Annotated in this window: 44 protein-coding genes, 1 pseudogene and 1 riboswitch; of the genes and pseudogenes, 15 read left to right on the forward strand and 30 right to left on the reverse strand. The window is 64.7% G+C overall.

Translation table 11 applies throughout. The features are described 5' to 3' along the window. Window positions 1-309: 309 nt before the first annotated feature. The 7 genes from I6F38_RS36250 to I6F38_RS36280 all read right to left on the reverse strand — a co-directional run bounded on the left by I6F38_RS36250 (window position 310) and on the right by I6F38_RS36280 (window position 9,540). Window positions 310-1,644 carry a pitrilysin family protein gene (locus tag I6F38_RS36250; protein ID WP_225163806.1) on the reverse strand — a complete coding sequence of 445 codons (1,335 nt, stop codon included), beginning with the start codon at window positions 1,642-1,644 and terminating at the stop codon, window positions 310-312. Between the two features lie 26 nt (window positions 1,645-1,670). After that, complete coding sequence (locus tag I6F38_RS36255; RefSeq protein WP_176731370.1) at window positions 1,671-3,062, reverse strand: pitrilysin family protein; 1,392 nt, start codon at window positions 3,060-3,062, stop codon at window positions 1,671-1,673. A 152-nt stretch (window positions 3,063-3,214) separates the two neighbouring features. Beyond that, window positions 3,215-3,946, reverse strand: coding sequence for a hypothetical protein (locus tag I6F38_RS36260; RefSeq protein ID WP_225163783.1), 732 nt, complete (start codon window positions 3,944-3,946; stop codon window positions 3,215-3,217). A gap of 101 nt (window positions 3,947-4,047) precedes the next feature. Beyond that, complete coding sequence (gene lspA / locus I6F38_RS36265) at window positions 4,048-4,569, reverse strand: signal peptidase II (RefSeq protein ID WP_225163784.1); 522 nt, start codon at window positions 4,567-4,569, stop codon at window positions 4,048-4,050. Further along, a complete protein-coding gene (ileS, locus tag I6F38_RS36270; protein ID WP_225163785.1) occupies window positions 4,542-7,814 on the reverse strand; it encodes an isoleucine--tRNA ligase in 3,273 nt (1,090 codons plus the stop codon). The genes lspA and ileS overlap by 28 nt, the downstream gene beginning before the upstream one ends. A 209-nt stretch (window positions 7,815-8,023) precedes the next feature. Continuing rightward, a complete protein-coding gene (locus tag I6F38_RS36275; protein WP_225163807.1) occupies window positions 8,024-8,551 on the reverse strand; it encodes a sugar O-acetyltransferase in 528 nt (175 codons plus the stop codon). Between the two features lie 17 nt (window positions 8,552-8,568). Further along, on the reverse strand, window positions 8,569-9,540 hold the full coding sequence (locus tag I6F38_RS36280) for a bifunctional riboflavin kinase/FAD synthetase (RefSeq protein WP_225163786.1): 972 nt from the start codon (window positions 9,538-9,540) through the stop codon (window positions 8,569-8,571). A gap of 213 nt (window positions 9,541-9,753) precedes the next feature. On the opposite strand from I6F38_RS36280, the gene I6F38_RS36285 reads away from it, so the two are divergent. Then, window positions 9,754-10,149 carry a response regulator gene (locus I6F38_RS36285; protein WP_016844467.1) on the forward strand — a complete coding sequence of 132 codons (396 nt, stop codon included), beginning with the start codon at window positions 9,754-9,756 and terminating at the stop codon, window positions 10,147-10,149. Between the two features lie 296 nt (window positions 10,150-10,445). Here the strand turns inward: I6F38_RS36285 and I6F38_RS36290 are convergent, their stop codons facing one another. The 7 genes from I6F38_RS36290 to uvrC all read right to left on the reverse strand — a co-directional run bounded on the left by I6F38_RS36290 (window position 10,446) and on the right by uvrC (window position 17,542). Further along, window positions 10,446-11,300, reverse strand: coding sequence for a TIGR01459 family HAD-type hydrolase (locus I6F38_RS36290; protein ID WP_057016628.1), 855 nt, complete (start codon window positions 11,298-11,300; stop codon window positions 10,446-10,448). A gap of 15 nt (window positions 11,301-11,315) precedes the next feature. Further along, window positions 11,316-12,728: an EAL domain-containing protein gene (locus I6F38_RS36295; RefSeq protein ID WP_225163787.1), complete on the reverse strand. Its 1,413-nt coding sequence runs from the start codon at window positions 12,726-12,728 to the stop codon at window positions 11,316-11,318. Between the two features lie 164 nt (window positions 12,729-12,892). Beyond that, complete coding sequence (gene prmB / locus I6F38_RS36300; RefSeq protein WP_225163788.1) at window positions 12,893-13,852, reverse strand: 50S ribosomal protein L3 N(5)-glutamine methyltransferase; 960 nt, start codon at window positions 13,850-13,852, stop codon at window positions 12,893-12,895. Then, window positions 13,852-14,319 carry a molybdenum cofactor biosynthesis protein MoaE gene (locus tag I6F38_RS36305; protein WP_225163789.1) on the reverse strand — a complete coding sequence of 156 codons (468 nt, stop codon included), beginning with the start codon at window positions 14,317-14,319 and terminating at the stop codon, window positions 13,852-13,854. Before I6F38_RS36305 ends, prmB begins: the two co-directional genes overlap by 1 nt. A 67-nt stretch (window positions 14,320-14,386) precedes the next feature. Further along, window positions 14,387-14,638, reverse strand: coding sequence for a molybdopterin converting factor subunit 1 (gene moaD, locus I6F38_RS36310; protein ID WP_028333074.1), 252 nt, complete (start codon window positions 14,636-14,638; stop codon window positions 14,387-14,389). Then, window positions 14,635-15,249: a CDP-diacylglycerol--glycerol-3-phosphate 3-phosphatidyltransferase gene (gene pgsA / locus I6F38_RS36315; protein ID WP_225163790.1), complete on the reverse strand. Its 615-nt coding sequence runs from the start codon at window positions 15,247-15,249 to the stop codon at window positions 14,635-14,637. Before pgsA ends, moaD begins: the two co-directional genes overlap by 4 nt. Window positions 15,250-15,442: 193 nt before the next feature. Then, window positions 15,443-17,542 (reverse strand): excinuclease ABC subunit UvrC, encoded by a 2,100-nt coding sequence (uvrC, locus tag I6F38_RS36320; protein ID WP_225163791.1) that lies wholly within the window; start codon window positions 17,540-17,542, stop codon window positions 15,443-15,445. Between the two features lie 267 nt (window positions 17,543-17,809). Between uvrC and I6F38_RS36325 the strand changes: the two genes are divergently transcribed. After that, window positions 17,810-18,433: an outer membrane protein gene (locus tag I6F38_RS36325; protein ID WP_016844476.1), complete on the forward strand. Its 624-nt coding sequence runs from the start codon at window positions 17,810-17,812 to the stop codon at window positions 18,431-18,433. Window positions 18,434-18,704: 271 nt separating this feature from the next. Here the strand turns inward: I6F38_RS36325 and I6F38_RS36330 are convergent, their stop codons facing one another. The 4 genes from I6F38_RS36330 to I6F38_RS36345 all read right to left on the reverse strand — a co-directional run bounded on the left by I6F38_RS36330 (window position 18,705) and on the right by I6F38_RS36345 (window position 21,548). Next, a complete protein-coding gene (locus I6F38_RS36330; protein WP_016844477.1) occupies window positions 18,705-18,917 on the reverse strand; it encodes a cold-shock protein in 213 nt (70 codons plus the stop codon). Window positions 18,918-19,178: 261 nt separating this feature from the next. Next, window positions 19,179-20,039: a 23S rRNA (adenine(2030)-N(6))-methyltransferase RlmJ gene (rlmJ, locus tag I6F38_RS36335; protein ID WP_057016622.1), complete on the reverse strand. Its 861-nt coding sequence runs from the start codon at window positions 20,037-20,039 to the stop codon at window positions 19,179-19,181. A 231-nt stretch (window positions 20,040-20,270) separates the two neighbouring features. Beyond that, on the reverse strand, window positions 20,271-20,957 hold the full coding sequence (locus I6F38_RS36340; RefSeq protein WP_225163792.1) for a ribonuclease T2: 687 nt from the start codon (window positions 20,955-20,957) through the stop codon (window positions 20,271-20,273). Between the two features lie 114 nt (window positions 20,958-21,071). Next, window positions 21,072-21,548: a hypothetical protein gene (locus tag I6F38_RS36345; RefSeq protein ID WP_028333079.1), complete on the reverse strand. Its 477-nt coding sequence runs from the start codon at window positions 21,546-21,548 to the stop codon at window positions 21,072-21,074. Window positions 21,549-21,714: 166 nt separating this feature from the next. Between I6F38_RS36345 and I6F38_RS36350 the strand changes: the two genes are divergently transcribed. From I6F38_RS36350 to I6F38_RS36360, 3 genes are all read left to right on the forward strand, one after another. Continuing rightward, window positions 21,715-22,014 (forward strand): hypothetical protein, encoded by a 300-nt coding sequence (locus I6F38_RS36350; protein WP_028341043.1) that lies wholly within the window; start codon window positions 21,715-21,717, stop codon window positions 22,012-22,014. A gap of 43 nt (window positions 22,015-22,057) precedes the next feature. Further along, window positions 22,058-22,588, forward strand: coding sequence for a DUF3617 family protein (locus I6F38_RS36355; RefSeq protein ID WP_018269802.1), 531 nt, complete (start codon window positions 22,058-22,060; stop codon window positions 22,586-22,588). 859 nt (window positions 22,589-23,447) lie between these two features. Continuing rightward, window positions 23,448-25,427 carry a TonB-dependent siderophore receptor gene (locus tag I6F38_RS36360; protein ID WP_225163793.1) on the forward strand — a complete coding sequence of 660 codons (1,980 nt, stop codon included), beginning with the start codon at window positions 23,448-23,450 and terminating at the stop codon, window positions 25,425-25,427. Between the two features lie 66 nt (window positions 25,428-25,493). Here I6F38_RS36360 and I6F38_RS36365 read toward each other — a convergent pair whose 3' ends face one another. The 3 genes from I6F38_RS36365 to I6F38_RS36375 are packed head-to-tail and all read right to left on the reverse strand — an operon-like array spanning window position 25,494 to window position 28,149. Further along, window positions 25,494-26,879 (reverse strand): ATP-binding protein, encoded by a 1,386-nt coding sequence (locus tag I6F38_RS36365; protein WP_028333083.1) that lies wholly within the window; start codon window positions 26,877-26,879, stop codon window positions 25,494-25,496. A 21-nt stretch (window positions 26,880-26,900) separates the two neighbouring features. After that, window positions 26,901-27,623 (reverse strand): response regulator transcription factor, encoded by a 723-nt coding sequence (locus tag I6F38_RS36370; RefSeq protein WP_162136690.1) that lies wholly within the window; start codon window positions 27,621-27,623, stop codon window positions 26,901-26,903. A gap of 1 nt (window position 27,624) precedes the next feature. Next, window positions 27,625-28,149, reverse strand: a complete 525-nt coding sequence (locus tag I6F38_RS36375; protein ID WP_176937171.1) for a MarR family winged helix-turn-helix transcriptional regulator — start codon at window positions 28,147-28,149, stop codon at window positions 27,625-27,627. 354 nt (window positions 28,150-28,503) lie between these two features. Here I6F38_RS36375 and I6F38_RS36380 point away from each other — a divergent pair, with 354 nt between their 5' ends. The 4 genes from I6F38_RS36380 to I6F38_RS36395 all read left to right on the forward strand — a co-directional run bounded on the left by I6F38_RS36380 (window position 28,504) and on the right by I6F38_RS36395 (window position 32,283). After that, on the forward strand, window positions 28,504-29,583 hold the full coding sequence (locus I6F38_RS36380) for a branched-chain amino acid aminotransferase (protein ID WP_225163794.1): 1,080 nt from the start codon (window positions 28,504-28,506) through the stop codon (window positions 29,581-29,583). 269 nt (window positions 29,584-29,852) lie between these two features. Then, on the forward strand, window positions 29,853-31,367 hold the full coding sequence (hisS, locus tag I6F38_RS36385; protein ID WP_225163795.1) for a histidine--tRNA ligase: 1,515 nt from the start codon (window positions 29,853-29,855) through the stop codon (window positions 31,365-31,367). A gap of 119 nt (window positions 31,368-31,486) precedes the next feature. Further along, the gene (locus I6F38_RS36390; RefSeq protein ID WP_018269806.1) at window positions 31,487-31,690 is read left to right on the forward strand and encodes a tautomerase family protein; all 204 of its coding nucleotides are present in this window, start codon (window positions 31,487-31,489) and stop codon (window positions 31,688-31,690) included. A 182-nt stretch (window positions 31,691-31,872) separates the two neighbouring features. Continuing rightward, on the forward strand, window positions 31,873-32,283 hold the full coding sequence (locus I6F38_RS36395) for a thioesterase family protein (RefSeq protein WP_225163796.1): 411 nt from the start codon (window positions 31,873-31,875) through the stop codon (window positions 32,281-32,283). A 123-nt stretch (window positions 32,284-32,406) separates the two neighbouring features. On the opposite strand, the gene proC is transcribed toward I6F38_RS36395, so the two are convergent. Both proC and I6F38_RS36405 read right to left on the reverse strand, forming a co-directional pair. Further along, window positions 32,407-33,282, reverse strand: a complete 876-nt coding sequence (gene proC, locus I6F38_RS36400; protein ID WP_225163808.1) for a pyrroline-5-carboxylate reductase — start codon at window positions 33,280-33,282, stop codon at window positions 32,407-32,409. A gap of 150 nt (window positions 33,283-33,432) precedes the next feature. After that, a complete protein-coding gene (locus tag I6F38_RS36405; protein ID WP_225163797.1) occupies window positions 33,433-33,933 on the reverse strand; it encodes a YbjN domain-containing protein in 501 nt (166 codons plus the stop codon). 441 nt (window positions 33,934-34,374) lie between these two features. Further along, window positions 34,375-34,528, forward strand: a riboswitch (FMN riboswitch). A 78-nt stretch (window positions 34,529-34,606) separates the two neighbouring features. Between I6F38_RS36405 and I6F38_RS36410 the strand changes: the two genes are divergently transcribed. Both I6F38_RS36410 and I6F38_RS36415 read left to right on the forward strand, forming a co-directional pair. Beyond that, window positions 34,607-35,188, forward strand: coding sequence for a 6,7-dimethyl-8-ribityllumazine synthase (locus I6F38_RS36410; protein ID WP_038388176.1), 582 nt, complete (start codon window positions 34,607-34,609; stop codon window positions 35,186-35,188). A gap of 104 nt (window positions 35,189-35,292) precedes the next feature. Then, on the forward strand, window positions 35,293-36,099 hold the full coding sequence (locus I6F38_RS36415) for an SDR family oxidoreductase (protein WP_225163798.1): 807 nt from the start codon (window positions 35,293-35,295) through the stop codon (window positions 36,097-36,099). A 154-nt stretch (window positions 36,100-36,253) separates the two neighbouring features. On the opposite strand, the gene I6F38_RS36420 is transcribed toward I6F38_RS36415, so the two are convergent. From I6F38_RS36420 to I6F38_RS36450, 7 genes and pseudogenes are all read right to left on the reverse strand, one after another. Next, entirely contained in the window at window positions 36,254-37,207 is a 954-nt protein-coding gene (locus I6F38_RS36420; RefSeq protein WP_028344316.1) for a ribose-phosphate pyrophosphokinase, read from the reverse strand. 179 nt (window positions 37,208-37,386) lie between these two features. Continuing rightward, window positions 37,387-38,007: a hypothetical protein gene (locus I6F38_RS36425; RefSeq protein WP_225163799.1), complete on the reverse strand. Its 621-nt coding sequence runs from the start codon at window positions 38,005-38,007 to the stop codon at window positions 37,387-37,389. A gap of 102 nt (window positions 38,008-38,109) precedes the next feature. Further along, complete coding sequence (locus tag I6F38_RS36430) at window positions 38,110-39,042, reverse strand: MerR family transcriptional regulator (RefSeq protein WP_225163800.1); 933 nt, start codon at window positions 39,040-39,042, stop codon at window positions 38,110-38,112. 137 nt (window positions 39,043-39,179) lie between these two features. After that, window positions 39,180-39,947, reverse strand: a complete 768-nt coding sequence (gene pgeF, locus I6F38_RS36435; protein ID WP_225163801.1) for a peptidoglycan editing factor PgeF — start codon at window positions 39,945-39,947, stop codon at window positions 39,180-39,182. Beyond that, window positions 39,944-41,002: an SAM-dependent methyltransferase gene (locus tag I6F38_RS36440; RefSeq protein WP_076825587.1), complete on the reverse strand. Its 1,059-nt coding sequence runs from the start codon at window positions 41,000-41,002 to the stop codon at window positions 39,944-39,946. The genes pgeF and I6F38_RS36440 overlap by 4 nt, the downstream gene beginning before the upstream one ends. Before the next feature lie 99 nt (window positions 41,003-41,101). Beyond that, a complete protein-coding gene (lgt, locus tag I6F38_RS36445) occupies window positions 41,102-41,944 on the reverse strand; it encodes a prolipoprotein diacylglyceryl transferase (RefSeq protein ID WP_225163802.1) in 843 nt (280 codons plus the stop codon). Between the two features lie 15 nt (window positions 41,945-41,959). Next, window positions 41,960-42,695, reverse strand: a pseudogene (locus I6F38_RS36450) (dienelactone hydrolase family protein). 177 nt (window positions 42,696-42,872) lie between these two features. Here I6F38_RS36450 and I6F38_RS36455 point away from each other — a divergent pair. The 4 genes from I6F38_RS36455 (at window position 42,873) to ychF (ending at window position 45,961) form a co-directional block, all read left to right on the forward strand. After that, window positions 42,873-43,133, forward strand: a complete 261-nt coding sequence (locus I6F38_RS36455; protein ID WP_050384261.1) for an accessory factor UbiK family protein — start codon at window positions 42,873-42,875, stop codon at window positions 43,131-43,133. 276 nt (window positions 43,134-43,409) lie between these two features. Next, entirely contained in the window at window positions 43,410-44,132 is a 723-nt protein-coding gene (locus tag I6F38_RS36460) for a 50S ribosomal protein L25/general stress protein Ctc (protein ID WP_225163803.1), read from the forward strand. Window positions 44,133-44,187: 55 nt separating this feature from the next. Next, complete coding sequence (gene pth / locus I6F38_RS36465; RefSeq protein WP_225163804.1) at window positions 44,188-44,802, forward strand: aminoacyl-tRNA hydrolase; 615 nt, start codon at window positions 44,188-44,190, stop codon at window positions 44,800-44,802. A gap of 61 nt (window positions 44,803-44,863) precedes the next feature. After that, window positions 44,864-45,961 carry a redox-regulated ATPase YchF gene (gene ychF / locus I6F38_RS36470; RefSeq protein WP_225163805.1) on the forward strand — a complete coding sequence of 366 codons (1,098 nt, stop codon included), beginning with the start codon at window positions 44,864-44,866 and terminating at the stop codon, window positions 45,959-45,961. The last annotated feature ends 280 nt before the right edge of the window (window positions 45,962-46,241 follow it).

A 46,241-nucleotide genomic window follows, 5' to 3' on the forward strand; every position in this document is an offset into this window, starting at 1 on the left:
CCGGCCATCCACGTCTTTTCTTCGCGTGGAAACGAAGACGTGGATGCCCGGGACAAGCCCGGGCATGACGAGTTTGTGGGAACTCCGATCGCCTCAAACGGCCATATGCGATTGCCCTACCCGCAAGGAGGGAGGGAGCCCTACCGCCTATACGTCCCTGACGGCCCGAGAACGGACTGTAGTGTTTGCGATGACTCGCTGTGAGGTGGGCACGCTGTTCCGGCACCCTCCCCCCTTGCGGGGGAGGGTGGGGAGAGGGGTGGCCACAACGGTGGTGCGTGTGAAGGGAAGGTGGCCCGCCGAAGCGCGTCAGTTCGCCTTCGGCGGCGCCGACACCGGCTGCGCCGCGGCCTGCGGGGCGCGGCCGACGATTGCGGTGAGCAGGCCGTTGCCCCAGAGCTTTTTGGCGACCCGCTTGGCATCGTCGAGCGTCACCGCGTCGACGATGGCGTTGCGCTTCTCGATGTAATCGATCGGCAGCTTGTCGAGCTGGTATTGCAGCATCGCCTGCGCGAGCTTGGAGGAGGTGTCGAGCGCCAACATCTGCGAGCCCTTCAGGTAGGACTTCGCCTCGTCGAGTTCCTTCTGCGTCGGACCTTCCTCGGCAATGCGGCGGACTTCCGCTTCGATCGCATCGACGGTCTCGCCGGCGCGATCGGCACGGGTGCCGGTGTTGCCGATGAACAGCGCGGAGTGATCCATCCAGACCAGCGCTTCGTAGATCGAGTAGGCCAGCCCGCGCTTCTCGCGCACTTCCTTGTAGAGCCGCGACGACAGCCCGCCGCCGCCGAGAATGTGGTTCACCACATAGGCCGCCATGAAGTCCGGGTCATGCCGGTTAATGCCGGGGCCGCCGAAGGTGACGACGGTCTGCGGCACATCGAGCGGGACGAAGGCGCGCTGCGGCGGCCGGGTCGCCACGACGTCGGGGACGGGCGTCAATTCGGCTTTCGCCGGCAGGCCGCCAAAGGTCTTGTCCAGCAGCTTGCCGAGCGTATCGGGATCTACGTCACCGACCACGGCAACGCGCAGCGTATCCTTGGCGATGATGCGGCGGGTATAGTCCTTGAGATCCGGGATCTGGATGGTCGGCACGCTGTCGAGCGTGCCGGTGGCCGTCCTGGCATAGGGATGATCGCCGAAGGCGAGCTCGAGGAACTTGCGGCCGGCCAGCGAGGACGGATTGGTCGATTCGCGGCGCAGATTGGCGATCACCTGGGCGCGGATCCGTTCGACGTCCTTCGGCTCGAAGTGCGGCGAGGTCAGCGCCATCCGCAACAGGTCGTAGGCTTCGTCCTTGTTGTCCTTGAGCATGCGCAGCGAGCCGCGGAATTGATCGCGGTTCGACTGGAAGCTGAGCTCGATGGCGCGGCGCTCGAGCCGCTCATGATAGGTTTTGGAATCGAGATCGCCAGAGCCCTCGTCGAGCAGGTCGGCGACCAGATTGCCGACGCCGGGCTTGCCGGGCGGATCCTGGCTGGCGCCGCCGCTGAAGGCATATTCCATTGCGATCAGCGGCACGGTCGCATCCTGCACGAACCACGCCTCGATGCCGCCCGGCGACACCAGCCGCTGGATCTTGGCCGCGGCCTGCGAGGGCGCCGACGTCAGCGTCAGCAGCGCGGCGCAGGCGCCGCCGATCAGCGCCGCACGGCGGGTGAGGGAATAGATCACGAGCGCTTCTCCTCGCGTTTCGGCGCAGTATCCTTGATCAGATAGCCGGTCACCGACCGCTTCTTGTCGAGCCAGCTGGCGGCCGCAGTGCGCACCTGCTCGGCGGTGACGGCGCGAATGCGATCCGGCCAGCTGCGGATATCCTCGATGCTGAGCCCGGTGGTCAGTGCGCCGCCATACCAGCGTGCCAGCGTCGCCTGGTTGTCCTGGGCATAGATCGCCTCCGCGATGAGCTGGGTCTTGACCCGTTCGAGATCCTCGGCGCGCGCCGGGTTCTGCGCGAGGTCGGCGATCACCTTGTCGATCGCGTCCTCGATCTGCGCGAACTCGACGCCGGGTTTCGGCGTCACCGAGATCGAGAATTGCGACGGATCGAGCGAGGTGCCCTGGTAGCCGGCGCCGGCCGAGATCGCGAGGCCCTTGTCGATCACCAGCGAGCGATAGAGATAGGAGTTGGCGCCGCCGCCCATCAACTGCGCGAGCACATCGAGCGCCTGGCTCTCGCCCGCTGCCGCCGTCGTCGCCGACGGCACCAGGTAATAGCGGCGCAGGCTCGGCTGTTCGACGCGCGGATCCGACAGCGTCACGGTGCGCGGCGCGGCAGGTGTCGGCTCCTGCGGCCTGACCCGCTTCTCGGGGATCGCGTGCTGCGCCGGGATCGGGCCGAAATTCTTCTCGACCAGCGGGCGGATATCCTTGACGTCGACGTCGCCGGCGATGACCAGGATCGCGTTGTTCGGCGCGTAGAAGCGCCGGTAGAAGGCCAGCGCATCCTCGCGGTCGAGCTTCTCGATCTCCTGGTGCCAGCCGATCACCGGCCGGCCATAGGGATGGTTGAGGTAAAGCGCGGCCATGATCTGCTCGGCCAGCCGTGCATCCGGGTTGTTGGCAACCCGCATGTTGAACTCCTCCAGCACGACGTCGCGCTCGGGCAGCACGTTCTCGTCCTTGAGGATCAGGCCGGTCATGCGGTCGGCCTCAAACTCCATCATGGTGGGCAGCTGCTCGCGCGGCACGCGCTGGAAGTAGCCGGTGTAGTCGACCGAGGTGAAGGCGTTCTCATTGCCGCCGACGCGCAGCACGGTCTGCGAGAACTCGCCCGCCGGATGCTTGGCGGTGCCCTTGAACATCAGATGCTCGAGGAAATGCGCGAGGCCCGATTTGCCGGGCGTCTCGTCGGCCGAGCCGACCTTGTACCAGATCATCTGCGTGACCACGGGCGTGCGGTGGTCGGGGATCACCACGACCTGCAGGCCGTTGTCGAGCGTGAAACTGGCGGGGCGTTCCGAGGTGACGGTGGTCTGGGCGCGGAGGCTGGCACCCGGCAGCGGGATGGTGGAAACGAATGCGGCAGCGAACAGGGCGATCGATCGGCGAGAGCGCATCATGATCCTTATGAAAGCCCGGACCCACGGCCGGGGCGCGAAAGCAAGCCATCGTACACGGTCGTTCCCGTGCCGATGGTCACGAAGCGGAGAGACACCCGCCGCCCCGCATTAAGCTTTGCTCATGTCAGCCTTCGCCCGCGCAGGCCAAGCGATCACTGCACCGGTTTTCCGGTCATGACGTCGTACTGGCCTTCTTTCGCCATCGGCGCCTGCGGGCCGGTGCCGTAGGCATAGCCCGCGGACGGCGTCTGGTAGCCGGGCGGCGGCTCGGTCAGAGAATCGCGCGTCGGCTCGCCCTTGAACGGCTTGGACTCGCTGCTGTTCCCCTTGAACATGCCGAGCAGGCCGCCGGTGTAACCGAGCTGGCTCGGCATCAGCGATGGATTGGTGCTCACGCCGGGCTCCAGCGGCTCTTTCCGGCCGTCGGTGGCGGTCTGCTGCTTGCGGCCCGCCTCGATCTCGGCCGGCGTCAACGCCACCGCCGACTGCCACGGCTCCTTCTTGACTTCCTTCTTGCGCGCCGCGATCGCAGCCTTGCGCGCCGCGAGATCAGGGTCCTTCGGCCAGTTCGGCGCGTTGACCTGGGCGGTCGATGCCGGCGGGGGCAAATCCAGCTTCGGCGGCACCACCAGCGGCGAGCGCTCGCGGTAATCGATGCCCTTGCTGGCCGCGCTCTTGGCGCCGAGCCCGGTCATCAGATTGTCGACGATCCGCTCTTCGAAGGTCAGGCCGTCGTCGCCGTCATCCTCATCGTCGCCGGCGCGCACCGGGCCGGCCGTCATGACAAGGCCGATCCCGGCTGCGACGAATGCCAGGCGCAGGCCGCGCATCAGCGGCAGCCGGGACGTCTCAATCAGGTAACCGCGGGCTTTGGTGTTGCGCATTGCGCCATTCCCATCTCAAAATTCGCCAAAGCGATCACTGGCTTAGGCACAGTTCCGCTTGATACAGGTGTGGGCCGCTGACCGGCTCGTATCGGCCGGGATCAGGGCGCTTTTACGGCGGGGGTCCCCACCACGGAATCATACAATAGGGCTGCCACGCCAGCAACGATGGCTACATCGGCAAGGTTGAAGATGTACCAATTGAAGGTTTTTCCCCCGATCTCGGCATGAAGCATGGCAAAATCGACCACCGCGCCATAGGCGAAGCGGTCGATGCCGTTCCCGATGGCGCCGCCGATGATCAGGCCGAGCGACACCGTCGCGAGCCAGGTCCGCGACCGCGCCATCCAGATCGCCAGCGCGATCACGGCCGCGGCCTTGATCACCATCAGCAGGATCTGGGCCGCCGGGGTCTCGCTCTGGAACCAGCCGAAGCTGATCCCCGGATTCCAGGCGAGCACCAGGTCGAAGAACGGCGTCACCCGCACCGGGGCGTGATGCACGATGTCGAGGACGTGGAGCAGCCAGAGCTTGGAGGCCTGGTCGGCGATCAGGGTGATCACCGCCGCAAGCACACCGGCGCGCACGGGCGAGCTCAAGCCGTGACCTCCAGCGCCTTCCATTCGCGCAGCGCTTGCGCGTCGCGCGGCGAGACGTCGGGATATTCGCCGTCCTTGCCCACCGTCGGCAGGATCTTCCACGAACGGGCGCATTTGGTGCCGACCGCCTTCTCGACCACGACGGCAACGCCAGGCACGGCGTCGAGGCGGAAGGCGTTCGCCGGCGCCTCGCCCTCGCGCACCTCGTAGTTCGAGGTGATGCAGACTTCGGCGAGATCGATATCGAACAGCGTGGCCAGCATCTCCCTGTCAGCGACGTAGATCACCGGCGATGCCTCGAGCGAGGAGCCGATCCGCTTGGCGGCGCGTTCGAGTTCGAGCGCGCCGGTGACGACGCGGCGGACGTTGCGGACCGTCTCCCACTTCGCGGCAAGCGCGTCGTCTTGGAACTGCTCGAGACCTTCGGGGAACAGCGTCAGATGCACCGAAGGCTCGGCGTTCGGCCGATACATCCGCCAGGCTTCGTCGGTGGTGAAGCTCAGGATCGGCGCCAGCCATTTCAGGATCGCGTCGCAGAGCAGATCGATCGTGGTCAGCGCCGCCTTGCGCGCCACCGAGGACGGCGGATCGCAATACAGCGTGTCCTTGCGGATGTCGAAGTAGAACGCCGACAGCTCGGAGTTCATGAAGGCCGCGAGGCTTGCGACCACGGTCTTGTAGTCGAAGTCGGCATAGGCCTTGCGGATGGTCTCGGTGTGGCCGGCGAGCTCGTGCAGCATCAGCCGCTCGAGTTCGGGCATCTCGGCAAAGGCGACCTTCTCGCTCGGCTTGAAATGATGCAGCGTGCCGAGCATCCAGCGGATCGAGTTGCGCAGCTTGCGGTAGGTCTCGATGGTGTTCTTGAGGATCTCCGGGCCGATGCGCTGGTCGTCGGCATAGTCGGTGGCGCAGACCCACAGGCGCAGGATGTCCGCGCCGGAATCCTTGATCACCTTCTGCGGCTCGACGGTGTTGCCGAGCGATTTCGACATCTTGCGGCCGTTCTCGTCGAGCGTGAAGCCGTGGGTCAGCACGATGTCATAAGGCGCGCGGCCGCGCGTGCCGGCGCTTTCCAGCAGCGACGAGTGGAACCAGCCGCGATGCTGGTCGCTGCCTTCGAGATACATCACGGTGTCGTTGCCGCCATCGACCTTGCGGACGATGTTGCCGAGCTGCGGGAAGTTCTGGCGGTCTTCCAGCACGAAGGCGTGCGTGGAGCCGGAATCGAACCAGACGTCGCAGATGTCGTCGACCTTCTTCCAGTTCTCGGACGCGCGGCTGCCAAGGAAGCGCTCGCGGGCGCCGTCCATGTACCAGGCGTCGGCGCCTTCCTCCATGAACGCCTCGGTGATGCGCTGGTTGACGACCTCGTCCTGCAGGATCTCGGCCGAGCCGTCGCTGTTCTCGCGCACGAACACGGCGATCGGCACGCCCCAGGCGCGCTGCCGCGAGATCACCCAGTCGGGACGGTTGGCGATCATGCCGTTGATGCGGTTCTCGCCGGCCGGCGGCACCCATTGCGTGACCGAGATCGCTTTCAGAGCTCGGTTCCGCAAAGTGTCATCGCCTGCCAGCGTCAGGGTATTCGCACCGCCTCCCCAAACCAGTCTGCTTGGAGTGATCGCCTTATCCATCGCAATGAACCATTGAGGTGTGTTGCGGAAGATCACCGGCTTTTTGGAGCGCCACGAATGGGGATACTGGTGTTTGAGGCGGCCGCGATGGATGAGCATTCCAGCTTCATTCAATGCACCGATTACTGCATCGTTCGCGTCGCCCTTTTCACCTTTGTCGGTAAGCACACGTTTCCCTGTAAATCCGGGCGCCTGATCGGTGAAGGCTCCGTTTTCATCAACCGTGTATGGGATTGTTGTATTGATGCCTCGTGCTTCTAGCTCCCGAGCGTTCGATACCCAAACGTCGAAGTCTTCTCGCCCGTGCCCTGGAGCCGTATGAACAAATCCGGTACCAGTTTCATCGGTAACGTGATCACCCGGAAGAAGGGGTACATCGAAATCGTAGCCCTTGCCGCGGAGAGGGTGTGCACAAGTTAAGTGTCGGAGAAGTGCTTCATCAATCTCCACTGTGTCGAATACACCTGCCGGAAGGCGGGTACTTGCGCGGAACGAGAGGCTCAGATTTGAAGCCACCAAAAGTGCGCCTGAGCCAAACTTTGCGATATATGCTTTTCTCGCTTCGTTGATTTCTCTCCGAGCGACTTCGTATTGTTCAGGCGTCACGCCGGCTACTTTGGCCGCCTCTTCAACGTCCCCTGGCTCTGGCAGTTCACCACCTGGCACCAACATGACGTATTTCAGTCTATCTGAATACGCGATGGCACGATTACCTGGTAGGGTCCAAGGCGTCGTTGTCCAGATGACGACCGAAGCCGTCTTCAGAAGGTCATGCGTTCTTGCGAGGGTGGCCGCTTCCTCAATCATGACCGGATTCCCGGCAGCCAAGGCTTCGGCTTCGACCGAGAGCCCGTCGCTGCTCACGAGATATGATGAGCCATCGGGATTGCTACGCATGGCAGATTCTAGACCGGTCTTTGCGACCGGGAACCGCACCCATACCGTATCGGAGGTGTAGTCCTCGTATTCGACCTCGGCTTCGGCAAGCGCGGTCTTCTCGACCACGCTCCACATCACCGGCTTCGAGCCGCGATAGAGCGTGCCGTTGGCGGCGAACTTCATCAGCTCGCGGGCGATCTGGGCTTCGGCCGGATAGCTCATCGTCTGGTAGGGATGGTCCCAGTCGCCGATGATGCCGAGCCGCTTGAACTCCTCGCGCTGCACGTTGATCCAGTGCGTCGCATAGGCACGGCATTCCTTGCGGAACGCGACCATCGCCGCCGAGTCGCGGAAATCGGGCTTCTGCTTGCCCTTGGAGCGGTAGTTCTCCTCCTCGATCTTCCATTCGATCGGCAGGCCGTGGCAGTCCCAGCCCGGCACGTAGTTGGAGTCGAAGCCGAGCATCTGCTGGCTCTTGGTCACGACGTCCTTGAGGATCTTGTTCAGCGCGTGCCCGATATGGATGTTGCCGTTGGCGTAGGGCGGGCCGTCGTGCAGGACGAATTTGGCACGGCCTTCGGCTTCCCGGCGGAGCTTGTCGTAGAGGCCGATGTCGTTCCAGTATTTCAGGATTTCCGGCTCGCGCTGGGGCAGGCCGGCGCGCATCGGGAAATCCGTCTGCGGCAGGTAAAGGGTCTTGGAATAGTCCCTAACGTCAGTCTTTTGGGCGTCGGTTTTTTGCGGCTTGTCGGACATGAAAGCTCTGATTTGGCAGGTGCGGGCGCGGATACGCGATCAATCGCGGGTGAAACGGCGAAGTCCCGGTCTTGCGCCGAGCCTTGAGGCTCAGGCGGAAGCCGGGCCGCTAATCCGTATGATGCGCCGCGAAAACATGGGGTTTCCATAGCAGCCGGACGGGGAAATCGCAAAGCCCCCGGTGGCCTGCGGCCCGCGCATGGCGCGGCTCAGGCCGGCCGTGCCCGGGCCGGATTTCCCGCCACGATCGCGCCGGGGGCGACGTTCCGTGTGACCACGCTGCCGGCCCCGACCAGGGCGCCGTCGCCGATCGTGACGCCGGGCAGGATGATCGCACCCCCGCCAATCCAGACGTCGCTGCCGATCCGGATCGGGCGGCCGAACTCCAGCCCGGCGCGGCGGGTTTCGGCATCGCGCGGATGGTCGGCGGTATAGATCTGCACCGCGGGTCCGATCTGGGTCCGATCGCCGATCACGACCTCGACGACGTCGAGGATGACGCAATTGAAGTTGAGGAACACGCCGTCGCCGAGGCTGATATTGCTGCCGTAATCGCAGAAGAACGGCGGCCGGATCACGGCGTCCTTGCCGACCTTTCGGAAGCGCGCGGAGAGCTGTGCGTGCAGCTCGGCCGCGGACGCTGCGCCCGACACGTTGTAGCGGGCCATCCAATGTTCCGCCGCGGTGTGGTCGGCGGCGAGCTCCGCATCCGGGCGATACAGCTCGCCCGCCAGCATTTTCTCTTTCTCTGTCTTCAACCAATCACTCCGAGCTGCGGGAACGCGTCGGGCGCCGCGGCCAGCACCGCGCGCGCCTTGGCGCTGTCGTCATCCATCTGGCGTATCAACGCCTCGATGGTGTCGAATTTCAGCTCTTCGCGAATGAAACCGATGAATGCGACATCAAGGACCGCGTCGTACAGATCGCCCTTGAAGTCGAACAGGAACACCTCGAGCAGCGGCGCGCCGTTGTCGAAGGTCGGCCGGCGCCCGAAGCTTGCGACACCGTCGAACCGTTGCGAGCCCTTGCCGACCCGCACCGCGTAGATGCCGTGCTTCAAGCCGCAATGCTTGTCGAGGCGGATATTGGCGGTGGGGTAACCGAGATCTCGGCCGCGCTTCTCGCCGTGGACCACCTTGCCGGTGACGAACCACGGTCCGCCCAGCATCGTGGTCGCATCCGCGATCTCGCCTTCGGCGAGCGCCATGCGGATGGCACTGGAGGAAACCGGGCGCTCCTCGATGTCGACATGGGCCTGCACGTCGACCTCGATGCCGAGCCGCGGCGCTTCGCTGACGAGGAGGCTCGGCGAGCCGACCCGGCCCTTGCCGAAATGGAAGTCGTAACCGACCGCGATCCCGCTGATGCCGAGCCGGCCGATCAGGTCATGGTGAATGAAATCCTGTGCCGAGGTGCCGGCGCGCGCCTTGTCGAAGGTCATGACGACGGCACCGGCGAGGCCGGTGGCCGCGAGCAGCCGCAGCTTGTTGGTCTCGTCCGTGAGACGGAATTGCGGGGTGTTCGGGCTGAAGAAGCTGCGCGGATGCGGCTCGAAGGTCACGGCGAGCGCGGGCACGCCGTGCGCTCTGCCCATCGCGAGCGCCGCGCCGATCACGGCGCGGTGACCGAGATGGACGCCATCGAAATTCCCCATCGCGACCACGGCGCCTTTCGGAATGGCGCTTGTGGGGGTGTTGTCGCGGATAACGGTAAAGCCGGTGCTCATGAGCGGTATTCTTCAAGGATTCTTAAGCATGATTGGTGCGGGCCGGACCGTGACGCGGCGGCGGCGTGGAAGTCAAGGCTAACGAAAATCGCGTCAAATCCGTAACAATCCGGATTCAGCCGGTTAACGCGCTGTTTAACGGCTGCTGTTAGTCGTTGGCGGAAAGCTGCGTTCGTGCAGAAGCCAAGTTGCGTTTGTGTTTTGGGGGGAAAGATGGCGGTTGATTTGTCCATGCCGGTTCTGGTGGTTGATGATTACAGCACCATGATCCGCATCATCCGGAATCTTCTCAAGCAGCTTGGATTTGAAAATATCGACGATGCCTCCGACGGCTCCGCAGCGCTGAACAAGATGCGCGGCAAGAAGTACGGTCTGGTGATTTCCGACTGGAACATGGAGCCGATGACCGGCTACGACCTGCTCAAGGAAGTCCGCGCCGATCCCAATCTCGCGACCACGCCCTTCATCATGATCACGGCGGAATCCAAGACCGAGAACGTGATCGCGGCCAAGAAGGCCGGCGTGAACAACTACATCGTCAAGCCGTTCAATGCGGCCACGCTGAAGACCAAGATCGAGGCGGTGTTCCCGGACATGGCGACGGCATAACCGCCCGACATCGATCGCATCGGCTGAAATTCACGCATGCCCGGGTTTGTCCCGGGCATTTGCATTTGATCACGCTTCCCTTTACCCGCCCCGCTTGTGCAACACGAGGGGGAGGGCGGCTGCACGATTTCGGAATATTAGAAGAGTATCGCTGAGTTGCCCGACGTGTCAAGGCGACTGGTCGAACCCCGCGCGCCACGGGCTACTTTGCATGGGGTTGTTTTCGATATTTTGGCGGCGCGCCCCTTCACCTCGCCCCGTGAATAGCAGGGCGAGGGAGTCCGGCGACCTTTTGGCTACCACTTCAGCTCGCGCATCAGCGCGCGCGGCGGGTGGCCGAACAATTCCTTGATCGAGGCCGCATCGAGCTGCTCGATGCCCTCGAACTGTTCGGAATGGATGCCGCGGGTGACGAACAGGAGATCGATGCCGAAGCCAAGGGCGCCGGTGAGATCGGTGCGCACGGAATCGCCGATCGCGAGCACGCGGCTGAGCTCGGTCGGACGCCCGCGGCGTTCGGCGGCCAGTGCCATGGCGCGCTCATAGATCGGCCGGTGCGGCTTGCCGTAGAAGATCACCTCGCCGCCGAGCTCGCGATAGAGTTCGGCGACCGCCCCGGCGCAATAGATCAGCCGGTCGCCGCGCTCGACCACGATATCGGGATTGGCGCAGACCAGCGTGAGCTTGCGCTCGAGCGCCTTCAGCAGCGTGTCGCGATAATCTTCGGCCGACTCGGTCTCGTCGTCGAACAGGCCGGTGCAGATGATGTAGTCGGCCTGCTCCAGCGGCACCAAGGTGGCGTCGAGGCCGCGGTGGATCGAGCTGTCGCGCTCCGGGCCGATCCAGAAGATCTTCTGGCCGGGATGATCGGCGACGAAGTGGCGCGTCAGGTCGCCCGAGGAGACGATCGCGTCATAGGTCTCGTCGGCGACGCCGAGCTTGCGCAGTTGCCGCTGCACGGAATCGGCCGGCCGCGGCGCGTTGGTGATCAGGATGACCGTGCCGCCTTGCTGGCGGAAGGTGTGCAGTGCCTCGCAGGCCTCGGGAAAGGACTCGAGCCCGTTGTGCACGACGCCCCAGATGTCCGACAGCACCACATCGACGCCGCCGACGAGGTCGCGCAGCTGCTCCACGAAACGCAGTGAGGTCATGATGCAAATTGCCGGCTAATTTGGACCGAGGGCGCGGCGCGCCAGCGCGGCGCTGCCGGTTGCGCGCGGCGGAGCTGCGGGGCTGGAGACAGGGGCTGAAGTGCTGGCGCCATTAAGATCCTGGGGGTTGGTCTGTGGAGCCTCGGCGGTAGCAGATGCCCCCTCCGGCCGCAACGGCCGCGGCGGCGCGAACAGGAACCCCTGGCCGAACCGGACATCGTAGTCGAGCAGGTCGACCACCGAGCGTTCGCCCTCGATCCGTTCGGCGATCAGGTCGATGCCGTAGCGGCCGAGCAGGTCGGACAGATCGGAAGGATGGATATCGGTGCTCGCGATCTGCTTGGCGTCGAGCAGCAGCGCCGCCGGTACCTTGATGAAGCGGACGCCGCGATCAGCGAGCTCGCGCGGCTCGAGGCGAAGGTCGCTGACATGGTCGATCGAGAACCGGTAGCCGCGCTGTGCCAGCGCCGCGAGGTTCTCGCTCTCGGTCGGGCCGAGATTGCGGAAGGTCGCCTGCTTGAACTCGAGCACGAAGGAAGGCGCGAGCGCGCGGTTGGCCTCGAGGAAGTCGAGACACTGGGTGAAATGCGCCGGATCGGACAGCGTCGCCGCCGAGACGTTGCAGAACACGCCGACATCCTTGCTGCGGATCATCAGGCGGCGCAGCACCTGGACGCAGCGAAGCATCACCATGTGATCGATGCGGCCGATCAGGCCGCCGGCCTCGGCCGCCTCGATGAAATCCTCGGCGGCCAGCACCTGGTCGCGCTCGTCGCGCAGCCGCGTCACCGCCTCGTAGTAGCGCACCTTGCGCTGCGGCAGCGTCACCATCGGCTGCAGGTAGATGTCGAGGCGGTTCTCGTCGATGGCCTGCTTGATCGCGCCGATCAGCTGGGTCTGGCTGCGCGAGACCTCCGGCGGAGCCGCAGGTCTCGGCGGGGGCGCAACCACGACCGTCGGCGCCGGCGCAACCCGTTGCAGCACATCGTCGCGCGGGGCAGCGACCGGCTGCACCGCCGGAGCCGCCGCCAGCAGATCCTCATGATGCGCGACGGATGCCGCGAGCTGCCGCACCAGTCCGCCGAGCTCGCTGATCTCGCCGGCCATGCCCTGCATGCGGTCGGCGCCGGTGGAGTTGGCCGAGGCGACGCGGCCCTCGACCGCGGCCAGCCGGCGGCCGAATTCGGCGACCTGGCGGGCAAGGTCGGCGGTGCCGCGCGACAGATCCGCGATCTGGCCGCCGACGTCGCTGCGGTCGCGCAGCCGCATCGAGACGGCGTTGTAGAGGATCAGGCAGGTGAGGGCGGCGAGCGCCACGATCGCCGATTCCGATCCGCTGATGCCCGCCACCGAATACAGCACGAAGCCGAGCGAGGCTGCGAGCAGCACCATGCAGATGGCGATGAAGATCGTCGAAATGCGAATCATGTCGCGCGCCCGCGCCCTCTGTCCGAACGTCCCCGGACCGCGACCTTAGCACCATTGTTGATTCGACGGGCCAGCGATCTTCGGAACCGGCTGGAACTGCACACGATTTTCGCTTCGCCCGGATCGGGCTCCGTAAATCGCCGGAGCCGGCGGCGCCACGCCGGTCAGAGGTCCGCGGCAGCGATCCAGAACACCTCGCCCTCGGAGTCCTCGGTGTCGAGCCAGAGCAGCGGCAGGTTCGGATAGGCGGCCTCGAGATTGTCGCGGCCGCGGCCGATCTCGCAGAGCAGCCCGCCCTGCGGGGTCAGATGTTGCCTCGCCTCATCGAGCAGGCGGCGGACGATGTCGAGCCCGTCGGCGCCGCCATCGAACGCGATCTTCGGCTCGGCACGGCACTCGCGCGGCAGCGCCGCCATGCCTTCGGCGTCGACATAGGGCGGGTTCGAGATGATGAGATCGTATCTGTTGTCGCCGAGCGGCTTGAACAGGTCGCCGTGATGCAGCGTCAGGCGATGGTCGAGGCCGTGATCGGCGACGTTGCGCGCGGCGACCTCGAGCGCGTCCTTTGAAATATCGACGGCATCGACCGCGGCGTTGGGGAAATGCCGGGCCGCCAGGATCGCAAGGCAGCCGGAGCCGGTGCAGAGGTCGAGCACGCGTTCGACCTCCTCGGGATCGCCGATCAGCGAGGTGCCGTCCTCGTCGCCGCCGAAATGCGAATCCAGCAATTCGCCGATGAAGGAGCGCGGCACGATGGTGCGCTCGTCGACATAGAACGGCAGGCCGCGCATATAGACCTTGTTGACGAGATAGGCGGCCGGCTTTCGCGTCGCGATCCGGCGCTCGATCAGGTCGAGGATCTGCTTGCTTTCGGCCACGGTGACGCGTGCGGTGGCGAAGTTCTCGAACTGGTCGGGGTGCAGGTGCAGCGTTTCGCAGATCAGGAACGCGGCCTCGGCCACCGGATCGGTGGTGCCGTGCGCGAACACGAGCTTGGCCGCGTTGAAGCGGCTCACGGCATAGCGCAGGAAATCGAACAGGGTCTGAAGCTCGCCGGCGCCGACTTTCGGCGCTTTCGGCACGGCGGGGCTGCGCTTGGCCGGCACTTTGCTGCGCTTGGCCATCAGGATTTGGTCCAGCGCGCGGCGGCCGCGTCGTCATGGTCCTGCGCCTCGATCCAGCTCGCGCCGCGCGCGCTTTCCTCGCGCTTCCAGAACGGTGCGTTGGTCTTCAGATAGTCCATCAGGAACTCGGCGGCCTCGAACGCGGCCTGCCGGTGCGCCGAGGCGGTCACGACCAGCGCGATGTTCTCGCCCGGCGCGATGCGGCCGAAGCGGTGGATGATGGTGAGGCCCTGCAACGGCCAGCGCGACAGCGCCTCGTCGGCGTGGCGTCCAATCTCTGCTTCCGCCATTCCAGGATAATGTTCGAGCGTCAGCGCCGCGATCGGCTCGCCCTGTTCGCTGCCGCGGCAGATGCCGCTGAAGCTGACGACCGCGCCGACATCGGTGCGGCCTCGGCTCAAGGCCGCGATCTCCTGCGCGACGTCGAAGTCGGCTTGCTGGATACGGATGGTCGCTGCGACGGTCATGTGGACTTCTTTGCTTGACGCGTTTTCTTCACGCGAACCGGTACCCACTTCGCTCGAAAACGCTATCCTAGCCGCCGGTCATCGGCGGAAAGAACGCGATCTCGCGGGCGCCGGAGATCGCCGCGTCCGATTTGACATGGGCGTGGTCGATCGCAGCGCGGATCACCGTCGGCTTCTCGAACGCATAGGCGTAGGCATCGTCGCGCGCGGCAAGCCAGCCGATCAGGTCGCCGACGGTGCGCACCTCGGCCGGCGGCTCGACGATCTCTTCAGCCTTGCCGACGCGTTCACGCACCCATGCGAAATATTTCAGCTTCATCCCTCATCCTCCTTGATGAGGTGATGGATGCCGGCACGGAAATAATCCCAGCCGGTGTAGATCGTGAAGATCGCCGACATCCAGAGCAGTACGATGCCGATCAGGGTGGTGGCCGGGAAGACCTGCTCGCCCGCTTCGCCGGCGATCAGAAAGCCGATCGCCACCAGCTGGATCGTCGTCTTCCATTTCGCCAGCTTGGTGACGGGAACGCTGACCCTGAGCCCTGCGAGATATTCGCGCAGGCCCGAGACCAGGATCTCGCGGCACAGGATCACGATCGCCGCCCACAGCGTCCAGCCATGGATCGAATTGTCGGCGGCCAGCATCAGAAGGCTGGAGGCGACCAGCAGCTTGTCGGCGATCGGATCGAGCATCCGGCCGAAGGCGGACTGCTGGTCCCACATCCGGGCATAATAGCCGTCGAGATAGTCGGTGATCCCAGCCGCAATGAACACGGCCAGCGCCACCCAGCGCAGCCACAACGGGCCGTCCAGGATCGATTGCCAGTAGACGCAGCCGATCACCACCGGGATCGCGGCGATCCGGGCGTAGGTCAGGATATTCGGAAGGGACATGGTCTTGGTCTGTCCCCGGCTCGTGGCGATGTTCATCCGTTCTACCAATACCGCTGAAGCGAGAAGGTCAACCGTGCGGACGCGTCAGGCGCGACCAGATTGCGCTGCATCGTCATAGCGCCTTAGCTCGTTGTTTAAGCATGATCTTTTCGGATAACTGCCTCACACTTTTCCGCATCATGCCCTAGATGCCCTGTCGCAGGCGACGCCCTGATGACTCGCCTTTGGTTTAACCCGGCTGGGCGTGGAAAAACTCGAAAATCTTGCGGGCGCTCTCGGCGCTGACGCCGGGAACCTTGCCGAGGTCGGCGATCGAGGCCCGCTCGATCTCCTTGAGCGTTCCGAAGTGGTGCAGCAGGGCACGCTTGCGGGACGGGCCGATGCCCGGGATCTCCTGCAGTCCGGCCTCGCGGATGTCCTTCTTGCGCAGCTTGCGGTGCGAGCCGATCACGAAGCGGTGGGCCTCGTCGCGCAGCCGCTGGATGAAATAGAGCACCGGGTCCCGCGGCTCCAGCTTGATGGCCTCGCGATCGGGCATGAACAGGGTTTCGCGCCCGGCATCGCGCTCCGGACCCTTGGCAACTGCCATCAACGAGACCTCGGTCAGCCCGAGATTCTGGAAGATCTCCCGGACCGCGTTGAGCTGGCCGCGGCCGCCGTCGATGATGACGAGGTCGGGCCATTGCGGGAACGAATCGTCGTCCGCTTTCGTCTTGGCTGCGGCCTCGCCCTCCGGCGGCTTCAGCAATCGCTTGAAGCGACGTTCCAGCACCTCGCGCATCATTCCGTAATCGTCGCCGGGCGTCAGCCCTTCGGACTTGATGTTGAACTTGCGGTACTGGTTTTTCATGAACCCGTCGGGTCCCGCCACGATCATCGCGCCGACCGCGTTGGTGCCCTGGATGTGGCTGTTGTCGTAGACCTCGATCCGCTTGGGTGTGTGCGGCAGGCCGAGCGTCGAGACCATGCCCTCCAGCAGCCGGCTTTGCGTCGCGGTATCGGCGAGCTTGCGGCCGAGCGCCTCGCGCGCGTTGGTGAGGGCGTGGCCGATCAGCTCCTTCTTCTCGCCGCGCTTCGGCACCGAGACCTCGACCTTGGATCCGGCCTTGACCGACAGCGCGTCGGCGAGCAGCGCGCTTTCCTCGATCTCGTGCGACAGCAGGATCAGCTTCGGCGGCGGCTTGTCGTCGTAGAATTGCGCGAGGAACGAGGACAGCACCTCCTCGGGCGTGAAGCTCTTCTCGGCCTTCGGGAAATAGGCGCGGTTGCCCCAGTTCTGGCCGGTGCGGAAGAAGAACACCTCGACGCAGGAATAGCCACCCTCCTGGTGGATCGCGAACACATCGGCCTCTTCGACCGTGCGCGGATTGATGCCCTGCTGCGACTGGATCGCCGACAGCGCCGCGAGACGGTCGCGGTACAGCGCCGCGGTTTCGAACTCGAGCTCGCCGGAAGCCTTCTCCATTTCGGCCGCGAGCAGCTCCTTCACGGCGTGGCTGCGGCCGGAGAGGAATTCGGTCGCCTCGCGCACCAGTTCGCTATAGCCGGGGAAGTCGATCTCGCGCGTGCAGGGACCGGCGCAGCGCTTGATCTGATAGAGCAGGCAGGGCCGGCTGCGGCTTTCGAAGAAGCCGTCGGTGCAGGAGCGGATCAGAAACGCGCGCTGCAGCGCCGTGATGGTGCGGTTGACCGCGCCTGCGTTGGCGAACGGGCCGAAATAGCGCCCGGGCCGCGACTGCGCGCCGCGATGCTTGAGGATCTGCGGCGCCCAATGGTCGCCGGTGATCAGAATGTAGGGAAACGACTTGTCGTCGCGCAGCTGCACATTGAAGCGCGGACGGAGCTGCTTGATCAGATTGGCTTCGAGCAGCAGCGCCTCGGTCTCGGTCATGGTCGAGACGATCTCGACCTGCGTGGTCGCGGCGATCATGCGCAGGATGCGCGCCGGCAGCGGCGCGTTGGCCCGCGCGTAGGACGACAGCCGCTTTTTGACGTTCTTCGCCTTGCCGACATAGAGCACGTCGTTGGCAGCGTTGAGCATGCGGTAGACGCCGGGCGAGGTCGGGGCGAGGCGGACCGCGTTCTCGATCGCGGCATGTCCGACCGAGAGCGTGCCCTCGGCGACTGCCTCGGCGGCGTCCTCCGAAGCCTCGGGCAGGCGTGCCTCGTCCTCCTCCTCGGCGGCGGAGGTTTCGGGATCGACGTCGCTTGTATCGAGCGCCAGATCGTCCTGTGGCAGGTCGGACTTTGAACCGCGCCGCGGCTTGGGGTCAGCCTTGGAGTCAACCTTGGAGGCCGGCGTCGGGCGCTCGGGAGAATCGTGAACCATGGGCCGTAAACTAAGTGCTTGGGCGACCGGTCGCCAGCGTTGACGGCACCTACAAAAAGCACCTCGATTGCAGGAGGTTACCGGCCCCGCACGGGCGCCGGGAGGGGGGTGCGTAACACCTTGTTAAGACTGATGAGCGGGCCGGTAACCGGGCTTAACAGCCCTTTAACTTAAAACTCTCGATAAACCTTAGCGAAAAAAGTGGAATTCCGTAACCACGCCGGCCCTCGCCGGCGGGCTGCGGCAGTTGCGTTCTGGAGAGTACCAATGACCCGGTTTGTTGCGCGTGCGCTGGCACTGATCGTTGCAGGCTGGACGACCTCGGCCGCGTCGGCCGACCTCAATTACGGATCGCCCTATACCGTCTATCAGCCGCTCAATGCCTATAGCTGGGCCGGCCCCTATCTCGGCGGCAATGTCGGCTATGGCTGGGGCTCGGTCGAGAACAACCCGACCAAGCCGTCCGGTTTCGTCGGCGGTGTGCAGGCCGGCTACAACTTCCAGAACGGCTCCCCCTGGGTGTTCGGTATCGAGGCCGATATCCAGGGCACCACAGCCGACGACCGCTTCGCGCCGTGGAAGTTCTCCAACCCTTGGTTCGGCACGGTGCGCGGCCGCGCCGGCTATGCGGTCAACAACGTGCTGTTCTACGCGACCGGCGGTCTCGCCTTCGGCGAACTGCGCGGCGAGACGTTCGGCATCACGGAGAGCCACACCAATGCGGGCTTCACCGTCGGTGCCGGCGCCGAAATGGGTTTTGCCCCGCACTGGAGCGCCAAGATCGAGTATCTCTACGTCGACCTTGCCAACAGCAATTTCACGATCACCGGTGGCGTGTCGAACGGCTACAGCTTCAGCCTGGTTCGCGCCGGCATCAACTATCACTTCTGAGAACAAGAAAACGTCGACCATCAACTCCCGGCCGCGCCTAGCGCGGCCGGATTTTTCTTTGTGTTGATGATCTCAACGTCGCGCACGCGATATGCATGCCGCGGCGTCCGCGAATCCAATCGGTGGGCCGCACGTGTGGGATATGCGGCACCGCCAGTCGCGTCCGCATCATGCAGGTGGTCATCCAGCGAGCGCTAGCCGCGCTCGGCAGTCAACTCACACGCAACGCCTCATTCGGTGTTCATCCCGAGCCGCGCATCGCGAGCGCTCGTCATGAGACCACCAGGTTGACCGCCTTCGGGCCCTTGCCCTTCTTGTCGGGCTCAACCTCGAACGTAATGCGTTGTCCTTCAGTCAGGTCCTTCAATCCTGCACGCTCGACGGCTGTGATGTGAACGAACACATCGCGGCCGCCATCATCAGGCTTGATGAAGCCGTAGCCACGCTCTCCGTTGAAGAACTTGACTGTCCCAGTCATGGCCATCGGGAAACTCCTCCCCCGTATTGCTCCACCGCTACGCGCACGCCGCGTAGCGGTTGACCGACATTCGCTTGTCGGAAGCTTGGCCACCTGAACAGGCCGGCGTCACGCCGCCGGTCCGCCTGGATTTTATTTCGGCCTTGTCACTCCGCCGCAACCATTCGCGGAAGCGGAACGTAAAGCCAGTCGTAACAGGATGAGCATAATACGGTTCCGCACAAATTGCCTATGCTCAAAATTGAACTTTTCAGTAGGAGGTGTCGATCATGGTTTAGGCGTCTCGAGTCTGAAGCGTCCCGCGCCGCCTTGACCGAGCGGCTTCTCGAGTTCGGGCAGGATGATCTTCAACTCATTCGCCAGCGTCCACGGCGGATTCACCAGCAAAAGCCCTGTGGAAACGAGGCCTGCGCCTGCTTCTTGCGGTGCCACACTGAATTCCAATCGCAGGCATTTGCCGGCGGGCCGGCTGCTTGCTGCTGCAGCGGCCACACTGCGCGTTAGCTCGTCGGTGGCTCTCCGGGTTTTTACGGGGTACCACAAAAGATACGAGCCGGTCGGCCACTTCGCGTACGCTTCCGTGAAAGCACTGGCCAGCCGCTCGAACTCGTCCTTCGCTTCGAACGGCGGATCGATCAGCACCAGGCCGCGCCGTTCGTTCGGCGGCACGAATGCGGGCAGCGCCATCCAGCCGTCGAGATCGACGACGCGCGCTTGCGCGTCGCGTCGCAAGGCGTCGATCAGTTGTTTGCGCGCCGTCGGTTCGATCTCGCAGGCGGTGAGGCGATCTTGCGGACGCAGCAGCGCCCGCGCGATCAACGGCGAACCAGGATAGGCTTTCAGCTCGCCTTTCGGATTGAATGCTCTGACGATGTCGAGATAGGGCGCGATCAGCGGCAATGCCTGGTCGGAGAGCCGCGCCTGCATCAGCCGGGCGATGCCGGTGAGCCATTCGCCGCCGCGCTGCGCTTCGCTCGACGTCAAATCATAGAGGCCGGCGCCGGCATGGGTGTCGATGACGCGGAACGGCGCCGGCTTGTCCTGCAGATAGGTGAGCATGCGCACCAGCACGATGTGCTTGATGACGTCGGCAAAGCTGCCGGCATGAAAGGCGTGACGGTAGTTCATGTGATGATCGTGCTGCGCTCCCAAAGGGTGCGCATGTTGTACTCGTCATGCCCGGGCTTGTCCCGACCTTCGCTAAAGCTTCGGCGGGGTTAACATCCGGGCTCGGCCAAGCCCTGGCGTAGCCGGCTCCCGGGCATCTGCGCCTGATCTTGCTTGTTTCGCGATGGACGGCCGGAACAGTCTGCGCGACGACGCGGAGTGCGCGTCCGTCCGGCCGCGACGCGGAGGGGATCAGCCGCCGCGAACCGGCGGCATCAGCACCTGATCGCGGCGGCAGGCGCGGCGATCGATTTCCTCGCAGGAGCGGAATTGCAGATCCTTGCTGAGGCAGATCCGCACCTCGCTGAGCCGCTTGCTGTCGCAGGTCACCGAGATCGCGGAGTTGCTGAGGCCCGGATTGACCTTGATGAACGCCGTTTCCAGCTCGTCGGGTGCGACCGTCTTCGGCTCCGACAATTGCAGGAATTCCTCGGGGATCTTCACCGTGGCGCGGGCCTTGCGGATGGCTTCGAAATAGGCGCGTTCGCCGAGACCGGAGCAGGTGCCGTGCTTGTCCCACTCGTTGTAGATCAGCCCGGGCGCCGGCATCAGGTCGAGCATCGAGCTCATGATGCTGCGGGCGAGTCGCGGCGAGGGCCGCTGGCAGTATTCCGGAAAGCCCCGCTCATATTGCGGCCAGAGGCCGTGCACCACGAAGGAATAGGGCCGTCCGCCGCACTGCGCCTGCGTGCCGCGGCCGTTGTTGCCGCGCTCGCTCGCCGCCTCGCAGAACGAGGGCGACCACGACAGCGACAGCACGTAGAAATCGAACTCACCGGGCGCATTCTGGCGGCGATCCTGGGCCGACGCCCCGACCGCACCGCACAGAATAACGGCAACCGAAATCAAAAATCGGGAAATCGTGTCCAACCGAGGCATCAAACGCTCCCCTCACTCGACCGCCCAGAGCCTAGCAGGCCGCGAGAACATTTCAAGAACAAAAAGCCGCCGTCCAAATGGCGGCGGCTCCTGCTTTAGCAGTCTGGTCGGAGATCAGGGCCGGGCGGCCTTGCAGGACGGGTTATAGGCCCAGTTGCGGTCGAGCCCCGCGACGCACCATTCGACGCCCTGATTGATGCTGGCAAAGCCGCCGTCCTCGATGATCGAATAGTGCACCTTGCGCACCTTGCCATCGCTCAGCATCGCCTCGCCCGTGCAATAACGGCGCGGAATATTGTCGGACTGCCAGGGACGGAAGGCGGTTTCGTGAATCCCGTTGAAGCCGGTGATCACGAGCGGCGAATTCCAGAAGGTGGCTTCCTTTTCCTGGAATTGCGTGCTGATGACCGTCAGGGCCTTCTCGCATGGGGCCACATTGCCGTCATAGCGCGGGCCGGACAGCCAGAAGTTCATTTCGAGCGGATTGGCGGCCTGGGCCGTACCCCCGAAAGCCAGAAGGCTGACCACGAGTGCGGCGCCGAGGCCGAGCTTGCGGCCGAGTTTATTGCGGGAGTTGAACAGGTTGCGCATGGGAATCCACCCGATTATCCGATGCCGCGGACGGTGCCGTGAAGCCCCGGCAAGGTCAAGTGCAGGGCGGCAACACCTGCGGAGAAGTCCACTTTGGGGAGCCCGCTCGTTCTTTTCACGGTCGCCGGCGCACTCTATGTTGGCTCGAAGCGAAATGGAGTCTGCGATGCGAAGGAAATTGGCCGCTTGCCTGGTTGCCGTTTGCGGGATGCTGGCCGTTGTGCCGGCGCGGGCGGATTGGATGCAGCCGGTGCCGCCATTCAAGGGCAATGATACCGGCGGTATCATCGCCTATACGCTGGCGACCCAGAGCGACGCCCGGCAGCTCGCCGTCGATCACTGCGCCTCCTACGGCAAGGTGGTCAAGTTCCTTGCGATGCAGAACTATCCGGGCGGCTACATCTCTTTCGCCTGTCGCTGGGTGCCCTATGGCGCAGCCCAGAGGCCGCTGCGCACGCTCTACTGAGCGCGCACCGGATCTTTCGATCGTTCAGCCGGGAGCCGACCGCATGACCCGACAGCTTGCCTTGCTTGGTTCGGCTGTGTGCCTTGTCCTGTCCGCTGGCGCCGCAAGTGCCGTCGACCTGCCGATCCGCAAGGCCGGTCTGTGGGAGATGAAAATGGTGCGCACCGGCGGGCCGATGCCGGAAATCACCATGCAGCACTGCACCGACGAGACCACCGACAAGGAGATGAGCGCGGCGGCCTCGCCGATGGCCAAGGAAGTCTGCTCGAAGCAGGATATCCAGAAGACCGCGACCGGCTATGTCAGCGACAGCGTCTGCAGCGTCGCCGGCATGACGATGCAGAGCCATGCCGAGATCGTCGGCGATTTCAATTCCGCCTACACGGTGAAGAGCACCTCGCATGCCGAAGGCGGCGCGGCCGGCTCGCGCGACACCACGATGACCATCGAGGCGAAGTGGCTCGGCGCCTGCAAAAGCGACCAGAAGGCCGGCGACATCATCATGCCCGGCGGCATGAAGATGAACGTCAAGGACATGGAAAAGCTGAAAGGCCTCCTGCCCAAGCAGAAGTAGCGCGCAGCGCATTCGGCCGTTGCCGCGCGCCTGAATGCATCGCCTCGCATCCCGAGAGGCTGCGCTGCTTGCACCACCATCACTTCGAGTAGCTCGCGACAAAATTGCAAAGCAATCTTGCGCTGAGGCGATGTGCAATCCATCCGATCCCTCCCCCGTCACCCCCGCGGCTTTGCGCGGGATGACGGTTCACCGCGTTCGTGCGCTCCTTGGCGCGCGATGACGTCGACGGCACGCAACATCATTGAATGATCGCTGCGCGCCTCGCGTTCGAGACTCTCTGCGAGAGACGACGTGCATCGCATTCGTTGTGTCGAAAGCCTGACGCGCCAACATGTCGTTTTGAATCGTTCCAGCGTTGCGCATCTTGAATCACTCCAGTGTTGCGCTTCGTTGCTGCTTCCATCGATTCTATTTTGCGCGTGTGGAATTTCGATCATCCCGCCGATAGAAGTCCGCCCCAATCGATGTCGGCCTTGTCGCAAACGCGGCTCGATCGATGTCGGCGTAAGGCAATGTGGGGATTTGTTCGGTGGGAATGGCTTCGTTGCGGAGCAAGCGCGGTTTGCTCGGATCAACGGCTGCGATCAATGCAGCGCTACTCGGTTCGGTCATACTTGTGCCAATGGGCACAGACGTCGCCTACGCTCAGGCGCAGACAAGTCCTCCGCAGAACAATGTCAGCGAACTTCCCGCAGTGACGGTGGATGAACCTGGCGCCGCAAAAAAGCGCGGTGCCGTCGTTTCAAGTCAGAACACCAGGACTTCGCGCGCGGTCGCGGCGAATCGGCGCCGCAATGTGACTGCGCCCGCCCAGAGTCAGGCTCCGCGGTCGCAAGGCACAGGAGGCGCGATCGGTATGACGACGGGTTACGTCGCGACCGCGAGCACGGCCGGCACCAAGACCAGCACTGCGCTGATCGAGACACCGCAGTCGCTTTCGGTCGTGACGCAAAAGGAGCTGAGGGATCGCAACGTTCAGACGCTCAAGGACGCCGTCAGCTACACGCCCGGTGTGACGACCACGGCGTTCGGCTATGATCCAAGGTTCGATAGCTTCTACATCCGTGGCTTCGATGCGACCTATACGGGGATCTATCGCGACGGCCTGCGTCAGGGCGGCGGCAACTTCGCCATTCCCAAGATCGAACCTTACGGTCTCGACAGCGTGTCGATCCTGCGCGGACCAGCCTCGGGCCTCTATGGCCTCGGCTCTCCGGGAGGCATCGTGGATGTCACGACCAAGCGGCCGCCGTTGACGGCATTCGGTGAGGTGCAGCTGCAGGGCGGCACCTACGACCGTTACCAGGGCAGTTTCGATGTCGGTGGTCCGGTGCCCGGCAGCGATCAGCTGTACTACCGGCTGACGGGTCTGCTCCGCGACGCAAAGACCTGGTATCCGGGCAACGACGACGATCGCGCCTATATCGCGCCGGCGCTGACCTGGCGGCCCGACGCCGACACGTCCTTCACCATCCTCAGCGAATATCAAAGCAGCCGAACCGCCGCGAGCATCGGCAACTTCCGCACGCCCGACGGACAATTGACCAACATCTATTCGAATGATCCGGCATTCAGCGCGATGGATCAGAAGCAATATCGCATCGGCTACGCGTTCGAGCACAATGTCGACGACGTGTGGACGGTGCGGCAGAACTTCCGCTTCTACCAGGTCGACGTCGACGCGAAATACACCCAGATCGATTCGATCGACAGCAGCACCAATCTGGCGTCGCGGTCCGCCTGGCGGATACTGGACAGCTTCAACACGGTGACGCTCGACAATCAGGCCGAGGCCAAGTTCATGCTCGGCGCGATCAAGAATACCGTGCTGTTCGGTGTCGACTACGGTCACTCCTACTACAACGACAAGATCGGTTACGGGCCGGCGCCCGATCTCAATCTCCTGACCATGAACTACGGCGCCCAGGCGATCGCGACGCCGACATTCTCGATCTTCAACAAGCAGTCGACCGACGAGGTCGGTGTCTATGCACAGGAGCAGGCCAAGCTCGGCGGCTTCATTCTGACGCTCAATGGGCGCCAGAGCTGGGTGTCGCAGACGACGACCGCGGGTCTGGACGGCGTGCCGTCAACGCAAAAGGCCACCGCCTTCACGGGCCGTGCGGGCCTCAGCTACGTCTTCGACAACGGCATTGCGCCCTATATCAGCTACGCGACGGCATTCGCCCCGCAGGTCGGCGTCGACGCATCCGGATTGCCGTTCAGGCCGACCACCGGCGAGCAGAAGGAAGTGGGCATCAAGTATCAGATGCCGAACGTTCCGGTGCTGTTGACCGCCGCGGTGTTCGACATCACGCAGGACAATGTGCTGCGCACCGATCCGAACAACATGGCGTTCCAGGCAGCGACCGGGCAGGTCGAATCCAAGGGCGTGGAGCTCGAGGCGAAGCTGGCGCTCAAGCAGGGATTTGATCTCACCGCCGCCTACACCCATCTCAACGTCGTGATCACGCAGGGCAATCCCGATACGACCGGCAATGAGCTCTCCGGCATTCCGAGGAATTCCTTCGCCGCCTTCGGCAAATATACGTTCCAGTCCGGCGTGCCCGTCGAGGGCCTCGGGCTTGGTCTCGGCGTGCGTTATATCGGCACGAACTTCGGCAACGACCAGAACACGTTCCAGAATGCGGCGACGACGCTGTTCGATGCGGTGATCGATTACGATCTGGGCAAGCTGGACCGGCGCTTCCTCGGCGCCACCGCGCGCCTGAACGCGACCAATCTGTTCGACACGCACTACCAGACCTGCCAGTCCGGTTACTGTTATGCCGGCGAACGGCGGCAGGTCATCGGCTCCTTGTCCTACCGCTGGTAGCTCGAATTTGTTGTTTGGACGCGTTTTCTTGACGCGAACCGGCGTCCACTTCGCTCGAAAACGCTGTTACACGGGCACCCGCACGACGGCGCGCAGGCCGCCCATCGGGCTTTCGCTGAGCATGATGTCGCCGCCATGCGAGCGGGCGATGTCGCGGGCGATTGCAAGCCCGAGCCCGGTGCCGCCTTCGTCCTGGTTGCGGGCATCGTCGAGCCGCAGGAACGGCTTGAACACCTCCTCGCGCATGTCGGCGGGGATGCCCGGCCCGTCGTCGTCGACGGTGACGTTGAGATAGCGGTGGTCGCGATGGCCGGTGATCGAGATGGTGTTGGCGTGGCGCGCCGCGTTGGAGACGAGGTTGGCGAGACAGCGCTTGAACGAGGCCGGCTTCACCGTGACGACGGGCAGGCCGTGGAATGCAACGGTTGCGGTGTGGCCGTGGCGCTCGGCGTCGCTGCGCAATTCCTCCAGCGCCAACGCCATGTCGGTCGGCTGCGCGACCTCGCCGGAATCGCCGCGCGCGAAGGCAAGGTAGTCCTCCAGCATCATCGACATCTCGTCGACGTCCTTGCGCATCGCGTCGATCTCGGGACCTTCGCCGATCAGGGCAAGCTCGAGCTTGAACCGGGTCAGGATGGTGCGCAGATCATGCGATACGCCGGCGAGCATCGCGGTGCGCTGCTCGATCGAACGCTCGACGCGTGCTTTCATCTCGATGAAGGCCTGCGCCGCGCGCCGTACCTCGCGCGCGCCGCGTGGCCGGAAGTTCGGCGCCTCGCGGCCCTTGCCGAAACTTTCGGCGGCGTCGGCGAGCCGCAGGATCGGCTTGATCTGGTTGCGCAGGAACAGCACGGCGACGATCAGGAGGATCGTCGAGGTGCCGAGCATCCAGAAGATGAAGATCTCCGAATTGGAGGCGTAGGCGGCGCTGCGCTGGGCGAAGATCCGCATCACCGAATCGTCGAGCTGCACGCGGATCTCGACCAAATTGGATTTGCCGACGGTGTCGATCCAGAACGGACGGCTGATCTGGCGGCCGAGCTGCACCGACAGCGTCTGGTCGAGCAGCGAGAAGAACGGCTTCGGCCCGGGCGGCGGCATGTCGCCGGCGGGAAGGAAGTCGACCACCAGCTGCAGTTTCTGGGCGATGCGGCGGAGCTGCGCGCGGTCCTTGTCCTGCGGGTAGCTCTTGTAGACGTCGATCAGCGCGGCGATATCGGACACCACCGCGGCCGATAGGCGCCGCGTCACCGTGTTCCAGTGCCGCTCCATGAACACGAACGCCACCACGGTCTGCAGGATCACCATCGGCACGATCATGATCAGCAGCGCGCGGGCATAGAGGCCGGTCGGCATCCAGCTCTTGAACGCATTGCCCATCCAGCCGTTCGCCTTCGAGACGCGCTGCGAGGCGTTGCGGATCAGGGTCAGGCCGGAGTCGAGCGTGCTCATGGCAGCATCTTTGGCAGCATCTTATGGCGAGGCGACCAGGCGATAGCCGATGCCGCGCACCGCCTGCAGGAATAGCGGATTGGCGGGATCGTGCTCGATCTTGCGGCGCAGGCGGTTGATCTGCACGTCGACCGCGCGTTCGTTGACGGTGCCGCCGGAGGTCAACTCGGCGCGCGGCACGGTCTCGCCGGGCGCGCTGGCGAGGATGCGCAGCATCTCGCGCTCGCGATCGGTGAGATGGATGATCTCCTCGCCCTGACGCAGTTCGCTGCGCTCGATGTGGAAGATATAGGGGCCGAACGCGATCTGCTCGACGACCGCGACCTGCGGCGGCGCAGTGCGCTTGAGGATATTGCCGATCCGGAGCACCAGCTCGCGCGGCTCGAACGGCTTGGCGACATAATCGTCGGCGCCGATCTGCAGGCCCTCGATGCGGGCTTCCGCCTCGTGGCGGGCGGTCAGCATGATGATCGGCACCGTCGAGGAGCTGCGGATGAAGCGGGCGAGGTCGAAGCCGTTCTCGCCGGGCATCATCACGTCGAGGATCAGCAGGTCGAAATGCAGCCCGAGCAGCTTGGCGCGCGCATCGGTGGCGCTCATTGCCGTCGTGACCCGGTAGCCTTCGCCGGAGAGAAAGCGCGACAACAGGTCGCGAATACGGCGGTCGTCGTCGACCAGCAGAAGGTGCGGCGCGTCGTCGGCCGGCTCGACCGGCGCGCGCATCATGGTTGCAGCCTGCACCAGCTCACTCCCTCGTTTTTCTGCCGCCGCCGAAGATCGCTTCGAGCACCTTGTCGGGATCGTCGCGGTCGATCATCGCGCGGAGGAATTGGCGAACCGTCTCGACGCCGGCCGGATCGATGCCGGCGACCGCGCGGTTGATGCGGTCGGTCTGCAGCCCTGCGAGCTTGGCGACCAGCGCCTCGCCCTTCGGGGTGGCGTAGAGCAGGCGCTGCCGGCGGTCGTTGTTGCCGGTCTTCTGCACGATGTAGCCCTCGTCCAAGAGCTGCTTGAGCACGCGCCCGAGCGACTGCTTGGTGATGCGCAGGACGTCGAGCAGGTCGGCGACCTTCAGCCCCGGATAGCGGGTCACGAAGTGGATGACGCGGTGGTGGGCGCGGCCGAAGCCGAACGCCTCCAGCTCCTGGTCGGCATCGCCGACAAAGTCGCGGTAGGCGAAGAACAACAGCTCGATGATGTCCCAGCGCAGGTCGCGTACCCCCGCCCCAGGAGCGTTGTCGTCTCCCTGCGAATCGGGCTTGGCAGCCATGCCTGAGAAATTTATGTCAGTCATATTGACGTATCTTGGGTTCAATGTTACAAAACTGCCTGTCACGACGAAACATTAGGTCGTTTTGTCCTCGACAGCGTTTAAGGCGGCCTGAACGAGCCTGTGAGGCGGTTTGGGCCGCAAATTGGACTACCGTGCGATTGTCGAGCGGCATTTCGGCAAACATACTGGACTTCAGCATTCCGCAAAAGCATGTCTAAACGGCATGTTGGCGATGGAAGTCGGCGGCGCGGCCGGCGGTGGTGAAGTTCGGGCCAGCCGAGCCTGATGGCTCCGGGGGAAACAGGCCGGCGCCGGGTATCGCGCCGGTTCCGACAGCGGAAAGCAAGAAAAATGACTTTGAAATTTGACATCCAGCCTTCGCCGAATGCGACGTCCGACAAGGATCGCGCGGCGAAGCTCGTGGACCCCGGCTTCGGCCGGGTCTTTACCGATCACATGGCGATCGTCCGCTACAGCCAGGGCAAGGGCTGGCACAGCGCCCGCGTCGAGGCCCGCGCGAATTTTCCGCTCGATCCGGCCGGCGCGGTGCTGCACTACGCCCAGGAAATTTTCGAAGGTCTCAAGGCCTACAAGCGCGACGACGGCGGCGTGAACCTGTTTCGGCCGGACGCCAACGCCCGCCGCTTCCATGATTCGGCCGAGCGCATGGCGATGGCGCCGTTGCCCGAGGATTTGTTCATCGATGCGGTCGAGCAGCTGGTTCGGATCGATCGCGCCTGGATCCCGGGCGGCGAGGGCAGTCTCTATCTGCGGCCCTTCATGATCGCGAGCGAGGTCTTCCTCGGCGTGAAGCCGTCGGCCGAATACATCTTCTCGGTCATCGCCTCGCCGGTCGGCTCCTATTTCAAGGGTGGCCCTGCGCCGGTGTCGATCTGGGTGTCGGAGAATTACACGCGCGCCGCAATCGGCGGCACCGGTGCCGTCAAATGCGGCGGCAACTACGCCGCCAGCCTGCGCGCGCAGGCCGAGGCGATCGAACGGGGCTGCGACCAGGTCGTGTTCCTCGATGCGGTCGAGCGCCGTTACATCGAGGAGCTCGGCGGCATGAACGTGTTCTTCGTGTTCGACGACGGCTCGCTGCTGACGCCTCCGCTCGGCACCATCCTGCCCGGCATCACCCGCGACTCGATCATCGCGCTTGCCAAGGATGCCGGCACGCGCGTGCGCGAGGAGCCCTACACGATCCAGCAATGGCGCGCTGACGCCGCCAGCGGCAAGCTGAAGGAGGCGTTCGCCTGCGGCACCGCGGCCGTCATCTCGCCGATCGGCAAGGTGTGCTCGGCGAACGGCGACTTCCAGATCAGCGGCGGCGTGGCCGGGCCGGTCGCCATGGGCCTGCGCAAGAAGCTGGTCGACATCCAGTACGGTCGCACCAACGACCCGCATAACTGGATCAGGAACGTCGCCTGATTGGCGATTTGGCGGACGTAAGGTAGGCACGCTCTCCGACTCCCTCGCCCCGCGCTTGCGGGGAGAGGGTGGGGTGAGGGGCTTCCTCCACATTGGGGCTCGCGGAGAGTCCCCCTCACCCGGAATTCAAGCTACGCTTGAATTCCGACCTCTCCCCGCAAGCGGGGCGAGGTAAGAGCGGCCGGATACCTTGCTCCGCGCCGCCTCGGCTGGTAACCCGGCGTTCTATTTGTAAGCTACCGCGGCTTACAGACCTTGTAGCGCATGACATGGCCGAGAAACCCAAAAAACCCCAGAAACTGAAGGCGCGCCTGCCGCGCGGGCTGGAAGATCGCGGCCCGGCCGCGATCAATGCCACGCGGGCGATGGTGGAGAAGATCCGCGCCGTCTACGAGCTCTACGGCTTCGAGCCGGTGGAGACGCCGGCGATGGAATACACCGACGCGCTCGGCAAGTTCCTGCCCGACCAGGACCGTCCCAACGAGGGCGTGTTCTCGTTCCAGGACGATGACGAGCAGTGGATCTCGCTGCGCTACGACCTCACCGCGCCGCTGGCGCGCTATGTCGCGGAAAACTTCGACGCGCTGCCGAAGCCTTATCGGTCGTATCGGTTCGGCTATGTCTTCCGCAACGAGAAGCCGGGTCCCGGCCGCTTCCGTCAGTTCATGCAGTTCGACGCCGACACCGTCGGCTCGGCGACGCCGGCGGCCGACGCCGAGATCTGCATGATGGCGGCCGACACGATGGAAGCGCTCGGCATTCCGCGCGGCTCCTATGTCGTGAAGGTGAACAACCGCAAGGTGCTCGACGGCGTGCTCGAGGCGATCGGTCTCGGCGGTGACGAGAATGCAGGCCGTCGCCTCACCGTGCTGCGCGCGATCGACAAGCTCGACAAATTTCCCGCCGAGGAAGTTCGCAAGCTGCTTGGTGCCGGACGATGGGATGGCGGCGAAGAAGGCAAGGGCGACTTTACCAAGGGCGCCGACCTGAGCCCCGCGGATGCCGATATCGTCCTGGCCGTCACGCAGAAGCGTGACGATTGGCGAGAGGCGATTGCTGCGGCCGAGACCTATCTGGCGAAGAGCGAAGTTGGTCAGGCCGGCGTGAGCGAGCTCGAAGAGATCGCCAAGCTGGTCGCGGCGTCCGGCTATGGCGCGGATCGCATCCGCATCGATCCCACTGTCGTTCGCGGCCTCGAATATTACACCGGCCCGGTCTACGAGGTAGAGCTGCTGCTCGACACCAAGGATGAGAAGGGCCGCCCGGTGCGGTTCGGCTCGGTCGGTGGCGGCGGCCGCTATGACGGCCTGGTCTCGCGCTTCCGCGGCGAGCCGGTGCCGGCAACGGGCTTCTCGATCGGCGTGTCGCGCCTGCAGGCCGCGCTGACGATGCTCGGCCAGCTCGACACGCGGGCCGAGTCCGGCCCTGTCGTCGTCACCGTGTTCGATCGCGATCGTGTCGCCGACTACCAGAAGATGGTCGCACAGTTGCGCCAGGCCGGCATCCGCGCCGAGCTCTATCTCGGCAATCCGAAGAACATGGGCAACCAGCTCAAATATGCCGATCGCCGCAACTCGCCCTGCGTGATCATCCAGGGCTCGGACGAGAAGGCGCGCGGCGAGGTGCAGATCAAGGATCTGATCGAGGGCGCCAAGGCCGCCGCTGCGATCGCCTCCAACCAGGAATGGCGTGAGACGCGTCCGGCGCAGTTCTCCTGCGCTGAGGCCGATCTGGTCGCCAGGGTCCGCGAGGTCCTGGCGCGGCATGACGTGGCGTGGGGATAGCCATTCGCTGGTGACGTCATGCCCGGCCTTGTGCCGGGCATCCACCTCTTGTTTGATGCGCGGCGACGTGAATGGCCGGGAGGAGCCCGGCCATGGCGACAACAAGAGGGAGAGCAACGATGCCTGAGATCACCGTGAGCATGGCCGCCGGCCGCACCGACGAGCAGAAGCTCGGCATGATGCGCGACATCACCCAGGCGCTGGTGAAGAATCTCGGCGTCGATGCCGACGCGGTCGTGATCCAGATCAACGAAGCGCCGCTGCATCACAAGATGAAGGGCGGCAAGTCGTTCGTCGAGCGCGCGGCTGCGGCGAAAAAATAATTCGCATTCATTTCGTCGTCCCTGCCGAGTGCGCAATTGCGCACGGGAGCAGGGACCCATAACCACCGATGCCGGTGATTGGCAAAGGCTGCGACCTCAGCTTTCGACCGATTGATATTCGTGGTTATGGGTCCCGGGTCGCGCTTCGCTTGCCCGGGACGACACCTGTTTTGAGGCGCCCAATGGATGCACGCGACTTCATCAAGATCGGCATGAGCGCCGAGCGCATGCTCGTGGTGCCGCCGGAGCGCACCGTCGGTCACTTCGTGCCGGGCATGCCGATGGTCTATGCGACGCCGATGATGATCCTCGACATGGAGATGGCGTCGGGCGATGCCATTCGCGCCGCGCTGCAGCCCGGTTGGGTCACGGTCGGGACCGAGGTCGATATCCGCCATCTCGCCGCCGCGCTGGTCGGCGCCACCGTGCGGACGACCTCAAAAGTGATCGCGGTCGAACGCCGCGTGATCCGCTTCGAGGTCGAGGCCTTTGAGGGCTCGCGCAAGCTCGGCGAAGGCCGCCATGCCCGCGGTCTGATCAATGTCGAAAGCTTCAACAAGCGGCTGGCCGGGACGTCGGGTTCGGCGCAGTAGGCGGCCTGTGTCGTTGGTCCGGCGAACTCGTCATGCGCGGGCCTGACCCGCGCATCCATCAAGGAAGAAAGCGTCCTTGTTCGATGGATTGCCGGGTCAAGCCCGGCAATGACGGTGCATGCGCTACTTCGCCAATTCCCTTGAGCGCCTTGTCGCGGCGGCAACCGCGCGGGTCATCAGCGGCTGCATGCCGTCATTGGCCATCAGCACCTCGAGTGCCGCAGCGGTGGTGCCGCCGGGCGAGGTGACGTTCTGCCGCAGGGTCGCCGACGGCAGATCCGAGCGATGCAGCAACTCGCCGGAGCCGGCGACGGTCGCCCGCGCCAGCGTGGTCGCAAGCTGCTCCGGCAGGCCGGCCGCAACGCCGGCGCGTGCCAGCTCCTCGGCGAGCAGGAAGACATAGGCCGGGCCCGAGCCGGAGACCGCGGTCACCGCGTCCATCAGGCTCTCATCGTCGACCCATTCGACGAGCCCGGTCGCTTTCAGCAGCGCATCGGTCATCGCGCGCTGCGCGGCGGTGACGCGCTTCGACGGTACGGCAACGGTGATGCCGCGGCCGATCGCCGCCGGCGTGTTCGGCATCGCGCGCACCACGGCGCCGCCGACAATCTCTTCCAGCGCTGACATGGTCGTGCCGGCCATGATCGAAACGACGAGCGTCGAGGGACCGACGAAGGATTTCAGTGCGGCGCCGGCGTCGCGGAATGATTGCGGCTTCACCGCGACGACAAGCGTGTCGACCGTGCCGAGATCCTTCGCTTGCGGATTGAGCCGCACGCCCTTTGCGGCAAGCGCGGAAATCTCCGGCGAGAGATACGGGTCGATCACCGCGACGTGCTCGGGTGCAAGGCCCTGCGCGAGCCAGCCGGTCAGCATGGCGCCGCCCATCTTGCCCGCGCCCGCGAGCGCGATGGTGCCGGTCGAGTTTTTCAGTGCGCTGCTCGTGCTCACAGGCGTCTCCACAAACCCGGTGTCGTCCCGGCGAAAGCCGGGACCCATAACCACAGGCGGTTCTAGTGAAGTGAAGCGCGAGCCACAAGCTGCCAAATGTCATTGCCGGGCTTGACCCGGCAATCCATCGGAATGAAAGCAGCTTTGTCGGATGGATGCGCGGGTCAAGCCCGCGCATGACTATTGAGTCCGTGGAGCTTACGCCTCGCCCTCGGTATCGAACATCGCCGCGGCCATCGCCTCGGCGGTCGACTTGCCGGCCCATACCACGAACTGGAACGCCGGGTAGTAGCGCTCGCAGGCGTGGATCGCGTTGACCACCATGGCCTCGCACTGCGCGGTGGAGGCGGTGAGACCGCCGGGCAGCACCAGCGCCTGACGGTGCATCACCATGCCGGTGTGGGTCCACAGATCGAAATGGCCGACCCACAATTGTTCGTTGATCGCGGCGACCAGCCGCTGCACCTCGGCGCGCCGCGCCGGCGGCATCTTCATGTCGAAGGCGCAGGCGAGATGCAGCGCCTCGATCTCGCCCATCCAGGTGAACGAGAGCTGATAATCGATCCAGTCTCCCTTGGAGACGATCGTCACCTCGTCTTCGCCGGAACGCTCGAACGCCCAGTTGTTGTCGGTGGCGATATCTTCGACCACCGCAAGCGGGTTATTCCGGGAATCGATGATGCTTTCGAGGAGGGACATGCCGTCTCGGACCTTGTTCTTATGATCGCTTGATACGCACACGGAAGCCGGCACTTGCGACATACTGCGTCGTGGCCGAGTGCAGTTCCTGATGCGGGCTTCCGGATGCCCCTGGACCTGACGCCGATGAAGTGATGTGATTTGCGGAATCCGCGCAACCGCACGCCGAGTCCGTCCACAGCCAAAGCGCGCATCGTCCACAGCTGATCTCCGCCACATCTGCGATTTTGAGAACAAATCGGAATCTAGGCGTTCGCGTAACGCTTTGTTAACCATTTGCCGGCGCTTCGCCGCGCCCGTGAATCAGCCGTCGGGCCCTCGCATCAACCTTGCAGAGCCGCAACGTGCTCATGGGGACATGCCGTTTCCCCATGCCAAAGGCCTTGCCCGGCTGTCGCGCTTTGGTCATATTTCTGCTCAGGCACGTCCATTCTGGGCGTGCCGAGTTCTCAGGGCGGGGTGAAAATCCCCACCGGCGGTAAGGGTGATGAGCCCAAGCCCGCGAGCGCCTTCCTCCGCGAAGCCGGGGGAAGGGTCAGCAGATTCGGTGCAATTCCGAAGCCGACGGTTACAGTCCGGATGAAAGAGAACGGTTGCGGCGGCCAACGCGATTTTCGCGTGGGCTCGTGTCGTTGTCCGTGTGCCCTGATTCTGGTCCTGAAAGAGGAAAGCCATGAATCAGATGTTGCAAGACCAAGACGTTCAAGCTTCTCAAGTCCAAACCTCCCAGGCAGAAAGTGCTCCCGATACGCCGGCCATTCCGCCGGCGCCGGAGCATCCGCACTTCGCAAAGCCGCAGCGCGTTGCCTTCGTGCAGTCGTCCTGGCATCGCGACGTGGTGGAAGAGTGCCGCATCTCCTTCCTGAAGGAGATCGAGGCGCGTCACATCACCAATGTCGACGTGTTCGAGGTGCCGGGCTCGTTCGAGATCCCGCTGCATGCCCAGCTGCTGGCGAAGACCCGCCGCTACACCGCGATCGTCGCGGCCGGGCTCGTCGTCGATGGCGGCATCTACCGCCACGAATTCGTCGCCGACACCGTGATCAAGGCGTTGATGGATGTGCAATTGCGCACCGAGGTGCCGGTGTTCTCGGCGGTGCTGACGCCGCAGCAATTCCACGAGACCGAGGTGCATTACGAGTTCTTCCGCAAGCACTTCGTCATCAAGGGGATCGAGGTCGCGGAAGCCTGCGCCAACACGCTGCTCAGCCTCGAGCGTCTGCGCGGCCAGGTCGCGGCGGGGATTCCCGGCTAGCATCGGCGGAAAAGCGATTCCGGCATGCGTGCCGGGATCGCTCTCGCCTGCGGCGCGTTCGGCTATGCTTGCGGTATAAAACCAAAACGCGCGGGAGGCGCCCCATGACCGAACAACATTCCTCCGACTGGCTCGGCCTGTCGGGCCGCGTTGCCGTCGTCACCGGCGGAGGCGGCGGTATCGGCCGCGCCACCGCCGTCAGTTTCGCGCGGGCCGGCGCCAGGGTCGCCGCGCTCGATCGCGACGAGCGCTCCCTCGCGGAGACCAAGGCACAGCTTGGCGAGTTCGGCGACGGTCATCTCGTCGCGACCTGCGACACGACCAGCGAGGACAATGTCGCGGCAGCCGCCGACGCCGTCGCGCGCACGCTCGGCGCTTGCGACATCCTCGTCAACACCGCGGCGGTGCTGCGTCCGGGCGGGCTCGACACGCTGCCGCTCGCGGAATGGAATGCGGTGCTGGCGGTCAATCTCACCGGCTATTTCATCTGCGCCCAGGCGTTCGGCCACCAGATGCGCAAGGCCGGACGCGGCAGCCTCATCCACGTCGCCTCGATCGCTGCCAGCAATGCGCAGGGGCAGAGCGGCGCCTACAGCGTCAGCAAGGCCGCGGTCGTCATGCTCTCGCAGCAACTCGCCGCCGAATGGGGGCCGCATGGCATCCGCAGCAATGTGGTGAGCCCCGGCCTTGTCGTGACGCCGATGAGCCAGGCCTTCTACGACACGCCAGGGGTCACCGAGCGGCGCACCGCCGTGGTGCCGATGCGCCGGATCGGCGCAACGCAGGACATGGCGGACGCGACCCTGTTCCTGGCCAGCGACCGCTCGTCATACGTCAATGGTGAGGAGATCATCGTCGATGGCGGCTATGCGCGGACGCTGATGAGCCACGTTCCACGGCCGGGGTTTTAGCGGGGTGGCTGCCACATACTCGGTGTCGTCCCGGCCTTGAGCCGGGACCCATAACCACGAATGTTTGTTGTCACGAAAGCTAGGGCCACAGTGGCTCTCCACAATGGAGGCCTGTGGTTATGGGTCCCGGCTTTCGCCGGGACGACAGTGGGGCTTAATCGAACAGGCTGGAAACCGACTCTTCCGCCGCGGTGCGGCCGATCGCTTCGGCAATCAGTCCGGCGATCGAGATCTGGCGGATGTTCGGTGCCTTGTTGACGGCTTCCGTCGGCAGGATCGAGTCGGTGATGACCAGTTCCTTCAGACGCGACGAGGCGATGCGCGCGGCGGCGCCGCCGGACAGCACGCCGTGGGTGATGTAGGCCGAGACTTCCTTGGCGCCGTGCGCGATCAGCGCCTCGGCCGCATTCACCAGAGTGCCGCCGGAATCGACGATGTCGTCGACCAGGATGCAGTTGTAGCCGGCGACGTCGCCGATCACGTTCATCACCTCGGACTCGCCGGGGCGCTCGCGGCGCTTGTCGACGATCGCAAGCGGGGTGTTGATGCGCTTGGCGAGGCCGCGGGCACGCGCCACGCCGCCGACGTCGGGCGACACCACCATCACCTTGGCGAGGTCGAATTTCTCCTTGATGTCGCGCACCATCAGGGGCGCCGCGAACAGGTTGTCGGTCGGGATGTCGAAGAAGCCCTGGATCTGGCCGGCATGCAGGTCGAGCGTCATGACGCGGTCGACGCCGGCGTGCGAGATCAGGTTGGCGACCAGCTTGGCCGAGATCGGCGTACGCGAGCCGGACCTGCGATCCTGCCTGGCATAGCCGAAATAGGGTACCACCGCGGTGATGCGGCGCGCCGAGGAACGGCGCAGCGCGTCGGTGATGATCAACAGTTCCATCAGATTGTCGTTGGCCGGAAACGACGTCGACTGCAGGATGAACATGTCCGAACCGCGGACGTTCTCCTGGATCTCGACGAAGATCTCCATGTCGGCGAAGCGCCGGACCACGGCCTTGGTCAGTTCGATGCCAAGTCCCTTGGCGATGTCCTGCGCCAGCGCAGGATTGGAGTTGCCGGCGACGAGCTTGATTGATCCGTTCTTTGCCGACATCGATGCTTCCCCCCGCGCCTTGCTGGATACGACGTTCAGCATCTCAAGTCCTTACAGAACCGGCGGGTTTTCGGTGCGCGAGGGAATATCAGGCAGGCGCATCCGATGGCAACCCATTAGCCGGCTTTGGCCGCCGTTTTCCTGGGCAAAAAACGCATTTCCCCGGGCGATAACGGGGTTTAGTCGGCGGAATAGCCGAGCGCCACGGTCTCGGGCGCGGCGGGGGCCGGGGCGCTTGCCACCGTGGGCCCGCGGAGGTCCGGTGCCGGGGCGGGCGCGAGGCTGTCCGCCGGGCCGCCATTGATCATGCCGGACAGGCCGCTGAGGCCGGCCTGGGCGATCTTGCGCAGCACCAGGTCGTCGGCGGCGGCCCACGCGTCGCGGCCGGCCTTGCCGGCGGGCTCCTCGCCGGAGAGCCGCAGCGCGCGTTGCTGGTTGCTGTCGTAGACGTCCCACACCCACGCGATCATGGTGCGGCCGCGCACCACCTGCGCCGACAGATAGCTGCGCACGCGATAGGCGGCAGCGCCCTGGCGCGACACGATCGACAGGCTGCGCAGCTTGGACTCGCTGTCGAGCACGCCGACCATGCGGTCGAACACCTGGGGCGGCGGGCCGTCGATCGATTCGAACGCAACGGTTGCGCCGCTGCTCGCCGGCGTGGCCATGGCGTAGGAGTCGGCCACATTGCCGCCGGCCGCGCAGCCGCCAAGCGCGCACGCGATCGCGAGCCACGAGCATGCGATCGCGGCACGCACGGCTGTCCCAGTTTGAAACTGGCGGTTCGACGCTTCCCTCATTGCGTCCTGCGATATCGTTAAAACGGCTTAACGTCTAGGGCAGGACGGCCACAGCGCTTAACCGATCCGGGCGGTGCGCCGCGAGGTTTCGGATTTCCCTGCTCAGTCAGAGAGATGGTGCCGCATGGCTGCGGTGATCCAGGCCCATTCGCGGTTCGGGCTCGCGTCCGGCGGTTGCCCACGCATGATGGCGACGAGCTCCCAATAGCGCGCGGCACGGGCGTCGTGCAGGGCATATTTGCCGCGGATCCAGTTGCGGAATTCCAGATCAGGTTTTCGCTTCAGCAATCGCGCCGATGTTTCCAGCCAGTCGCGCGCCAGCGCCTGGCCGGCCTCCGACGTCGGGCCGAGGTCGCGAGCGATAATCTCCCTGGCTCTCGCCAGCACGGTTTCGTTGGCCGCTTGCCAGGCGGCGAGATCCAGCACGTGGTGATTCCAGACGTCCTCCGCGTTGGCGCGGATGTTGGCGACGAGGGAGGGGTCGTTGAGCATCTCCGAAAGCTCGATCCAGGCATCGCACTGCTCGGGCGTCGGCTCGTCGGGCAATTCGGGCACGCTGGTCTCGATCATCTGCCGGATCCATTTCCGGTCGATGTTGATGCCGTCGGACACCTTCTCGAAAAAGCGTTCGACGACGTTGCGGCGCTCGGCGCGGGACAGCTGCGTCATGGTCAGGAATCTCCTCAAATCTGCTTCGGTGAGTTGCGGTGAACGCAACGCAGCCCGCAGGGCCGAGGCGACGCGGCGCTGGGCCGCGATCTCCGCTTCCAGCGTCTCGAGGCGAAGCTGCAGCGCCTCGACCAGCGAGAGTTCCTTGGTCAGGACCTCGCGGATGGCGTCGAGACCGAGCCCCGCATCGCGCAGGCAGCGGATCAGGTCGAGGCGAACCAGTTCGTCGTCGGTGAAGACGCGATAGCCGCTCGCGGTGCGGCCGGCCGGCGGCAGCAACCCCTGGTCCGAATAGAAGCGGAGCTTGCGGACGCTGATTCCGCTGAGCCGCGCCGCCTCGCCGATGCTGTAGGTGCGTTGTGTCATGCGCCGCTTGTCCGGTCTCCAGCAGGTGGAGAGTCAAGACGCTTGTCGCACAAAAATCGCCCAGATTTTATTCTGACGCGCTTTCCTCACCGCGAACCGGTATCCACTTCGCGGGAAAACGCTCTGGATGCCCGGCGTCAGCTTTCCAGCGCGATGGCGTGAACGAGCCGGCCGTAATCGGCTTCCTTGCGGTGCACGGAGCGGCGGTAGCTGAAGCAGCGCTCGTCGGAATAGGTATCGATGCCGAGATCGTCGATCATCAGCACGCCGGCATTTTCCAGCCGCATGCGGATGAAGCCGGCAAGATCGAACATCGCGTGTCCGTCGCGTTCGGCGGGCAGGAAGAACATGCCGTTCTCCGCATCGGCCTCGATGAAGCGTTCGACGAATTCGTTGCCGACCTCGTAGGATTCCTTGCGGATCAGCGGGCCGATGGCGGCGACGATGCCGCCGCGCTCGGCGCCGAGCTTCTCCATCGCGTCGATGGTCGATTCCAGCACCCCGGTCAGCGCGCCCTTCCAGCCGGCATGCGCCGCGCCGATCACCCGTGCATTGGGATCGACGAACAGGATCGGGCCGCAGTCGGCCGTCGTGACCGAAATCGCAAGGCCCTCGGTGCGCGTCACAAGCGCGTCCGCCTTCGGGCGCACGGCGCCATTCCATGGACCGGTCACGGCCACGACGTCAGGCGAGTGAACCTGATGCACGCTGACGAGGTGATCGAGCGGCACGCCGAGCTGCTCCGCCATCCGTCGCCGGTTCTCCGCGACCTTGGCCGGATCGTCGCGCGAGCCGAGCCCGCCATTGAGGGCGGCATAGATGCCCTCCGACACGCCGCCCTCGCGCGAGAAGAAGGCGTGGCGCAGGCCCGGAATGGCCGACAGCAGCGGTGATCCCAATGTCATTGTTCGGTCTCGTCAGGCTGATCGCTCAATCCGGCGATCGAGGTGAGGCGCGGGTCGGAGATGGCCATGACCTTGAACATCGAGCCCATCCCGCCGCGTCCGGAATCGGTCAGCCGCTTCAGCGCACCGGCGACGTCGGCGGAGACTTCGGGGCTTGCCTTCGCCATCAACCCGGCCGCACGGGCCTCGACGCCGAGACGCTTGAGGAAGTCGCCCTGCGTCGCCGGTCCGTGGACGCGCGCGCCGACATCCTCGGCGGCCCGCGCCAGGGCCTGGAAATCGACATGCGCGGTCACGTCGGCCTGTCCCGGGTTCTTCAGCGGGTCGGCGAAGCTGTGGCGCGCGATCGCCTGGAAAGTGTCGCCGGCGTCGCTGCGCAGATGGCCGTAATCGATGATCAGCGCGGCGCCGTCCTGGTCGCGCAGCCGCGTGGCGAGCTTCATGATCTCGTTGTCGGGCCGCCATTCGAACACCGCGCCGAGCGGGGCGGCGCGCACCAGCGGCGGCAGCAGCACCTCGAAATGCGGCGTCGGCTCGGGCGCGGGCGCGAAATACAGATTGCCATTGGCATCCATCCCGACCGTGCGCTCATGCCAGCCGGTCTCGCGGCGGACCATTTGGTGGATCGGCAGCACGTCGAAATATTCGTTGGCGAGGATCACCGCCGGTCCCTCGGGGACGTCGTCGATGTTGTCGTGCCAGGTGATGTTGCGCACGCCCGTCAGCGTCGCGTACTGCTTCTCGCGCAGCACCGGATTGACCTCGACGAGGTGGATGCTGAGCGACTGGTAGAGCGGTGGCAGCACGCGCAGCGCACGCAGCGCGTCGGACATCATGGTGCCGCGGCCGGGCCCGAGCTCGATCAGGCGGAACGTCTCCGGCGAGCCGATCGCGCGCCAGATCGAGGCGCTCCACAGCCCGAGCAGTTCGCCGAACATCTGGCTGACCTCGGGCGCCGTGGTGAAATCGCCCTCGCGGCCGAGCGGATCGCGCGACAGATAGTAGCCGTACCGCGGATGCATCAGGCACAATTCCATGTAGCGCCAGACCGGCATCGGCCCGGACAGCTTGATCAGCTTCCTGATCTCATCCAGCAGCGGGGAGGGTTCGTTCACGGCCTTCCTTGGATTGCACTTGCTTTAGATTGAACTTGCTTAGGTTGAACTCGGTGCCGGACCGTTCGCCCTGCGGCGGGCGGCGGCCGTGATGATGATAACGCCCACGATGATCATTGGCACCGACAGCAGCATGCCCATGGTTAGTCCGCCCCACAGGAATCCGAGTTGCGGGTCGGGCTCCCTGAAGTGCTCGCCGATGATTCGGGCAACGCCATAGATCGTGATGAAGCTGCCGAGGATCAGGCCGGGACGCTTCAGCGCGCCCATCCGGATCATGATCGCCAGCGCCGCGAACAGCACGATGCCCTCGAGCCCGGCCTCGTAGAGCTGGCTCGGATGCCGCGGCAGCGGCCCGCCATTGGGGAAGATCATGGCCCAGGGCAGGCTCGGATCGGCGTGACGGCCCCACAATTCGCTGTTGATGAAATTGGCGAGCCGCCCGAGGAACAGCCCGATCGGCGCGACCGCGGTGGTAATGTCGCCGAGCGACAGGATCGGGATGTTGTTGCGGCGGGCAAACAGCATCACCGCGGCGACGCAGCCGAGGAAGCCGCCGTGGAACGACATGCCGCCCTTCCACAATTCTAGGATTTCGCCCGGATGCGCGATGAAGAAGGGCAAATTGTAGAACAGCACATAGCCGGTGCGGCCGCCGACGATGATGCCGATGGTGACCCAGAGGATGAAATCGTCAAGCTGCGGCAGCGTGATCGGCGCCGGGCCGCCCCACAGCCGTTCCTTCTTGATCAGTGAGCGGGCGTAGATCCAGCCCAGCACGATGCCGACGATGTAGGCCAGCGCATACCAGCGGATCACGATCGGCCCGAGCGAGAGCGCGACGGGATTGAATACCGGAAAGTCGATCAGCAGGAACGGCATCGTGCGTCTTGAGACTCAGCTCACGAGGTTGCGCCGGTAGAGCGCGAGGAGCCGCTCCCAATGGCGTTCGGCGGCGTCGCGGTCATAGACCGGACGCTTGGGGAACGCAAAGCCGTGATGCGTGCCGGGATAGATCTCGACCTCGTTGTTCGATCCCTTCATGCCGGCCTTCACCTGCTCGATGATTTCCTGTGGCGCGTAGATATCGGTCTCGGCGCAGGCGAAATAGAGTTCGGCCTTTGTCCTTTGCGCGGCAAGATGCGGACTGTCGGGCTGATCGGTCGCCAGATGCGTGCCGTAGACCGAGGCGGCGGCCTTGACGCGATCGCCGAAATGCGTCGCCGCGTTCACGGCGTAGCGGCCGCTCATGCAATAGCCGACGGTGCCGATGATCCTGGTGTTGGCCGCCTTCTGCGTCTCGGCATAGGCGAGCAGGCTCTCGGTGTCTTCCATCACCAGCGGGATGTTGAGCGAGTGCATCAGCTCGAACATGCGCTTGCGCTCGGGCGATTCCGGGATCGGGATTGATCGGGCCGAGCTCCATCACGCCGGCGCGGTAATACATATTGGGCAGCATCACATAATAGCCTGACGTGCCGAGCCGGCGCGCCATGTCGCGCAGCTCCTCGCGGATCGCCGGCGCGTCCATGTAGAAGATGACGACGGGGAAGGGGCCGCCGCGCTCGGGATGGGTGATGAAGGTGGTGGTCTTGCCGTCCTTGGTCGGGATCTCGACGGTCTGGTCGATCATGGCGTTTCTGCTCGCGTTATGTGTGCGATTTCTGTTGTGAGTTCATACGATTGCAAGGAAACCGGAGCATGACAAGGCAAGCCTCGGGAGGCCTGCCATTCGCGGCGGACTTGAACCGGATGGCTGAGATCGCCATTGTCTTTGGCGCGAGGCAGTGAACGCGGAGAGTTTTGCGAAATGACCCAGACCAGCAACCGGTTTTTCGATGAGATCGGCCGTCTGATGAACGATGCCGCGGGCGCCGCCCAGGGCGTCAAGCGCGAGGTCGACACGGTCATGCGCAACCAGGCGGAACGGATCCTGCGCGATCTCGACGTGGTCAAGCGCGAGGAATTCGACGCGGTCAAGGACATGGCCCGCCTGGCGCGCGAGGAGAACGAGGCGCTGAAGGCGAGGATCGCCGCGCTGGAAGCCAAGCTCGGCGGTACGGCCGGCTGAAACGGCCCGGAGCGCAGCCCCCGTAGCCCGGATGGAGCGAAGCGCAATCCGGGGCCGGCCCGCGGAGGCAGTGGTCCCGGATTTCGCTTCGCTCCATCCGGGCTACGATCCTCGCTCGGTAACCCAAGAAAAATCCCTTCATTTCCTTGTCATTTAGGCCCTTTGGGGCTAAAAGCCCGCCACGTCCGCGGCCCCCGCACCCCTGGAGGCTTGCTGTGGACCTGAGCATGGGCCGCGCTGCGGCCTTTAACTTTTTAAATACAAGGACTTAACGCTATGGCGACCGTCAAGGAATTGAAGGCGACCGCGCGTCCGAAGAGCGGCAAGGGGGCCGCCCGGGCAGAGCGTCGCGCCGGGAGAGTTCCCGGAGTGATCTACGGAGACAACCAGCCCCCCGTCACCATCTCGGTCGACGACCGTGAACTGCGCCAGCGCATCCTGGCGGGCCGGTTCCTCACCACGCTGTTCGACATCGATCTCGAGGGCAAGAAGCATCGCGTGATTCCGCGCGACTACCACCTCGACCCGGTGAAGGACTTCCCGGTCCATGTCGACTTCATGCGGCTCGGCGAAGGCGCCACCATCCGCGTCAGCGTTCCGCTGCACGTCGTGAACGCGGAAACCGCCCCCGGCATCAAGCGCGGCGGCACCGTGAACATCGTCACCCACGCGCTCGAGCTCGAATGCGCGGTCGACAACATTCCGCAATACATCGAAGCCGACGTCGGCAGCCTCGAGATCAGCCACTCGCTGCATCTCTCCGACATCAAGCTGCCCAAGGGCGTGAAGTCGCTGACCCGCGAGGACGCGACCCTGGTCACCCTCGTGCCGCCGTCCGGCTACGCCGAAGAGCAGAAGGCTGCGGCTGCGGCTGCTGCCGGTGGCGCTGCTCCGGCCGCGGGTGCTGCAGCTCCGGCCGCTGCGGCGGCTCCGGCTGCGGGTGCTGCAGCTCCGGCCGCGGGTGCCAAGGCTCCCGCCGGTGGCGACAAGAAGAAGTAACCGATCAGGTCGGCGCGCGATCGTCTGATGGCGCGCCGACGCGGGATGCCGCGCCATGCGCCTTTTTGTCGGTCTCGGTAATCCCGGCGCGAAATACGCCAGCAACCGGCACAATATCGGTTTCCTGGCGGTCGATGAGATTGCACGGCGTCATGGTTTCGCACCATGGCGCCGTCGCTTTCAGGGCGAGACCTCCGAGGGCGTCGTCGATCGCGAGAAGGTCGTGCTGCTGAAGCCGACCACCTACATGAACGAGTCCGGGCGTGCGGTGCAGGAAGCGGCGAACTTCTTCAAGCTCGCGCCCTCCGACATCACCGTGTTCCAGGACGAGCTCGAACTGCCGCCCGCCAAGGTGCGGGTCAAGATCGGCGGCGGGATCGCCGGCCACAACGGCCTGCGCTCGATCTCCGCGCATATCGGCAACGAGTATCGGCGGGTGCGGCTCGGGATCGGTCATCCCGGCGTCAAGGAGCTCGTGCACAGCCACGTGCTGTCGGACTTCGCCAGGAGCGACCGGGCGTGGGTGGAGGCCTTGTGCCAGGCCGTTGCCGACAATGCCGGCCTGCTGGCTGCGGGGCACGACGCGTCGTTCGCCAACAAGGTGCATCTGACGATGCAGGCCAAGGGATTTTTCGACAAGGGTGAGAACGGCGGCGAGAAGCCGGCCTGATCTCCCTTATCCGTCATCGGCACGAGCCCGCCATGACGAACCAGAGATTATCGAGGAAGACATGGGATTCAAATGCGGGATCGTCGGGCTGCCTAACGTCGGCAAGTCGACGCTGTTCAATGCGCTGACCGAGACGGCGGCCGCCCAGGCGGCGAACTATCCGTTCTGCACCATCGAGCCGAATGTCGGCGAGGTCGCGGTACCCGATCCGCGGCTGGAGCAGCTCGCGGCGGTCGCGAAGTCCGCGCAGATCATTCCGACCCGGCTGACCTTCGTCGACATCGCGGGCCTCGTCCGCGGCGCGTCGCAGGGCGAAGGTCTCGGTAACCAGTTCCTCGCCAACATCCGCGAGGTCGACGCCATCGCCCATGTGGTGCGCTGCTTCGAGGATTCCGACATCACCCATGTCGAAGGCAAGATCGCGCCGCTCGCCGACATCGAGACCATCGAGACCGAGCTGATGCTGTCCGATCTCGACAGCCTCGAGAAGCGCGTCGACAACCTCTCGAAGAAGGCCAAGGGCAACGACAAGGAAGCCAAGGAGCAGCTCGAGCTGGTCAACCGCGCGCTGGTGTTGCTGCGCGACGGCAAGCCTGCCCGCGGACTGGAGCGCAAGCCGGAGGAGGAGCGTGCGTTCCGCATGCTCGGGCTCCTGACCTCGAAGCCCGTGCTCTACGTCTGCAACGTCGAGGAAGGCTCGGCCAAGGACGGCAACAATTTCTCCAAGGCGGTGTTCGAACGCGCCAAGGAGGAGGGCGCGGTCGCGGTCGTGATCTCGGCCAAGATCGAATCCGAAATCGCGACGCTGTCGCGTGAGGAACGCACCGACTTCCTGGAGACGCTGGGTCTGGAAGAGGCCGGGCTCGATCGGCTGATCCGCGCCGGCTACCGGCTGCTCGATCTCATCACCTATTTCACCGTCGGCCCGAAGGAAGCGCGCGCCTGGACCATCGACCGCGGCACCAAGGCGCCCGCCGCCGCCGGCGTGATCCATACCGATTTCGAGAAGGGCTTCATCCGCGCCGAGACCATTGCCTATGCCGATTACATCGCCGGCAACGGCGAAGCCGGCGCGCGCGATGCAGGCAAGCTGCGGCTTGAAGGCAAGGAGTACGTCGTCGCCGACGGCGACGTCATGCATTTCCGCTTCAATACCTGAGCATCGATTTCGAGCTCGCTTTCTCCCCACGTCGTCCCGGGCAAGCGAAGCGCGATCCGGGACCCATAACCACAGGGTTGCGTTGTTGAAGCGAACTGTGGCCCCAGCTCGCTCCATCGCCACGTCCTGTGGTTATGGGGTCCCTGCTTTCGTGTTTGGTCCCTGCTGATTGGTTTGATGGAATCGGTGTAGAACGAGGCGTGGCCTTTGTCAGGGAGCACCTCGGGTCATGGAACTGAGCCTGCACGCGAACGCCACGACGACGCCGAAGACGCGCGCC

The sequence above is a fragment of the Bradyrhizobium sp. BRP56 genome (genome assembly GCF_020194035.1).
Classification (GTDB): domain Bacteria; phylum Pseudomonadota; class Alphaproteobacteria; order Rhizobiales; family Xanthobacteraceae; genus Bradyrhizobium; species Bradyrhizobium australafricanum.

Coding starts and splice junctions, on each gene's coding strand:
- I6F38_RS36255 (WP_176731370.1), bottom strand. CDS start 3,062: ATGATGCGCTCTCGCCGATCGATCGCCCTGTTCGCTGCCGCATTCGTT.
- I6F38_RS36260 (WP_225163783.1), bottom strand. CDS start 3,946: ATGCGCAACACCAAAGCCCGCGGTTACCTGATTGAGACGTCCCGGCTG.
- lspA (WP_225163784.1), bottom strand. CDS start 4,569: ATGGAAGGCGCTGGAGGTCACGGCTTGAGCTCGCCCGTGCGCGCCGGT.
- ileS (WP_225163785.1), bottom strand. CDS start 7,814: ATGTCCGACAAGCCGCAAAAAACCGACGCCCAAAAGACTGACGTTAGG.
- I6F38_RS36275 (WP_225163807.1), bottom strand. CDS start 8,551: ATGCTGGCGGGCGAGCTGTATCGCCCGGATGCGGAGCTCGCCGCCGAC.
- I6F38_RS36280 (WP_225163786.1), bottom strand. CDS start 9,540: ATGAGCACCGGCTTTACCGTTATCCGCGACAACACCCCCACAAGCGCC.
- I6F38_RS36285 (WP_016844467.1), top strand. CDS start 9,754: ATGGCGGTTGATTTGTCCATGCCGGTTCTGGTGGTTGATGATTACAGC.
- I6F38_RS36290 (WP_057016628.1), bottom strand. CDS start 11,300: ATGACCTCACTGCGTTTCGTGGAGCAGCTGCGCGACCTCGTCGGCGGC.
- I6F38_RS36295 (WP_225163787.1), bottom strand. CDS start 12,728: ATGATTCGCATTTCGACGATCTTCATCGCCATCTGCATGGTGCTGCTC.
- prmB (WP_225163788.1), bottom strand. CDS start 13,852: ATGGCCAAGCGCAGCAAAGTGCCGGCCAAGCGCAGCCCCGCCGTGCCG.
- I6F38_RS36305 (WP_225163789.1), bottom strand. CDS start 14,319: ATGACCGTCGCAGCGACCATCCGTATCCAGCAAGCCGACTTCGACGTC.
- moaD (WP_028333074.1), bottom strand. CDS start 14,638: ATGAAGCTGAAATATTTCGCATGGGTGCGTGAACGCGTCGGCAAGGCT.
- pgsA (WP_225163790.1), bottom strand. CDS start 15,249: ATGAACATCGCCACGAGCCGGGGACAGACCAAGACCATGTCCCTTCCG.
- uvrC (WP_225163791.1), bottom strand. CDS start 17,542: ATGGTTCACGATTCTCCCGAGCGCCCGACGCCGGCCTCCAAGGTTGAC.
- I6F38_RS36325 (WP_016844476.1), top strand. CDS start 17,810: ATGACCCGGTTTGTTGCGCGTGCGCTGGCACTGATCGTTGCAGGCTGG.
- I6F38_RS36330 (WP_016844477.1), bottom strand. CDS start 18,917: ATGGCCATGACTGGGACAGTCAAGTTCTTCAACGGAGAGCGTGGCTAC.
- rlmJ (WP_057016622.1), bottom strand. CDS start 20,039: ATGAACTACCGTCACGCCTTTCATGCCGGCAGCTTTGCCGACGTCATC.
- I6F38_RS36340 (WP_225163792.1), bottom strand. CDS start 20,957: ATGCCTCGGTTGGACACGATTTCCCGATTTTTGATTTCGGTTGCCGTT.
- I6F38_RS36345 (WP_028333079.1), bottom strand. CDS start 21,548: ATGCGCAACCTGTTCAACTCCCGCAATAAACTCGGCCGCAAGCTCGGC.
- I6F38_RS36350 (WP_028341043.1), top strand. CDS start 21,715: ATGCGAAGGAAATTGGCCGCTTGCCTGGTTGCCGTTTGCGGGATGCTG.
- I6F38_RS36355 (WP_018269802.1), top strand. CDS start 22,058: ATGACCCGACAGCTTGCCTTGCTTGGTTCGGCTGTGTGCCTTGTCCTG.
- I6F38_RS36360 (WP_225163793.1), top strand. CDS start 23,448: ATGACGACGGGTTACGTCGCGACCGCGAGCACGGCCGGCACCAAGACC.
- I6F38_RS36365 (WP_028333083.1), bottom strand. CDS start 26,879: ATGAGCACGCTCGACTCCGGCCTGACCCTGATCCGCAACGCCTCGCAG.
- I6F38_RS36375 (WP_176937171.1), bottom strand. CDS start 28,149: ATGGCTGCCAAGCCCGATTCGCAGGGAGACGACAACGCTCCTGGGGCG.
- I6F38_RS36380 (WP_225163794.1), top strand. CDS start 28,504: ATGACTTTGAAATTTGACATCCAGCCTTCGCCGAATGCGACGTCCGAC.
- hisS (WP_225163795.1), top strand. CDS start 29,853: ATGGCCGAGAAACCCAAAAAACCCCAGAAACTGAAGGCGCGCCTGCCG.
- I6F38_RS36390 (WP_018269806.1), top strand. CDS start 31,487: ATGCCTGAGATCACCGTGAGCATGGCCGCCGGCCGCACCGACGAGCAG.
- I6F38_RS36395 (WP_225163796.1), top strand. CDS start 31,873: ATGGATGCACGCGACTTCATCAAGATCGGCATGAGCGCCGAGCGCATG.
- proC (WP_225163808.1), bottom strand. CDS start 33,282: ATGGGTCCCGGCTTTCGCCGGGACGACACCGGGTTTGTGGAGACGCCT.
- I6F38_RS36405 (WP_225163797.1), bottom strand. CDS start 33,933: ATGTCCCTCCTCGAAAGCATCATCGATTCCCGGAATAACCCGCTTGCG.
- I6F38_RS36410 (WP_038388176.1), top strand. CDS start 34,607: ATGAATCAGATGTTGCAAGACCAAGACGTTCAAGCTTCTCAAGTCCAA.
- I6F38_RS36415 (WP_225163798.1), top strand. CDS start 35,293: ATGACCGAACAACATTCCTCCGACTGGCTCGGCCTGTCGGGCCGCGTT.
- I6F38_RS36420 (WP_028344316.1), bottom strand. CDS start 37,207: ATGTCGGCAAAGAACGGATCAATCAAGCTCGTCGCCGGCAACTCCAAT.
- I6F38_RS36425 (WP_225163799.1), bottom strand. CDS start 38,007: ATGAGGGAAGCGTCGAACCGCCAGTTTCAAACTGGGACAGCCGTGCGT.
- I6F38_RS36430 (WP_225163800.1), bottom strand. CDS start 39,042: ATGACACAACGCACCTACAGCATCGGCGAGGCGGCGCGGCTCAGCGGA.
- pgeF (WP_225163801.1), bottom strand. CDS start 39,947: ATGACATTGGGATCACCGCTGCTGTCGGCCATTCCGGGCCTGCGCCAC.
- I6F38_RS36440 (WP_076825587.1), bottom strand. CDS start 41,002: ATGCCGGTCTGGCGCTACATGGAATTGTGCCTGATGCATCCGCGGTAC.
- lgt (WP_225163802.1), bottom strand. CDS start 41,944: ATGCCGTTCCTGCTGATCGACTTTCCGGTATTCAATCCCGTCGCGCTC.
- I6F38_RS36455 (WP_050384261.1), top strand. CDS start 42,873: ATGACCCAGACCAGCAACCGGTTTTTCGATGAGATCGGCCGTCTGATG.
- I6F38_RS36460 (WP_225163803.1), top strand. CDS start 43,410: ATGGCGACCGTCAAGGAATTGAAGGCGACCGCGCGTCCGAAGAGCGGC.
- pth (WP_225163804.1), top strand. CDS start 44,188: ATGCGCCTTTTTGTCGGTCTCGGTAATCCCGGCGCGAAATACGCCAGC.
- ychF (WP_225163805.1), top strand. CDS start 44,864: ATGGGATTCAAATGCGGGATCGTCGGGCTGCCTAACGTCGGCAAGTCG.